The organism is Nibrella viscosa (assembly GCF_039541875.1).
Taxonomy (GTDB): Bacteria; Bacteroidota; Bacteroidia; order Cytophagales; family Spirosomataceae; genus Nibrella; species Nibrella viscosa.
This window is the reverse complement of sequence record NZ_BAABHB010000002.1, coordinates 721,301-778,971: the sequence shown is the minus strand read 5'-3', so window position 1 is coordinate 778,971 and position 57,671 is coordinate 721,301. Positions and strand designations below refer to the sequence as shown.

Below are 57,671 nucleotides of genomic sequence, written 5' to 3'. Positions count from 1 at the left end.
TTTACGACGCGGGGCCGATGCCTACCTGATAAAGCCCTTCCTGCGAGCAGAATTGCTGGTCGTACTCGGTAATCTGATGCAGAACCGTCGGCTGCTACAGGTATACTACCGCCAACTGGCGCTGGGCGGCACGGGCGAAAATCAGCCGCTACCGGACGAACCGGCCGAGTCGCTGGAAGACCAGTTTCTGGTGAAACTACGAACCCTCGTGGAAGCGCATCTGGATGATGCTACCCTCTCGGCCGAGACGATCTGTCGGCTCATGGGCCTAAGCCGGACCACGCTGCACATGAAGCTGACGGCCCTGACGGGTATGTCTGTCAGCCGATACGTGCGGGCCCTGCGGATGCGCAAGGCGCAGGACTTACTGACCAACAGCGGGCTGAACATTTCCGAAGTGGCCTATGCCGTGGGTTTCGACAATCCGAAATATTTCATTCGGTTGTTTTCGGAAGAATTCGGCGTTTCACCCGGTATTTTTCGCCAGTCGGCCAGGGGCTGAACAATACTGCACCTTTTCGGAACAATAGTGAACCCCGTTTCCGGCCATTACCGGTACACTTGCCGTGCTGTTTTTGTAAACCAGGCAGCATGTGAACCATGAACGTATCATCTACCATTTTCTCTTTTAAACCATGCCAACTACCTCGTCTTTCCGGGCTACCCCGTCGGGCCGGCTTTCAGACCGGTATTTGGGGCCGCTGGTTCCTGGGGATGCTGTTGCTGTATAGGCTGACGATGCTGTCGGCGCTGGCCCAGACCACCTGGACAGGAAACGCCGGCCCCGACTGGGCCACGCCCGGTAACTGGAACACGGGGGTGGTGCCCACCGCTACCAGCGATGTGGTGATCCCGGTTGTCGGCAGTGCCAATTACCCCACTATTGGAGCGGGCACGGCTGCCCTGACCAAATCGGTGGAGGTGCAGACCGGGGCGACGCTCACCCTCGCCGGCTCGGCCACGATGACCGTGAGTGGGTATAGTAACACTACCGCCCAAACGTTCTATAACCTGGGTAGCGTCTATAACAGTGGGCAACTGATACTGAACAGTCCCGGAAGCCCATATATCTTTATCAATAAGGGCATCTTCGACAACAAAATCGGGGCCGAAATCCGTATCGACAACATCAACGGTTCCAAAGGCTTGCAGAACAATACGACCGGTATCTTCACCAACGCCGGCCAGATTGTTATTGGGGAGCATTCTGCTAATCCTAGTTGGAGTATTAGCCTGGAAAACACAGGTATATTCAACAATAGCCAGGACGGAGCGATCCGGCTTACCGGGGCAAGCGCTACTGAGTTGTATAATACGGCGGGGAGGTTCACCAACACGGGTAGTATCCACACAGGAACGTCTGGCATTAAGAATGGCGCAGGAATCGATAACAGCGCTACCTTCGAGAATAAATCGGGGGGATACATCGAGATTATCCGAGGTAACAACGGCATACTTAATTTCGGCACGTTCACCAACGAGGCTCGCATCATCGTAGGCGGTCCTGATTTTCTTGGAAGTAATGGAATTGCCAACAATGCCACGTTCAGCAATCTGGCGGGTGAAATCCTGATTAAAAAATACACCCTGTATGGTTTGTTCAATAGTAGCGGCACGTTCACCAACGCGGCCCGTCTGGTTATCGGGGCGGAATATGAGGTGGTCTTTGGGCTCTGGAACGCCAGCGGCACCATCCGCAATACAAGCTGCGCTAGTCTGAGCCTGGCCGCCTACCTTAGGAACGAGGCTACGTTAACCAATGAGGGGCTGATGACGGTCAGCTCCACCAACAGCCTTCATTATAATACGGCTCCGGCTGTATTCACCAACGCCGGCATCCTGGCCTACCCGCAGGGTAACCCTATTCCCAACGTCACCAACACCAGCAGCAGCCTGCTGGCCCTGCCCCTGAGCACCACCTGTGGGCTCACGGCCAGTCCGGCGTTAACGGTCGGTGGCAGCAATACGCTGGTGGTGGGTACTACGTGGTACCAGAACGAAAGCTTAACTACAGCCGCCGGCAGCTATGACGCCGGCATCAATACCTTTACGGCCTCGAACCTGTCTGCCGATGGGTCCTATCCGCTCTATTTCAAAGTAACCGATCCTGCGAATGGATCCTGTACACTAACGGTACCCACGTCCATCACGGTAAAAGCTCCGCCGGTAGCCGCCATCAGCCCCACCTCAGCCACGCTCACTTGCGCCAACCCCAGTGTGACCTTAACGGCCAGTGGGGGCAGCAGCTACCGCTGGAGCACAGAGGCCACCACAGCCGCCATCAGTGCTACCGTAGCCAATACCTATTCCGTCACGGTCACGGGGGCCAACGGCTGCACCGCCACCGCATCGCGAACAGTACAGGGCGGGGCCAATACCGCTCCGCAGATTGCCACCATCACCACCGGCACCAATCCGCAGGTCATCACCGCAGCCTTCGCCCTGAATGCTTCCGTGAGCGATGCCGACAACAACCTGACCAGCGCCGGCATTGCCTGGGGCGACGGCACCAGCAGTTCCGTGGCCGTTGGTTCGGGGGGTGGTATGCTCTCAGCTACCCACAGTTATACGGCCACGGGGGTGTACCGGATCAGTGTCACAGTCACCGATGCCTGCGGGGCTTCGGCTACCCAACCCTTTGAGTATGCCGTGGTGTATGATCCCACCGGCGGATTTGTAACCGGGGGCGGCTGGATCGACTCCCCCACGGGGGCTTACCTGGCAAACCCCAGCCTGACCGGCAAAGCCAACTTCGGCTTTGTGGCCAAGTACCAGAAAGGAGCCACCGTGCCCGATGGCAACACGGAGTTCCAGTTCAAAGCAGGGAATCTCAATTTCAAAAGCACGGTATACCAGTGGCTCGTGGTAGCCGGGGCAAAAGCGCAGTTCAAGGGCTATGGCACGATCAACGGAGCGGGTAGCTACGGTTTTATGCTGACGGCAGTAGACGGTAGTCTCAACGGGGGCGGAGGCACCGATAAGTTCCGCATCAAAATCTGGCAGAATAATACCGAATCGGCTGTGGTCTACGATAACAACCTGGGTGGTTCGAACGATGCCAATCCAACGACGGCCCTCGGGGGCGGGTCCATCGTCATCCACGACGGCAAAAATAAGCGGGAGGGTTTTGGTCTGGAGGTCCTGCTGTCGGCCGAGGCCGTTCTGTTTCGCAACTATCCCAACCCGGTAGAGGGTCGCACCACGTTTGAGTTCCTGCTGCCGCAGGGAGGGACTTACTCACTGGACCTCCAGGATCTGAGAGGCCTGCCGGTTCGTCGGCTTCAGAGTGGTCAGGCCCCGGCCGGTGAGGTGCAGCAGGTAACCTGGGTGGTGGGGCCGACACCGAGCGGAGTCTACCTGGGCCGGCTCATCACCGAGCAGGGGGTCAAGACGGTGAAGGTGCTGGTAAAGTGATTACCCCAACCCCTCCACCCTGCTTGTCGGTGACAAAAGGGCGTTAGTTGTTTTGGTCGCCTTTCGGTCCTATAGCCAACCGCATACCCCTATGAGTATTGGAGAATTTGGTGGGCAAAACAAAATTCTCCAACACTCATAGGGGTATCTTGCTAAACCTTCTGCTCAGAATCCGAACTTACAGCATCTGGCTCAGGTGAGTGGGAGGTGGTGACACCTCCCACTCACGATGGGCACCCACGGTAAAAGCCTGAGCTATGCCTTACTGGAAATGGAAGTGGATGTATAGATGACAAACCCTCCAGCCGCTGGTAGTGACTGGAGGGTTTGTGAAGCCCTGAAAAAAACGCCGGCTTACAGGCTTAGCAAGCCACCTAGCGTCACGTCAAGCCGGGCTTCAGTATTGGCTTTTACCGACACGCTCGAAACCCCGTTAAGGCTCAGTCCTCCTCCCAGCGACAGCACACCTCTCAGGACAGCTGAGCCGCCGTTTGGATTCTGCTGGTAGGAGGCAAAACAGATGTCATAATCTCCTTCTTCCAGAAAGGAGAGCTTGTAGTTACCGCTCGCGTCAACAGTAGCACTGTTCACGGCGTTGGCAAATTGATTAGCGCTTTCAGCACTCCTGTTGAACTGCCCTTTCTTGTAAGCGTACACCACCACGCGGCCATTGGATCCGCTGTTGGTGCTTTTGCCAACAATGCTGCCCACACGGTTTTTGTTTACAACCCGTACGGTTGACTGCAATTCACTCTCGCCAGCAAAAATATACCCACCCGGGCTGTTTCCGTTATTGTCCTTTACCGCCTTTCGCAGGTCAAAATCCATTACCAGTGTCTGCTCCGACTTTTCGGCTACCTGCAGGGCCTGATTGCTTTTTACCTCTACACGCTGTACTCCGCTTGCGCCGAGATTGTGTTTTTGATTATCGGTGGTTAACACATAACAGCCCGGTGCATTTCCATTTGCGTCAGTAGCGTAATCCAGTACCAGCGACACATTGCTGTACGTACCGGCTTCCAGATTGGCTACACCCAGACCCTCTACCCTGCCATTCTGCAAGGCCAGCACATCAATGGTTTTTTTGCCGGTAAAGCCGGAAAATGGCTTTCCATCCACGTTCACCTCAGTAACGGTAACGAATACACTTCTGACACTGGCATCATCAATCGGAGCATCCGTCAGTTCAATGGCTACCCGACCAGTTGAACTTGTTCCGGTAGGCGATAAACCATCAGATTCTACCTTACAGGCATGGGTTCCCAGCCAGACGGTTAGGCAAAGCGGAAGCGTAAAGACGCGCCAAAACACTCGTTTCATACTAAAACATTAGGTTGAATAATGAATAAAGGGATTCTTACGAAGCCGGCAACGGTTTACCGACGTAAGACGTACAGGTGTTTCAAATGCGCTAGTAAATAGTGAATCAAATAAATCAACGTCTATATATACGACGGAGGGGTGGGGGTAGATTGTCCCGTTTGCTCAGATTTTGAGGCAGCAACCGCTTACCGGCGATTCAAAAAGTAATCGTTAACATCCTTAAATCCTTCAGGAACAGCGCCGATACGGGTACTAATACCATATTGTGCAAATGTTTCAGAAAATTCAAGAGCGGCCTTTTTGCCGGCTTCATCATTATCGAAGTAGAAGCATACCTCTACTCGTTTGAAGAGTTTGGCCCACTCACGCTTGAACATGGTAGCACTGCCCAGGCTGACGGCATGGTACCCGTGTTGCGCCAGCGTCATGCAATCGAAGGCTCCTTCGGTCACAAAAACGGTATGCTTAGGACCCAGCCGGGGCAGTATATCCTGGTTGAACAGTTCAACGGGCACCCCGCTCAGAAACTGGTAGCGGGAGATATTGTCGGTAGGCGAGCCAATTACCCGCGCCTGTAAGAAGACTATGCGGCCTCTTTTGAAATAGGGAATGATAATTGGGTGGCGGTAAAAGATTAGGTTTCCCCGCTCGTTGTACAAGCCGCTCTCCTGCAAATCGAGCAGGTTAAACGTATTGCGGAGGTGGGCATGAACCGTTTCGTAATCGGTCACCACAAAAATTCTGAACGTTTGCAGCACCTCCTGCGTAAAGCCGCGGCTTTGCAGGTAGTCCAGCGCATCCTGCCCGATCTGGTTGCCAGGCTGCTGTTCGCAAATGCGCTGAAACTCCTCGTAAATGTCACTGTGATACTCGCGGTAGACATACGCACCCGAATCCGGTGCCGTTAGCTTCTTGTGGGCCTTCACCCGCTCCGGCGTCACTTTCCGCACGCCTTTTCGTTTGTACCCGCCAATCTGGTAGCCCGGCAGGTAATTGGCCGCCAGTTCATGCATGGCTGTACGATACTCCTGCCGGGAGATGTCGGCGTAGAAGCCGACAACGTCGCCGTGCTTCCCGCAGCCAAAGCAGTAGAAGGTGTTAGTCTGTGGATACAGCACCAGCGAAGCCGTTTTTTCGTCGTGAAACGGACAAAGAATCTTGCGGTTGAACTGAAGCTGGTAACCCAGGTCATTGGCTACCTGTACAATGCTGATGTCGCGCACTTGCGCCAGAAGGTCCATGCAATAAGTCTCCGTTGGTAACTGCGCCCATCTATAACCGCAAACAGTTTCTGGTGGTTATGAACTCATGTACAGCGCAGGCATCTCCAAGTTACAACGATTATGGGCGTGAAAAAAGTGAATCACCGACTTATGCTGACCGGGTTGGCTGTTCTCTGTAGTGCAGCTACAGTTCAGGCCCAGTCTGTTTTAAAAGCAAACCTGATCAGCCCTTTCTTCCGGACGGCGAATATCTCCTTCGAGAAAGTGATTAACCAGGATCGAAGCCTGCAGGTCGGCTTTTACTATACCGGACTCCGGTATAAGAACACCCGCTTCAGCGGCTATGGCATTACCCCCGAATACCGCATGTATCTGTCTATCGACCAAAAAGATGCCCCGCACGGATTTTATCTGGCTCCGTTTCTCCGCTACCAGCAGTTCAGCCTGAATCAGGTAGACACCGGTGTCGGCGGCTCATTAACTACCTACGGCGGTGGCGTTACGGGCGGTTACCAGGCTTTGTTCAGCGACCGGATCACCCTCGACGCATTTCTGGGTCCCTCCTACAACAACGGCCGTGTCCGGGCCGATGCCGGTATTGTGCAGTCACCATTCGCCATCAGCATTTTTACCGGCTTACTGGTGCGGGGCGGCTTAACCATTGGCTTAAAACTGTAATTGTATTCTTTGAAGGCGATTCAGGTCACTACCACCTTATCTTTTTCATTTCTCTTACCTGTTTGGCAGGAAAAGACGGTTATTTGCCGTTTACTCAATCCTGCTACCAATTACATGCACACACTTGCATTTGACTTTTCCCCAGATGATCTTAGCCTGAAATTTTATTCACTAACTATCCACATGATGAAAAAGCTAATGAGATCTGCGCTGCTGGCAGCCGGTGTATTGGGGAGTTTGTATACTGCTCATGCACAAAGCCAGACTGTTATCAAGGCTAATATCTTCAGCCCTCTTGTCCGCACCGGCAACTTTGCCATTGAGCGTGCCCTGAACGAGAATCACAGCTTCCAGGTAGGCTTCTACTTTACCGGCTTCAAAGCCGATGGTACCCGTTTTAATGGGATTGGTGTAACTCCGGAATATCGCTTCTATTTGTCTGATTCCAAGGATGCGCCGGCGGGCTTCTACGTCGCTCCGTTCCTCCGGTATCAGAACTTTAAACTGACAAGTGTTGGCAGTGGTGGTGGTGGTACGCTCAGTACGTTTGGTGGTGGCGTTACAGCTGGTTACCAGGTACTACTGAAAGATCGTATAGCCTTTGACTTTTTCCTTGGTCCCTCGTACAACGCAGGTACGGCGAAAGCAAATGACGGTTCTACCGAATCCTTCTCTACGAATTTATTCAGCGGATTTGGCCTGCGCACCGGTATCACCTTCGGTATTGCTTTTTAACGGAACAGTCCGGGCAAACAAAAAGCCGCTACCCGAATAGGTAGCGGCTTTTTGTTTGCCATTTATGCCTGGTTGGCTTAGTGCATAAACTCCAGCCGGATCTCGTTCAACTGGTGGCGAATAGATGCGTCTATCTGCTTATCGCCGATTTGAAGGATATACCCACCAATCAGCCTGGGGTCAACCTTTTCCTCCAGTTGCACGGTCATCCCGGTCGACTTCGCCACTATATTGGTAAACTGCCGGCGGAGTTCGTCCGTTAGCGGTACCGTAGTGATGACCTGTGCCCGCTGAATACCCTTGAGTTCATTATACAACCGGACAAACTCGTCGGCAATGGCATCAATAATACCTTCCCGGTGCTTGCGGGTGATAATCTCAAAAATAGCCATTGTCATCGGGTTCACCCGATTCGCGAAGATAGCCTTCAGCACAGCGTATTTTTTTTCTTTCCGAACAATGGGGTTCTTAAACATCAGCAAAAGCTGACGATTTTGCGCCAGGGTTCGCCGGAAGAACTCCATATCAGCGTATATTTCTTCCGTCAGGCCTTTCTCTTTAGCCAAGTCGATCAGGGACTTGGCATACCGGAACGCTACCGATGATTCTGCTGCCATAACTTTGGGAGTTATGAGTAATGAGTGATGAGTGATGAGTGGGCTGACGCCTGTAACTCATCGCTCATCACTCATTACTCATCGTTAATTAAGATTGCTTTCGGCGACGAGGTTTTGAACAAGCTGCTCCTGGGCTGATTTGTCGCTCAGCTCTTTGCGGAGTACTTTCTCGGCGATGTCCAGGGAGAGGGCAACTACTTCTTTTTTCACCTGGGCCATCATGGCATGGCGCTCGGTGTTCATCGCTTCGCGGGCCTGCTCCAGCATCCGCTGCCCTTCGGCCTGCGCTTTCACGTGGGCGTCGGCTACCATTTTATCGGCGGTTTCTTTGGCACCGCGCAGGATAGCATCGCGCTCGATCCGGGCCTGCGCCAGTAACTTTTCGTTATCCGACTTCAACTGCGCCATTTCGGTCCGCGTTTTCTCGGCCAGATCCAGAGCGCTCTGAATGTTATCTTCACGCTCTTTTAAGCTTTGCGCAATCGGCTTCCACGCAAAGCGGGTAAGCACAAACAACAGAATCAGGAAAACAACTAACTGCCAGAATAAAAGACCAATATCCGGGGTAAGTAAGTCCATGGAAGTATAATAATGCTAAGTGTACGCTGAATGAGTTTACGTCAATCTTTTGCTATTGATCAGCCGTCACAGGCCGGGGTTGGATACGCCCGCCGGCCGGCTAATCCGGTCTGACGGGCGTTTTCCGATGTTTTGGGCATCTGACCAGCGCCTAATGCAGTTGGCCTACCCATGTCGTTTTGCCGACTCGCTGCCTGATTACAGGTTGAACGAAATCAGCAGACAGATTACCGCTGCAAACAGGGCCACGGCTTCGATAAGAGCCGCGATAATCAGCATGGCGGTCTGGATACGACCAGCCGCTTCCGGCTGACGGGCAATACCTTCCATGGCGCTGCCACCGATACGGCCGATACCCAGACCCGCACCGATAGCGGCCAAACCCGCACCGATACCGGCACCCATTACTGCCAGACCTACGCCGTTGTTACTTTCGGCCGCCTGCAACAAGATTGATAGCAACATGGCTAACATGATAGAAAACAGATTTATAGTGAAACAAAAGATTGCTTTTTTCTGGTAGGCAGTCGGCAGAAAAACATCAGCTGCCTACTAAGAACTGCCCACTGCCAACTCTTAGTGGTGCCGCTCCGGCTCCAGACCGGCCTCAAGACCCGATCCGCCACCGTGGTGGTGCTCTTCGATGGCGCTGCCGATATACATCGACGTCAGCAGCGTAAAGATGAATGCCTGCAGGAACGCAACCAGCAATTCGATCAGGTTCATGAAGATGGTAAACGGCGTTACAATCAGACTCACACCCCAGCCGGTACCGGCACCACCCAGGTTGCGGGCAATGAAGATCAGCCCCAGCAAGCTCAGGATAATAATGTGGCCCGCCGTGATGTTGGCAAACAACCGGACCATCAGCGAGAAGGGCTTCATCAGCACGCCCACAATCTCTACCGGAATCATGATCGGCAGCAGGGCTAAAGGCACACCCGTCGGCTTCACCAGGTGCATCCAGTAATCTTTATTGGCGCTGAAGTTGACAATCAGGGCGGTAATAACCGCCAGCGTAAGCGTAACCGCGATGTTACCCGTTACATTGGCCGCACCGGGCAGCAGACCCAGCAGGTTATTCACCAGGATAAAGAAAAACAAGGTGAGCAGGTACGGCAGATAGCGCTCGTACTTGGGTCCCAGGTTCGGCCGGGCAATTTCGTCCCGCACAAACAGGATGATCGGCTCCAGAAACGACTGAAGTCCTTTTGGTGCCCGTCCCTTGTTTTTTTCATATCCGTTCCGGACGGAGAAGAACACCAGCAGCAAAATCAGGGCGCTCAGCAGCAGGGACGCTACGTTTTTGGTGATTGAGAAATCATACACCTTCACGCTTTCGTCGGGCCGGCCGTCGGCACCGGCGCGGTAGATATGGCCGTGCTCCTGAATGTAGCCGTTGTAGGTGTTATCATGGTGAAAATTGGATGAGGAGAACACCTCCACACCCCGATCCTGGGTGTACAGAATAACCGGCAGCGGAATGGTCAGGCCGTGGGCCAGTTCCCACTCGTGGGCATCTTTAATGTGGTGCATAATCATCTCACCAACATTGAAATCTTCGCCTTTGGCGCCTTCTTCGTGGGGGTCTTCGGCCCGTACCGCAGCAAACGTGCTCAGAACCAGGGCAGAAGCGAGGAGAAACTTATGAAACAACGAGCGAATCATATGAAATTGGAGTGCGGTCTTACAAATCGCGTCGCAAGTTACGACTCAAACCGTAGATTTCAAAACCCGTATAACATATATATAGTACAAGAAAGGTCACCACAAAGAGCTGCTTCTGCTCCACCTGCCGGTATAGGTAGAACGCCACAAAGGCAATGCTAAGCAGCAGCCGCACCACAATAGATGCCATGTAAAACTGCACGAATTTTTCACGTTTGTTCTGAAAACCAGCCTCCATCAGCCGGTGCAGCAGGAACGAAACGCTCAGAAAAAAGAGCAGGATAATCTTCCAGGCCGGATGTACCCACCGGGCCTGCATAAACCGTTCGGCTGCGAAAAATACAATTGCCAGCACCGCCGTAAATAACACACTCCGCCACATAGACTCAGGGCTCCTTAGGAAGCTGCTTGATAAAGAGATAGAGCGATGCCCCAATGGAGGTAAGCGACAGGATAATGGTCCAGATCGGATTTTTGTTGCCCTGCCACTCGTCCAGCTTCATGCCCCCCCAGACGCCCAGCCCGATAGTTCCCAGCATCTGAAAGGCAATACTGCTGTAACGGGCATACATCGACGTTTTATCGCGGGCATCGTCAAATTTATCGTTTAAGTCTTTATTCTTCTGATTGCTAGGATCTTCGGCCATGAAACACGTAAGTTGACTGGTAGTTTTCCGTAAAAATCACTAATTTAGCATAATTTCAATACGGGATGCCTGACTTGAAACGTTTACGTTTTGGTGCTGCGAAGGTACCGCCCCAGCGGTAGGTTCCCAAGCTGTAGCGGCATAATTCATCCGAACCAATGCATTGTACCTCTTATAACCGCTCAGGCCGATTACTGGTTTTGGCACTCGCTGTAGCAGGCATGGCCGGCGGTTTGCTATCCTGCTCGCAATACAGTAATAAGCCGCTTAGTAAGGCGTATCATAATCTGACGGCTCATTACAACGCATACATCATTGCCCGGGACCGGCTGAATGAGGCCGAAACGATTCTCTTCAAAACCCGGCAGGATAATTACAATCAGATTCTGCCTATCTTCTTACCGGTCGATTCTGTCGCCAGCCAGCCGGTAAAAGCGCAACTGGATGATGCCATCAAAAAAGCCTCACTGATTGCCGAGCGGCACCAGAACAGCAAGTGGCTCGATAACGCTTTCGTCATCATCGGAAAAGCCCGGTTGCAGAAACAACAGTTCGACGATGCGATGGAGGTCTTTAAATACGTCAATACCCGGGGCACCGATGGAGCCGATAAACACCAGGCACTGATTGGCCTGATGCGGGCGTATATTGCAACTGGCGACTACAGCAACGGCCTGAACGTAGCCGACTACCTGCGGGCGCAGCCACTCAACAAGCAGAACACCCGCGATTATTACCTCACCAAAGCGTACCTGCACCAGAAAAAAGGCGAATACGCCGTGGCAGCCGCGATCCTGGATGCCACCTTCCCGATGCTGAAGAAAAGCGAAAATACCGCCCGCCTTCACCTGATCGCCGGTCAGCTGTACGACGCCGTTAATCAGCCGGCCAAAGCCGCCGAACACTTTTCGGCCGTGTTGCATACCCGCCCTACCTACGATCAGTCATTCTACGCCAATATTTATCTGGTGCAGAGCCAGGGACTCGCCAAAGACGGCAAAAAGGCTGCTCAGGCCACCCACACCTTCAATCGAATGCTGGAAGACCGCAAGAACGCCGATCTGCAGGATAAGATCTACTATACCATGGGGCTGGTAGAGGCCCGCCGGGGTAATATTGACAAGGCGGTAGCGTATTACCGCAAGTCGATCCAAACCACAACCACCAATACCGCCCAGATTCCGTATACGTACCTGGAATTGGGCAAACTCTATTTTGAGCAAAAGAAAGATTATGTGCGGGCACGGATGTATTACGACAGCAGCCTGGCCCTGCTACCGGCGCAAACACCCCAGTATACCGAGGTAACGAACCGCAAAAAACTACTGGACGAGTTTGTAGAGTATTATTCCACCATTCGGACCCAGGACAGCCTGCAGCGGCTGGCGCAAATGAACCCTGCTGCGCTGGATAAGTTTCTGGACGACGTAATTGCCAAACGGGAGCAGCAAAGCCGCAATCAGGCTGCGCTTGCTCAACAGGCAGCAAATCGGTCGGGCAACGCGAACAACGCTCTGGCAACTACCTCCGATCTGCAACCCAACGAGCGTTGGTATCTGTACAATCCGGTACGGATTTCGCAGGGACGGCAGGAGTTTATGCAGCGCTGGGGCAACCGACCCCTTGAAGACAACTGGCGCCGAAGCACCAAAGAAGCTGCCCCCGCCCTGGCCGGCGACAACAATCCGCTGACCGGCGCCAATCCGGCCAATGCCATCAACCCGGCTCCGGCCATAACAACCAACCCCGATCCGAATGCCGGAACAAGTGGACTGACAACATCCACCAAAGCGCAGAAAGATGTATTGTACGCCCAGCTTCCGCTGACGCGGGACGCTATGGAACAATCCAGGTTCAGGATGGAAACGGCTTACTACGGTCTGGGCAAACTCTATAAATTTCAGCTAAACCAGCCGGCCGACGCGGTCAGCACCTTTGAGGAAATGCTAAACCGCTTCCCCAACTCCGGCTATAAGCCCGAAGCTTACTACCTGCTGCACCTGTCAAACGAGCAGCTCGGGCGGGCATCGGGCTGGAAAGAAAAATTGCTGACGGAGTTCCCCAACTCGTCGTACGCCCGGCTGGCCGGCCGGTCGGCCGAGGGAGCACCCTCCGCCAATGCCGAAATCAGAGCCCAGCAGGTCTATACCGATATTTATGCGTTGTATAAAGCGGGCAACTTAACTGAGTCGATGGTGCAGGTGCAATCGGCGCTGACTACCTTTGCCGGTACGCATATCGAAGATAAGCTGGCGTTGTTACGGGTCATGCTCATCGGCCGGGTCGACGGTGCCGATGCCTACCGGCAGGCACTGGCCGAGTTTGTCCGCGACTACCCAACCAGTTCTCTGGTTCCGCACGTAAAAGAACTTCAGTCTGTGGCCGACGGTCCCACGGCAAAACGCAAATGATCTGACCGTAATTTTGTAAACCGACGTGATACACCTGCCGGGCAGGTAATCCTAAAATAGATTGTACAGAATGATTAAATTACAGCCAGGTCTGTATCGGACTATTATCAGAAATCTCTGGAGAGTCACCCTCATTTCCCTGGTTCTGCTTGTTGTTTATGTGTTTGCCGTCAGCTACAATTTCCTGTGGCTTTTCGGTGGCATGCCCAGCCTGAAAGCCCTCGAAAATCCGCAGAGTGAACTGGCCTCGGAAGTGTATACCGAAGACGGTCAGCTTCTGGGTAAGTACTACCTCGAAAACCGCACACCGGTAGAAATCACGCAGGTCTCGCCGAATGTCATCTCAGCCTTGCTGGCTACTGAAGATGCCCGCTTTGCAAAGCATTCCGGCATTGACCCGCGTTCGGTTTTCCGGGCGGTGTTTGGTATTGCCCTGGGCAGCAGCGGCTCCGGCGGGGGTAGTACGCTGACGCAGCAGGTGGCCAAAAACCTGTTTGAGACCCGCAGTGAAAAGTATAAAGGCGTACTCGGTAATATCCCGCTGGTTCGTACGGTCATTGCCAAAACCAAAGAGTGGATTCTGTCGGTCCGGCTCGAACGCAACTATACCAAGCAGGAAATCATGATGATGTACCTGAACACGGTATCGTTCGGCAACAATACGTTCGGGATCAAGACAGCCGCCAAAACCTACTTCAACAAAGAACCCTGGAAACTGGATGTCGAAGAAGCGGCCCTGCTGGTCGGGATGCTGCAAAATCCATCCCGGTATAACCCCCGCCTGTTTGAAGAGCGGGCCCTGCAACGCCGTAATGTGGTGCTGGGGCAGATGCGGAAGTACAACTTTCTGACCGACGAACAGTTTGCGGTATACAAAGAAAAACCGATCAAACTGGACTTTAGTATCGAAAACCAGAATACCGGCATGGCCGCCTACTTCCGGGCTGTTATCAAAGACGATCTGCTGAGGTGGGTCGATGACTACAACGAAAATAACCCGAACGCCGAGCTGGACCTGTATACCAGTGGTCTGAAGATTTACACCACTATTGACTCCCGGCTGCAGGCGTATGCCGAGGCTGCCGTGCTGGAGCACATGCGAACGCAGCAGCGCCTGTTTTATGAACACTGGCGGGGCCGTAATCCGTGGGTGTTCAAAGACAAAAACGGTACCTGGAAAGAGCTGCCCAACTTTATTGAGCAGGTAGCCCGCCGAACCCCTCGCTATGCGCAACTGAAAAAGGAGTTTGGCCATGATGAGCAGGCTATCTGGCGGGAGATGCGGAAGCCCAACAAAATGAAGGTGTTTGTGTATGGGGGCAAGCGCAACGAGAAAGACACAACCATGAGTTCACTGGACTCTATCCGGTACTATAAGCGCCTGCTGAGCACCGGCTTTATGTCTATGGACCCCAACACGGGTTATGTGAAAGCCTGGGTAGGTGGTGTAAACTTTAAGCACATGAAGTTTGACCATGTTCGGCAGGGGCGCCGGCAGCCAGGCTCTACGTTTAAGCCGTTCCTGTACCTGGCGGCATTGGACAAGAACTTTATGACGCCCTGCGACCGCCTGACCGATCAGCCGGTTACTTTCGCCCACGGGGAAGATAACAATGGAGGCCCGGCCTGGACCCCCCAAAATTCGACGGGCCGGTATAGCTACCGGGATCTGTCTTTACGGGAGGCCCTGGGAGAGTCGATCAATTCGATTAGTGCGCAGTTGATCAAAAAAACCAAAGCCCGGTCGGTCGTTGAGTACGCCCGTAAGCTGGGTATCGAGAGCGATTTGCCGGAAAACCCAACGCTGAGCCTGGGCACCGGCGAAGTATCCGTTTACGAGATGGTAGCCGCCTACTGTACGTTTGTGAACGGCGGCCACCGGGTAAAACCACTGACAATCCTGCGGATTACCGACAAGAACGGCAATATCCTGAAAACGTTTTCGCTGGAGGCCAATCAGGTTATCAGCGCCGATAAGGCCTACGAAATGCTGTACCTTATGCGCGGTGCCGTAGAAGAACCGAACGGTACGGCCGGTCGGCTCCGGTTTATGTATAAGCTGCTGGAAGGCGGAAACCAGATTGCCGCCAAAACCGGTACCACCTCCAGCTACTCCGACGCCTGGTTTATGGGCATGACCCAGCACCTGGTATCCGGCCTGTGGGTTGGTGGCGACGACCGCAGTATTCACTTCCGCAGCATTGAGTTTGGGCAGGGTGCCCGCCTGGCCATGCCGGCCTGGGCGCTGTACATGAAAAAGGTCTATGCCGACCCCAGTCTGCCGCGCTATAAACCGGAGCCTTTCCGCAAGCCCAACAATTTCCAGATCGACTGCGGAGGCTACTATATCGACTCTACCCAGAAGTATACCCCACCCAAGGTTGTACCGACGGAAGAAGAGGAGATTTTGAATTAGTGGTTAGTCGATAGTCAATAGTAGGCTGTTCCTAAAACTAACGACTATTGACTATCGACTAATCACTACTCTTAAACCCTATGAAAATCCTCCTTGCCCCCGACAAATTCCGTGGTTCCCTGACCGCCCGGCAGGTGTGCGATGCCATGATGGAAGGTATCAGGCTGGCAGCGCCGGATGCGGATATAGTGGCCCTGCCGCTGGCCGACGGCGGTGAAGGAACGGCCGAAGTGCTGACCGACGCCACCCACGGTTGCTGGCATACCGTTCCGGTGCTCGATCCGCTCGGCCGCGCTATTCAGGCCGGCTTCGGGACATCGGCCGACGGCAAAACCGCCTTTATTGAAATGGCTCAGGCATCGGGCTTACGGCTGCTGGACCCCTCGGAGCACAATCCGTTGCAGACAAGCACCTACGGTACCGGGCAGTTGATTCAGCACGCGGTAGCGCTGGGCGTCACGCATATTGTCCTGGGCATTGGCGGCAGCGCCACCAACGATGCGGGCATGGGGCTGGCCGCTGCGTTAGGCTGGCAGTTTCTCGACCAGAACGGACAGGAACTTATACCCTCCGGAGCTGCTTTGCAACAGATAAAACAGATCAATCCGCCGACCCGATCACCCCTGCCCGATGAGCTAACGGTATCAGTAGCCTGCGATGTTACCAATCCCTTATACGGACTTAACGGGGCAGCCGCTATCTACGGACCGCAGAAGGGCGCTTCGCCGGCAATGGTAGCCGAACTGGATAAGGGCCTGCAACAGATAGCCACCCTGATACAACAGCAGTTTGGCACCGATCTGGCAGAAGTACCCGGTGCTGGTGCTGCGGGCGGTCTGGGGGCCGGTGCCTTATTTTTCCTGAAAGCCGAACTGAAGGAGGGCGTTCGGCTGGTTATGGATGAGGTCCGGTTTGATCAGCACCTCGCCGGTACGGATCTGGTGCTCACCGGCGAAGGAAAAACCGACCGGCAGACCCTGCAGGGCAAACTCCTGAAAGGTATTGCCGACCGTGCCAACGCGGTTGGTATCCCCGTAGTTGCCCTGTGTGGAACGCTGGATCTGACACCGGAAGAAGTAATAGCCACCGGCCTCACAGCCGCCTTCTCCATCCTGAGCCGCCCGCAACCGCTAACCGAAGCGCTTCAAAACGGCTACCGGGATGTGCAGCAGGCAACCTTTCACATCTGCCGCTTGTTTTTACATCGGTAAATCCACCGGTCCTTCGCCGTTCCGGATGTTACCCAGCCGTTTATGTCCGAAGCATTCGATTATAAAAAAGAATTGGCCAAACTGCCCGACGAACCCGGCGTTTACCGGTATTTCAATGCCGAAGGAGAAGTCATTTATGTCGGGAAAGCCAAAAACCTGAAAAACCGGGTCAGCAGCTACTTTACCAAATCCAGTCAGCACGACCGCAAAACGCTGCGGCTGGTCAGCCAGATCCGTAAGATCGAGTTCACCATTGTCCATACCGAATTTGACGCCCTGCTGCTGGAAAACCAGCTGATTAAGCGGTACCAGCCAAAGTATAACATTCTGCTGCGCGATGATAAAACTTACCCATTCATCTGCGTCACCAACGAACGCTTTCCCAGGGTAATCACCACCCGGCGCATCGACCGGAACATAGGAACATTCTATGGCCCTTTTGCCAACCTGCGGCCAATGTATACGGTGCTGGAGATGTTCAGCCAACTGTTTACCATCCGTACCTGCAACTATAACCTGAGCCCGGAGAATGTGGAAGCCGGCAAGTTTAAGGTGTGTCTGGAATACCATATCGGCAACTGCAAAGGCCCCTGCGAAGCCCGGCAGTCAGAAGAGGACTACAATAAGGATATTGAGCAGGTTCATTATATCCTGAAAGGCCACCTGGGACCGGTGCAGAACTACTTTAAGAACAAAATGGTGGAGGCTGCCCAGGAACTGGCGTTTGAGCAGGCGCAGCAGTATAAAGAGAGGCTGGATGTGCTACAGCGCTTCCAGAGCAAATCGACAGTGGTGAATCCCAAGATTGCCGATGCCGATGTGTTTACCATTGCGTCGGACGAGTCGGCGGCTTATATCAACTTTATGAAGGTGGTGAACGGTACTATCATCCAGACCCATACCGTAGAGGTTAAAAAGAAGCTGGATGAGACTGATGCCGACCTGCTGGCCATGCTGATTATCGAATTTCGGGAGCAGTACGGCAGCGAAGCGCGGGAAATTATCACGAACATTCCGCTGGAGATTGACCTGAAAGCCGAGATCACCCTGCCGCAGATTGGCGATAAAAAGAAGCTGCTGGATATGTCGATGAAGAATGTGCTGTACTTCCGACGCGAACGAGCCGAACAATCGGCGGCCGAAGCGACGGCGAACGCCAGCAAAAAAGACCGGGTGCTGATCCGGCTCAAACAGGATCTGCAGTTAAAAACCATTCCCCGGCGGATCGAATGTTTTGATAACTCCAATATTCAGGGAACCAATCCAGTGTCGGCCATGGTCTGCTTTATCGACGGTAAACCTTCGAACAAAGATTACCGTCACTTCTCGATAAAAACGGTTATCGGGCCAAACGACTTCGCCAGTATGCATGAGGTGGTGACCCGCCGGTATACCCGCGTGCTGGAGGAAAACAGCGAACTGCCGGACCTGATTGTAATAGACGGTGGTAAAGGGCAGCTCAGTGCCGCCTGTGATGCCTTGAAAGAACTGGATCTGTATGGCAAGATACCCATCATTGGCATTGCCAAGCGGCTGGAGGAAATTTACTTTCCCGAAGACAGCCTGCCGCTGTACATCGATAAAAAATCAGAGTCACTGAAGCTGATCCAGCGTATCCGCGACGAAGCCCACCGCTTTGCCATCACCTACCACCGCGACAAGCGCAGCCGCAACAGCCTGATTAGTGAACTGGAAAATATTGAAGGCATCGGTAAAGTGACGGCCACTAAATTGCTGAAGTACTTTAAGGGCGTCAAGAAGATCCGGGAGGCTCCGGTAGAAGAAATAGCCGATATAGTAGGTGCTGATAAAGCGCAAAAAATTAAGCAATACTTTGAAGCCATAGCCCTGTAAGCATTGGTTTACAACAAAAAAGGCAGCTTTCGGGCTGCCTTTTTTGTTGGTATCAGGATGCTATTAGTATTCCCACAGACCGTGCTCCATTTCCATCAGGTCATGTTCGATCTGGTACGAACGTAGCAGACCTTCCTTATCGCCAAACATACCAATCAAATCCTTATCTTCCGGATTTGACACTTTGGTAATCCGGCCGTAGAACAACCGCAGGTCAAAGGCATCGGCCAGATTCTTGTGCTGCGCCTGATTCTGGGGGTTATACCAGATAAACTTCTTCGGGTCGCTGCGGAACAGTTTCTCCAGATCCTTGTATTTGAACGAAGCTACCGGAACTTCCAGACCGGCCGGGTTTTTATCAGCGGGTAAATACAACGTTACCGTTTGAATATCGTAATACAAGCGTGAGCGTTTGCGGTCAAAAACCCAGTCTTCCTTAATTTCCAGAATGTTCAGGTCACGGGCAAAATACTCGTCACCCTGAATAGCGGGAGCCTGAGTAACAGCAGTCGTTGCTTCGGGTTTTGCCTCTACCGGCTGCGTTGATTTAGCCCCCTTCTTACCCTTAGCATTCTTAGCAGTGGCCGTTGACTTTTTAGGAGCCGGCGTTCCCCAGCCGTCGTCAACGGGTCCTGTGGTCGCCTTTTTCAGCGAAGGAGTACCCCAACCGTCATCAACCGGCGGCTTTTTAGCGGCATTTTTATCTTTCGGAGCATCACCCCAGCCGTCATTGGCTTTAGCGCCCTCCTGACCAAAACCGGCCGCAATTTCTTCCGCCGACAGACCACCACCCGTATTGGGCATAATGATCTTCTGCTGGAATTTCTCCGGCGTCATTTTAGTCTTCACCGAATCATTCTCATAAGCATCCAGCAGACCCGCTTTCACGGCTTCCATCAGATACTTCGACATTTCATTATTCTTCGAAAACATCGATTGATTCTGCTTCTCCTTCAGGTCGATCCGACGCCAAAGAGTTTTCTTCATCATGATGTCCTGGTCGTTGATCGGCCGAACCGACAGATCATTCGCGCTGCTGGTAGGTTTCTCCTGCGCCATCACGCTTCCACTGGCCACAGCCAGCATCGCAACGGCTACGGCACCCACAGAAAACCGCACTGTTTTCGTCTGTTTCATTGTCAATTCAGTCTCTTTATTCGTGCAATGTATTAACGAATCTGCTGCCTGTTTAGTGCAACTTAGTTCAACGGAATGTTATAGATCGGACGGCCCATCGGCACCTCACTGATTTCACCCCGGAAATTGCGACGCTGTACACCTTCTACCTCTACTACATACCGATCACCGGGCTGCGCTTCAGCAGCTAATGAACCCAGAGAACCGCCACCGGAGCCTAAGGTAACCGGATTACCTACCCGCCGTGAACCACGGGCTAAGGATACCGTAATGCTGGATACGCGGAAGTTGGCGTCATCCGGTGAGTAGTTACGGAAACTTTCGTCGGCAATCGCCTGCACCCGAACACTACGGACAGCAGACGCAGGCATACCCCGGCGTTCGTCTATTTTTGAGCCGCCAGCATATACTTCCAGCGTAGGTCGAGGCACACGATTCACGCGGAAGCGCTCGGTACCTAACAAGTTTCCACCATTGCTGATATTCAACGCTACCTGAGCCGAACTTGGCACAATAGTAATTTTACCCCGCTCACCGCCCGATAATACATCAGCCCCATTGGCCGAGAAGTTCGGGTTCCACAAGGCACCTAACTGCGGACTCTGGATGCTGAGTTTGTTGGCACAACCCAGGTACAGGGGCGGCATGGTACCGGTTTCGATCTGGTAAGACGGTTTGGCGACAAAGTACTCCTGCTGCAGGGGAACGGTTTTCACTTCGCCATTAGGAGCCTGATACGAGATAGAACCTGTCAGCACCCGACGGGCCAGACCGTTCTTATCGTACGCGCCACCCTGGGCGGTAAATTCAATCAATCCACGGCCATCCTGCACCCGTACGGCACCGCCGTTCAGGCTCATCCGCGGAGTTACCCCCGAAGAAGAAGCCGCCAGGAACATTTCGCCTTTCACTTTCGTGCCGGCTACCACCACTTTGGACTCCATGCTCAGCATGGCCATAATTTTATCGAATTTCACATCCTGCGCCCCCACTTTCGAGGCCAGCACATCCAGTACCTGACCCTCCATCCGGCGGATGTCCATCTGCCGCTGGCTCAATACAGCCAGGGCTGCCGGTACCGGTGTCTGGGCAAAGTTCAGTTCGGCAAAATCTTTGTTGCGCTGCTCCGGAGCCCGGCTCGCGATGGGATCATCCTTAGCATCCATCGCCAGCGACGGAAACTTTTCGGTAGTGTACTTCGACAACTGCTGCACATAATTGTTCAGCTTGTTTTTCATATCGTACGCTACGCCATTTTTGTTGCCGCCAATCATAATAATGGCGACTTTCTCTTCTTCACTTGGGTTTTTAATGTTCCCCTGCTCGTCTAGGCCACCACCTGCTTCGGTAATCAGCCGCTGTTTTACAGCATCAATCTCACTGACGAGGCCCGATGTTATCTGGCGAACTTCTTCAGCCTGTTTAACAATTGCGAGGTCGGCCGCCCGGTTTCCGGACTTTTCAACGGTAGCTTTGATGTTTTGTAAGGTGCCCTGGTTTACCCGGTTAGCGGCCCCCGTAGACGTCTCTAAACTGTTGTTGAGCAGGATGAATTTCTCCAGCAAGGCCGAGCTAACCTGTAAGGCCAGCATTGCGGTCAATACCAGATACATCATCCCGATCATTTTCTGACGGGGTGTCTCTTTTGCGCCTGCCATAAATTATGGTACTTGTTACTTTTGAGTGTTACGTTTGACGTTTAAGGTTTAACGTTTGAGGTTTAACTTGAAATTGGCGGGGCCAACGTTAAACCTTAAACTTCAAACCTCAAACGTATTATTAGAAGATTATTGCCCCCGCATGGCCGTCAGCATGCTGCCGTATACGTTGTTCAGGGAAGCCAGGTTGCTGGTCAGCTTGGCCATTTCGTTCTTAAACTGCTGTGCGTCGCGGCTGGCATCGGCCATGTTTTCCATAGCGGTCGTCAGATTGCCGTAGAATGCGTTCATCGCTTTCAGGTGTTTGTTGGTATCCTGAAGCTCCAGTTCGTATACGGCATTCAGCGCGCCCATGCTCTGGGTAATTTTCTGGAACTGCGACCGGTAGTCTTTGGCATCCGTTGTAGCATCGGCCATTGAGTTCATGGCGGTGATGGCTACCCCGTATGACTTGTTCATATCGTTGATTGACTGAGCCGCCGTTTTTACGTTACGGGCATATTCATTGGTTGCTACGGTTGCATCGGTAATATCCGTCAGTTTAGAAACGGTATCGTTCAGGCTGCGAAAGCCGGTACCCAGGCGTTCGAACACATCCGGCGTTACTTTCGCATCAGCCAGCATCTTGTCCAACCCAACGGTCAGGCCATTGCTCTGGCCGTTAGATTTGGCCCGTGATGGCAGTTCACCCTGAAAATCTTCAGCTAATTCGGGATATACGCGGGTCCAGTCCGGCTCTTTCTGAGTTGGCTGGGCAAATGTTTGAATGGCATATAGGGCAAAGATGGCGGCCTCAACCGAAAGACCAATAGTAAGCATAGTTCCACCACCTTCCCAGTGTTGTATTTTAAACAGAGCGCCTAAAACCACCACAGCCGCTCCTAAGCTATACGCAGTTGGCAAAAATTTGTCAAAGAAAAAATTTGAACCGTTACTCTTAGCCATGTTACAAAAATTGAATTGGGATGTATTGAATTGTATGTTTGATTAGGTGATTAACGACGTTTTGCGTTAGAACGAACACCCCGGTTACGGGCAGCGGCCGTCCGGCCTTCCAGGTTATCCATCACACACCGGAAACCGATGTACGAGCGCTTCTGATCTTCATATTCATAATAACGGGTTCCTGTCTCGAGGTAGTAGGCAATATCCTTCCAGGAACCACCCCGCACCACTTTACGCGGCTCATCGGGGTTCTGGTTATCCGGGTTCATATCCCAGACAATGGCGTTTGAGTTTTCGGCGAAGGCGTCGCGGCACCATTCGGCTACGTTACCGGCCATGTTATATAGCCCATAATCGTTTGGATTGTAGGCATTAGCCGGGGCGGTATACGGGTAGCCATCGGCATCAAAATTACCCCGCTGCGGTTTAAAGTTGGCCAGATAGCACCCTTTACCGTTTGCTACGTAAGGGTTACCCCAGGGGTATTTGGCACCGGGTTTACCACCACGGGCGGCCCACTCCCACTCGGCTTCTGACGGCAGGCGGAAGCGCGGAGACTGCACCATACCTTCTTTGGTACGGTAATCATTGTAGAGATTGGTACGCCACTGGCAGAAATGCTGCGCCGACCGCCAGCTCACGCCCACCACCGGATAGGTATCAAATGCCGGATGCGCAAAATAGTACTCCAGCATGGGGTCACCGTTATGGTAGGTAAAGTCATTTTTCCAGACGGTAGTATCCGGGTAATACTTCGCAATGATTTCTTCTTCGCCCATCACCGATACCGAGTCGGCAAGCAGGGCGTTTACATACTGCCGGTACTCATGGTTGGTGATTTCCGTATCGTCCATGTAGAATGAACTGATCGTCACCCGGCGGTTCATGTTAATCTGGGTAGCCGCCACATCTTCGTCGGCCTGACCCATGATAAACGAACCGGACGGAATGAGCACCATTCCATAGGGGGTAGTTTGCTTATACCCTTTCCGGGCAGTGGCGGTAACTTCACCGTTGGTAATACCGACGTCGCCACTTTTCCCTTTACCGCCACCAAACTTTGACTTCAAAAACCCGCAACCCTGCATGAGCAGAACCGTAGCCGCGACCAGGAACACACGAGTTGCGTAAATGGTATAACCGTTGTACTTCATAATTGTAGGGTACATTAAGAACCTGTGCAAGACCTGTCTAAAAACGAAAATCCGTTAGGTTATTGTATGATTACTTTTTTTTTGGTTAAAAACGAAATTCAGACTGCCAAACGTATGTTTTAGGCCAACTACGGTTGCTTCTTTTTATGGGGTAACTCTTCCCAAAAATACAACCTTTGCCGCAAACAGCCTAACAATAAGGGTGCCAAATTGTTAGGCGCACAAAATCACTTCCGGACAGCCTTCTGTTTTTTAATGATTTAATACCGAAACCGGGGCGTACGGACAATAGGCTTCCGGCGGGGGTCCGGTGCCGGCAACGAATAGCTGAGTAACACTTCGTGGGAGGTCGGGCTTTTTACATCACGCCCGCCAACCGTAAAATCAAAGGCATATCCGAACCGTAAGGCATTGTTCCGCAGCATACTCAGGCCAATGGTGGCAATGAGCGCGTCCTGTTGCCGGTATGATAAGCCGGCCCAGTACCGGTTTTCATACGTTGCAATCACACTTCCTTCTACCGATACCGTATTCAGGTCGGTTTTGACCAGTACCGAGGGCTGCACATCCAGATCATAGCCGATTCCGAGCCGGTAGCCCCCCGTCAGGTAGGCTGTGCGGGTCTGCGGGTTGGTTGCCCGCTCGGCTCCCAGCCGGTAGGCGGCCTGATTGATATGCATCATACTAATCCCAAACCAGTAATCCGTTGTGTTATAATACACGCCGGCTCCGAGGTCGGGCTGGGTTTGAGCAATCCGGCCCGCCGGAATCAGCGGATCAGGATTCTCCCGCGCACGCAGCCGTCCGTAATCAATCGCTTTGCTGTATACTCCACCCTGCACGCCCAGCGACAGCGTGCCGTTTTTAAGTGCCATCCGGTACGCATACGACACCTGTAGCGCCTGGTTGACCATCGGGCCGAGCCGGTCGTTCATCACATACAAACCCACTCCGCTGTTAAACCGCGCCAGGGGCATATTAAAGGCGAACAACTGCGTACTTGGCGCGCCACCATCGTCGAAGGTAGGCTGGTACCCGGCCCACTGCGTCCGGTGCATAAGCTGAAAGCGCGTAACGCCTTCGGAGCCGGCTGCGGCCGGGTTCAGATACAGTGGGTTAAACATGTACATACTAAACTGGGGATCCTGCTGCCCGAAGGCAGCGCGGCCCGTCAGCAGCATGAACAGAACGATAGCAGAACAGTAAAGCGTACGAATCATATAGAGCCGAAGCGAATGGTGCAATTGATAAAATTTAGCCTTTGCCGGCAGTTTATCAAGTTAACGCCGGATCTCCAAAATTATTGAGACAAAAAAAGAGGCTGGGCACCCGGCCCAGCCTCTACATAACATTGCTGTTTACAGATTGTTGGCTTTTTTGATGTACAACTCCAGGGCCCCGGTCATAGACGGTGCATTGGGCAGCGGGGCCTGAATATCAAGGATCAGTCCGGCATCGGTAACAGCTTTGGCAGTTGTTGGTCCAAAAGCCGCCAAGCGGATTCCGTTCTGCTTGAACTCCGGGAAATTGGCAAACAGGGACGTAACGCCCGAAGGGCTGAAGAACGCAATAATATCGAAACTATAAATGGCCAGATCCGATACGTCCGACGATACGGTCTCGTACATTACAGCCTCGGTGAAATGCAGCCCGCTGGTATCCATAAACTCCGGAATATCGTTGCGCCGGATATTGGAGCACGGAAACAGGAATTTTTCGTTCTTGTGTTTCTTGATCAGGTCAAATAATTCGGATGCCGTTTTCGTACCCGAAAAAATCTTCCGTTTCCGAATCACAATATACTTCTGCAGGTAATTGGCCGTTTGCTCAGAAATACAGAAGTACTTCATATCGGCCGGCACTTCAATGCGGGCCTCCTGACAAATGCGGAAGAAATGATCGATGGCATTCCGGCTGGTGAAAATAATAGCCGTATGATCGAGAATAGTGACTTTTTGCTTACGGAAATCTTTGTACGATACGCCGTCGATCTGGATAAAAGGTCTGAACTCAATATGTAAATTGTACTTACTGGCTAAGTCAAAATAAGGCGAATTGGCATCAGCCGGTCTGGATTGGGAAATCAGGATAGTGGATACTTTTGTCATCCGCTCCTGCGCATTCTGCGTGCTTGTTTCGTTCATTGAATACACCTCGTTTAGGGGTCGAAGCTGAACCCGGTTGCCTTACAGCGCGAACCGCACACCGATTATCAGCGGGATCAATTCAATGATGCAAAGGTACGAAAATAAATAGAGATTTTTAATGGGGGTTACATTTGTGATCACCAGATACAGCAGGGCCAGCCGCGCCAGGTAAAACGTAACGAACGGAACCATCAGGTAGGTATTTAGCCAGGAAATATCGGGCACATTATACGTAATCACCGTCAGGATAGCAACTACACCGGTAAAGAACAACAGCGACGACTGCAACGCCTTGAAATAGTGAATATTAGTAATACCCTCCAGCCGGTACAGGTTTCCGAGCGCATACAATACAAAGTACTTACCCAGCAGCAGCACAAACGCAATGGCGCTGATTAAAAAGAAATCGGCAATGAGTTCGGGGAGTTGCTGACCAGGAAGCAACAGCGACCGCGACGAGAATAAATTGATATTCCGGCTTTGGACAAACATGATCAGAAAAGCCGCCACAAAGCTCAGATTCAGCAGAAAAAGCATGGTAATCCGGCTCAACGGCTTATTAATCAGGAAGGTTTCTTCCCGAACCCGCAGCGAAAACAGATCCCGGATGCTATAAAAGCGCAGAAAAGCCCGCCGGTTGAAACTATACAGAAAGGCGTGGGTGGCCAGCAAAAACACCAGACATAGCCCGAAAAAATCGTCGAATACCGATGACGGCCGGGGCCGGATACTCAGCCCCTCATCGCTGAGCACAACCGGGGTTTCCGTAGCCGATTTAGGGTAGCCCAGGTAGAGTTGTTTGCCCTCAATACCTGGCGTGCCGTATAGGGTCAGAAAAATTTCCGGCTGATGATAGATCTGGTACAGACTATCAATATTCAGCACCAGCCACTGCCTGGCGGGCAGTTTACGCTGAAGAGCCGCGTTGATAAACAGGTAAGCATCTTTCTGCGACGACAGCAGAATGCTGTAGTGGCGGTTACTCTCCAGATCGATAAAAACACTCGTTGCCGGAATCGTGCTGTGCTGCTCGTTCAGGTAAGGCACATAGGTCCTGTATGACTCGTCGTAGACCAGATAATCGTCCCGGAAGTCGTAAACGGGGTAAAAACTCCGGTCGGGGCCAATGCCCTCCTGTGCCTGTGCCAGTACCCCAACCGTCAGGCCGAGCCACGCCACCCATGTAATCCAGAATCCCTTTTTTCCAGCCGGCATACAAAAAAGCCGGAACGACTACACCGTTCCGGCTACACAAAAATACGTAAAACTTCACATTATAAATTACCAGGTAGTCGTACTTACCGGATAAACCAGTATCAGGCCCGGCCCAGCGCCTTCAGCATCGTCTCGCCGATCAGCGCCGGTGACTCAACCACGTGAATACCGCATTCGCGCATGATGGCCATTTTGGCGGCCGCCGTGTCGTCGGCTCCCCCGATAATGGCACCGGCATGGCCCATCCGGCGGCCTTTCGGCGCAGTCTGGCCGGCAATAAACCCAACAACCGGTTTGTGGTTACCGTTCTCTTTTATCCAGCGGGCGGCCTCGGCTTCCATACCACCCCCAATTTCACCAATCATGACAATGCCTTCCGTTTCGGAGTCGTTCATCAGCAGCTCAACGGCCTCGCGGGTAGTGGTGCCAATAATCGGGTCCCCGCCGATACCAATGGCCGTAGTTTGTCCCAGACCGGCTTTGGTCAGCTGGTCAACGGCTTCGTAGGTGAGCGTTCCGGATTTAGAGACAATACCAATGGTGCCTTTTTTGAAAATAAAGCCCGGCATAATGCCTACTTTACATTCTTCGGCGGTCATAACCCCCGGGCAGTTGGGGCCGATCAGCCGGACCTCTTTGCCGTGCAGGTAATTCTTCACGGCCACCATATCCTTTGTCGGAATACCTTCTGTAATACAAACGATTACCTTGATACCGGCATCGGCAGCCTCCATAATGGCATCGGCCGCAAAAGCAGGCGGCACAAAAATGATGGAAACATCGGCCTGGGTTTGCTCTACGGCATCTCGGACGGTATTAAACACCGGCCGGTCGAGGTGCGTCTGCCCGCCTTTTCCGGGCGTTACTCCGCCGACTACGTTAGTACCGTATTCCAGCATCTGCTGCGCGTGGAAGCTCCCCTCGGAGCCGGTAAATCCCTGAACTATGACCTTCGAGTTTCGATTGACTAAAACACTCATGACAGTTGGTAGATCGTTGGCGATAATTTTTCGCGGAAGAAGGACTTTGTAAAACTGGCGTAAAAGTAGAGCGAAACTGCCAAAGTACAAAAGTATTATCCAGACTAACACACCAACCGGCCTTTGGATTTGGTTATACTAAAAGACGGCAGGTGGTCTGTGCGTAGTATACCAGCCCGGCGATTTTCTTTTACGGATAAAACCCTAACGGACGAGATGATTTTTTCGCATGTACTTTCTGAAGCAGTCCTGGCGAGTACCGGTTTTGGCGTTTTCTGGCACTACTACCAGCGCATGGCCCGGTACAACCGAATCTTGTGGGGCTTCTTTCTGCTTACCATATCGCTGGCAGCCGTGGCGGGTTTGCTGTGGTTTGCCGGCTACCAGGCTATCGGGCAACTCTACCACGCCTTAATTACGCTGGCCGGCAGTCTGGGCATCGTCAGCGTTGTGACGGCCGTCTGGGCGTTGCTCAATAACCTCACCCTGGGCGTGTTCAGTTTTGCCGTGACGCTGGTGCTAGGCCTGTTCCTGTTTATTCTTCTCCGTCTGCCCCCCATTAGTGATTTTGCGCCGGTTGTAACGGCGCTATCCATCCTGGTAGTCATGCTGATGGCCGTTTACGGCCTGATGCGCCGTAACCCCCGCTCTGTCTGGATTATTTTTGCCGTGATGCTGCTGGGCCTTTCTACCAAAGCGCCTTCGTTTTATCGGTACATTCACCCTACTGATTTTTACCATTATACGGTTGCTCTTTCGCTGCTTTGTTTCGGCAAAGCCGCCGAGGTGTAACCGTGTTTAAAACTTCCGCATATGGCAACCCGTTATTAGCAGGTCAACGATGACTTGCTTTTCTTTTTTATGAATTTACTGGAACTAGCCGGCAACCCGGTGAAAGCGGCAAAGGCCGTTAAGCTGGTGTATGTGAGTGATACAATGCCGGGCATCAGCCGACGGCAGGCAGGTGACCACTTTGTGTATGCCGATACCAATGGGCAGGAAATAAGCGATGAAGATACCCTGACCCGCATCCGAAAAATGGCGCTCCCCCCCGCCTGGACCAACGTCTGGATCTGCGCCAAACCCAACGGCCATTTGCAGGCTACCGGCATTGATGCCAAAGGCCGCAAGCAATACCGCTACCATACGCAATGGAATGCGATCCGGAGCGAAACCAAGTTCTTTCGGATGATTGCCTTCGGCGAAAAGCTGCCGCTGCTCCGTGCCCGCATCGCCAAAGACCTGAAGCACCGGGCACTCACCCGCGAAAAAGTAATTGCTATTGCCCTAAGCGTTATGGAGCAGACGCTGATCCGGGTGGGTAATGCGTCGTATGAAAAAGAATACGGCTCCTACGGCCTGACAACCCTCAAAGACCGGCACGTCAGGACCGAAGGCAGCGCCATCCGGTTTGCGTTCAAAGGCAAAAAAGGTATTTACCACGACATAACCGTCCGGGATCGCCGACTAGCCAACCTGGTAAAGGCCTGCCGCGACATCCCCGGCCGCGAACTGTTTCAGTACTACGACGAAGCCGGTGAGCGCCGAAGCCTCGACTCGGGCATGGTGAATGAGTACCTGAAAGAGACGATGGGTGATGATTTTTCAGCCAAAGACTTTCGCACCTGGGCGGGTACCGTCAATGCCCTCCGGCTGCTGGTTGACCTGAAACCCTGTGATTCGGAGAAAGAGCTGAAAAAAAATGTAAACTCCGTGCTGGATGACGTATCGCACCGCCTGGGCAATACCCGTACCATCTGCCGGAAGCACTACGTTCATCCGCAAATTCTGGACGCTTACGAGTGTCAGGACCTCAATCCGTACATTCGCAACAAAAACCGCTACCGCCAGACGAGCCCGTACGGCCTCGACGGCACCGAAAAGCTCCTGCTGCAGTTTCTGAAAGACCAGGTTAAGAGTTAAGAATTATGAGTTAAAAAGCTCGCGCAAGCAATAACTCTTAACTATCTACCGCACATTCTGCACAATGGTGCTGCTCAGGCGGAGGAGTTCGATTTCGGCAGCTTTGGCGTTGAACTCGGCGTCGATGAGCCGGGTTTGGGCGGCTACGGCGTTCCGCTGCACATCCCGGAATTCAACGGCGGTGGAGTTGCCGACCCGGTAGCGCTCGTAGGCAATATCGACGTTCTGGATGGCAATCTGGTAGTTCAGGACCTCCAGATTAACCAGCTTCAGGCTGTTCTGGTACTGGTTGAAGGTCTGCTCCAGTTGCGATTGGAGTTGAAGCCGCTGGTTGGCCTCCTGATACTCAGCCGTCAGGGAGTTGATTTTGGCGTTCTGGATCAGCCGTCGCTGGTTGAACCCGTTGAAAATGGGCACGGCAATCCGGATGCCGTACGTCAGCACATCGTTCCGGGCCTGGCGGATACCGAAGCCGGCTTCGTTGTTCTGGGCAATAAAGTTATAGTTGGCCAGCAGATCTACCTGGGGTAGTTGCTGGGCCTGCAGCAGGCGAATGTCGTGGTAGGCTACCCGGCGGTTCAGCGCGGCCGTTACCAGTTGCGGATTGTTGGCCAGCACCGATTGCCGCAGGTTCTCCAGCACCAGGTCTGGGCGGACAATAATGGTATCCCGCACGGCAAATTCTGTATTAGGATCGCGCACCAGCAGGGTATTCAGAACAACTTTGGCGTTACGCACCGCCTGTTCCTGCGCCAGGTAGGCGGCACTGTCGGCGTTATAGTCAACCTGAGCGCTCAGAAAATCAACTTTCGAGCGGGTACCAACTTCGTAATTCGCACGGGCCAGTTCGAGCCGGTCGCCCGATATTTCGAGTGCCTGCCGGAACGCCACCAGCCGCTGGAGCTGCCGGATTACATCGTAGTAGCTGGTAGCAATATCGGCAACGGTGGCTTCTACATTAGCGCGGGTATTGGCTTCGCTCAGCCGCACCAGTTCATTCAGCCGGTCGTAGGCAACAAACATACCCAGGCCGTTGAAAATGGTCCATTGCACAACAGGTCCAACGGTCAGGTTATTGTTGTTCACCCCATAGATGCGCTGGGGCGGCTGCAGGGCATTAAAAAACTCCTGCCGCAGGTTCTGCTTAATGTAGTTTCGCTGAAGCTGAGCCGAGACTAACGGGAAAAACCCGGCATTACCGAACGTGTTGTTATTGTTGGCAATCCGTTCCTGAGCGCGGGCAATCCGGATAGCATAATTTTTCTCCAGGGCGGAGGCAATTGCGTCTGCCAGGGTAATCTGTTCGCCCTGTTGCACCAAAACAGTTTGCTGAACCGCCCGCTGAGCCGGGTTTTGTAATGCCTGGGCTACAAGAACGTATGGAAAGACAAACAAAGAGAAAACAAACAAGAAGCGCATCCGTGCAAAATAGTTGTAGTTAACGGTCAAAGTTACACTTTATCTGACCACGCCTACAAATAAGAAGCGGCAAAGAATTATATACTTGAATTTTTTGCAGATTTCCGGCAGCGCTCACCCGACAAATACCGGCTTGCGGTTTTTATGGGACGGCTCGTAAATGATACGCAGAAACGAGCTGAGTCGCTGGTTCTGCCGGCTGAAGGGTATACCCGCCACAATACCGATCAGCAGGTTATCGGTGATGCCTAACCGAAGCTGCGGCCGGGCTACGCCATTCAGTCGGCCATGCTCTATTTGCTTGTTGAGTTCAACCCCCAGAAAGTTCCGGGTGCCGGGAATCATCAGGTGGAAATTGGTATTGATTTCGTAGACATTATGCCATTTTCGGCTGCCGAACAACCGCTCAAAGCGCGGACCGGTATAGATCAGCGTATGGAAATTGTTCCCCCACCGTTTGGCAGCAATAAAAAACGGATTGAACTCATTGCCCATCAGCACCGGCTCTATGCGCCAGCGTGCCAGATCGGCAAATTTCAGTTCGTTGATATAGCCGACAGCTAAGGTGGTCTTCAGCCGCTCCGATACTAGAAAGGACCATTGCACTGCCGTTTTCAGGCTCTCAATCCGGTCGGAAGGGCGGCTCTGATTCGGCTCGTTCAGGGCATAAACGGTAACCGGTATTTCTACCTCTAAGCCCAGGCGATTTATAGGAGCAAATTCGTACTCGATCAGCGCCTGATAGGTATCAAACCGGAGGTTGTCGGTTAGTCCCAGGCCCACGTTCCATTCCCGCTCCCCTTTCCGGGCACCCAGATCCCGAATCAGGTCGATGTACAGCGGCTCGGCATGAAGCACCTTATCAGGCTCTTTCCGGTTCTCTACCTCATAAATATACCGGCTGTCCAGTTCCTGATTGGTGAGCCTGAGGGAGTCGGCCAAAACCTGAGAAAACACGCGTATGGAGCTACCTGCCACCAGAAAACAAAGGAGTACGAACTGTTTCATAACGTAATCAGATTTGATAAAGCGCATTATCCGGTAAACGAACAGCGACTGAACAGATTACCCGGATCAGGTAATTTTGCCGGATTCCCTCACTTCTTTTGCTTACTTTTAGCCTGTTTTAACAGACCCACGATGAAAAAAACGCATTACCTGCTACTTGTATCAACGCTCCTTCTGGCGAGTTGTTCAACGAAGAAAAAAGCCGACCTGATCGTCCGGAACGCTACCGTTTATACCGTCGACTCCACCTTTAGCACGGCTCAGGCCTTTGCCGTACAGGACGGCAAATTCCTGGCCGTCGGCTCCACAGACGATATTTTGAACCAATATGAAGCCGACAGTGTGGCCGACCTCGGCGGCAAGCCCGTTTATCCCGGCTTTTACGACCCCCACGCCCATTTTATGGGACTCGGGCAGGTACTTGACCAGGCCGACCTGGTGGGTGCCGCTTCGTACGATCAAGTGATTCAGCGATTGAAAGACTACGCCCAAAAACACCCCGACGCAATGTGGATCATTGGCCGGGGCTGGGATCAGAACGACTGGCCGGAGAAGCGCTTTCCCACCAAAGCCAAACTGGATGCCGCCTTTCCGAACATACCGGTAGCCCTCACCCGCGTTGATGGTCATGCCATGCTGGTAAACACAAAGGCCATGCGACTGGCGCAGCTTACCAGCGGCTCTCAGGTAGCGGGTGGTGAGGTAGTGCTGGAAAACGGACAGCCTACCGGTGTATTGGTCGATAATGCCATGCAACTGGTCCGGCGGGTGATTCCGCAGCCGGACGCTGCCGACAAAGAGCGGATGCTGCTGGCGGCCCAGAAGGTTTGCCTGTCGCACGGCCTCACCACCGTGTCGGATGCCGGCCTGAACCGGTCCGATATTGAACTCGTAGAACGGCTCCAGCAAGAAGGCAAGCTCAAGATCCGGGACTATGTGATGATTAGCCTTGGCGAGCCCAACCTGGATTATTACCTGAAACGGGGGCCCTTCCAGACCGACCGGCTGACGGTGCGCTCGTTCAAACTCTACGCCGATGGTGCCCTGGGCTCCCGCGGTGCCTGCCTCCGTGCCCCCTACAGCGACCGGCCCGGCACCCAGGGTTTCCTGTTGCTAAGCCCAACCGAACTGGAGCGCATTCTGACCCTGCTGGCCGACAGTAAATTTCAGGCCAACACCCACTGCATCGGCGACTCGGCCAACCACCTGATTCTGGGCCTGTACGGCAAGCTGCTGAAAACGCAGAACGACCGGCGCTGGCGCATTGAACACGCGCAGGTAGTGACGCCCGACGACTTCTGGAAATTCAACCGGTATTCGGTCATCCCGTCGGTACAGCCCACCCACGCCACCTCCGATATGTACTGGGCCGCCGACCGCCTGGGGCCGGTCAGGGTGAAGGGCGCCTACGCCTTCAACGACCTGATGAAGCAGAATGGCTATATCACCTTCGGCAGCGACTTTCCGGTGGAAGCCGTTAACCCTCTCTACGGTTTCCATGCCGCCGTAGCCCGCGTCGACGACAAAGGGTATCCGGCCGGTGGCTTCCAGATGGAAAACGCCGTTGACCGCACCGCTGCCCTGCGAGCCATGACCAGTTGGGCCGCCTACGCCAATTTTGAAGACCACCTGCGCGGCAGCATCCAGCCCGGCAAACAGGCCGATTTTGTGGTTATGGAGCAGGACATCCTGAAAATTCCCAACGAGCAGCTCCGCACCGCCAAAGTAGCGCAGACGTGGGTAGGCGGGGAACGGGTGTTTTAATTTGACGTTTGAGGTTTGCCGTTTACGAACAAGCCGGCAGCCGGTAGCACACTGGTTTGTACTTTTGCGTTGGTTAAGAAACTATCCATATCCACGCAGGAATATTATGAAACTAGTTGCCTTACTGACCGGCCTGCTCACCGGCACAGCCGCCTTTGCGCAATACCAGCCCCTGGGGGCCATCTCGTTCTGGACAGAGGGCTACGTGGTGACCCTGGAAAACGACACCATCCGGGGGCAGGTCCGCGTTGGAACCCTGGTCAATGATTCGCCCATGGGCATTGTTGTCCGAACAGACGACAACAAGAAAATTAACGTGAAAGGCAACCAGGTAAAGCTGCTGGCGCAGAAAATTCCGGAGTATGCCTATGCCACGGGCAGTATTCCCCGCAGCCGGAAAATGGTTGTTTTTGAACGGGTTGCCAATCCCAGACGCAACAACAAAGAAATGCTGATTGAACGACTGACCGTTCCGGGTGGCCGGATGGTGCTATACTTCGATGCGTCCGGCTGGAAATCAAGCAAAGGTTTCTCCTTTGGCGATTTCACCATCGAAACGCTGCCTAAAGATCTGAGCTATATCGTGCTGAAAAGCGACGGTAGCACAACGGTTGTTAAACGCGGTAATTTCGATGAAGCCCACGAGACCCTGTTCGGTGACTGTGCCGAGTTTGTTCGTCGGTACCCGGCCGCTACCCGCCGGGACTGGAGCCGCTTCGGTGATATGGTCGATGCCTACAACCAAAGCTGCTTCGTAGCCATAAACTAATCAGAGCTTATAACCGAAAGCGCCTGGCCTCGTGAGGACAGGCGCTTTCGGTTGTTTTATACCAGATAACCAATCTACAAATTAACCGGTCAACTCAACAACTGCCGAGAAATAACCAGCCGCTGAATTTCGCTGGTGCCCTCCCCAATGGTGCAGAGCTTGGCATCGCGGTAGTACCGCTCCACCGGAAAATCTTTGGTAAAGCCATAGCCGCCAAAGATCTGCACAGCCTCATTCGCCGTTTTCACGGCTACTTCCGACGCGTACAGCTTTGCCATAGCCGATTCTTTGGTTACCGGTTTGCCGGCATCTTTCAGGGCAGCCGCCTGGTAAGTCAGCAGTTTGGCGGCTTCAATTTCGGTGGCCAGATCAGCCAGTTTAAACTGGATAGCCTGGAAGCGGGCAATAGCCTGTCCGAACTGTTGCCGCTCCTGGGCATAGGCCAGTGCGTGCTCAAACGCACCGATGGCCAGACCCAGGCTCAGGGCTGCAATAGAAATCCGGCCACCGTCCAGAATCTTCAGCGACTGCACAAACCCTTCCCCCACCTCGCCCAGTCGCTGGCTATCCGGGATGCGGCAGTCCTGAAAAATCATTTCGGCGGTTTCCGACGCCCGCATGCCCAGCTTATCTTCTTTCTTACCGGCCGAAAAACCAGGTGTACCGCGCTCGACCACAAAGGCTGTTGCGTTGCGGGAGGTATTGGGCTCGCCGGTTCGGGCAATCACAACGGCTACGTTGCCGCTTTTGCCGTGGGTAATAAAGTTTTTTGCGCCATTCAGCACCCAATGGTCCCCATCCCGCACGGCGGTGGTCCGCATGTTCCCGGCATCGGAGCCGGTATTGGGCTCCGTCAGACCCCAGGCCCCTATCCACTCGCCCGTAGCCAGCCGGGGCAGGTACTGCTGCTTCTGATCTTCGTTGCCAAACATCAGAATATGGTTGGTACATAGCGAATTATGAGCCGCCATAGACAGGCCGATGGAGCCGTCTACCTTAGCCAGTTCCACAATAGCGGTTACGTATTCCTGATACTGCAGGCCGGCCCCCCCGTACTCGGCCGGTACCAGCACACCCATTAGGCCCAGTTCACCCAACTGATGAAAAACATCAATGGGAAAATACTGTTCCTCGTCCCACCGGCGTACATGGGGCTGAATATGACGGGCGGCAAAGTCACGCACCGTCTGCGCAATTAGTTCTTGGTTTTCTACAACTTCTGCAACCATAAGGCTTGGCAATGTCCGGGTAAATGATGAAGTGCTAATACAGTTATATCTGTAATATCACATAAATAACGTTTTGAGGCAAGTGCTTGTTATTAAGCGGAATCCCTGCAAAATGTTTACCGCTCACTAAGTTTAGCAGGGTCTCTCATCCCGAATAGTTATTTCAACCAAACCTTTGATTGTCAACAATATATCTGAAGCAACAACGTAAATCCTGCGATTTCCATCCATCAGATAAAACCATTAAATTAAATTCATTAGTTAGCGAACGGCCGGCAGGGCATGGCTTTTTGGAAAATCCTCTATTTTTGTGACCGAAGTTTACTTACTATTCAAATAGTACAATCGTAACCAAGTCAGGCATTATCTCAACCTGTTTTATATGAAATTAGCAGTAATTGGAACCGGCTATGTGGGTCTTGTAACGGGGACCTGCTTCGCCGAAACGGGCAATCAGGTCACCTGCGTCGACATTGATGAACGTAAAGTTGAAAAGCTGAACAACCGCATCATACCGATTTACGAACCGGGTATCGACATTCTTTTTAACCGCAACGTAGACGAGGGACGGCTCCGGTTTACCACCAATCTGGCCGACGGTATCAAAGACGCCGAGGTAATTTTCCTGGCCTTGCCCACTCCTCCGGGCGAGGATGGTTCAGCCGACCTGAAATACATTCTGAAGGTAGCCGATGATCTGGGGCCGCTGCTGGAGAACTATGTGGTGGTGGTTGATAAAAGCACTGTACCGGTCGGCACGGCCGAACGGGTTCGGGAACACATCAGCCGTAATACCGATCGGGAGTTCGACGTGGTATCAAACCCGGAGTTTCTGCGTGAAGGAGCGGCCGTCGACGATTTTATGAAGCCCGACCGTGTAGTTATCGGCACCCGCTCTGAACGGGCCAAAGCCATCATGAATAAGCTGTACGCTCCGCTGGTGCGACAGGGAAACCCGGTTATTTTTATGGATGAGCGCTCGGCCGAGATGACCAAGTATGCTGCCAACGCGTTTCTGGCCACCAAGATTACCTTCATGAATGAGATTGCCAATCTCTGCGAACTGGTCGGTGCCAACGTAGACGATATCCGCCGGGGTATCGGGACGGATAGCCGCATTGGGAAACGTTTCCTCTTTGCGGGTATCGGGTACGGGGGTAGCTGCTTTCCGAAAGACGTGCAGGCGCTGGCTAAAACGGCCAAAGACTTTCAGTATGATTTCAAAGTGCTGAAATCGGTCATGGCGGTTAATAATTACCAGAAAACCAAAATGATTCCGCTCATCAAAGAGCATTTTGGTGGCGATCTGCGCGGCAAGTGCTTTGCTGTTTGGGGACTGGCCTTTAAACCCTATACCGACGACATCCGGGAAGCGCCGGCGCTGGAAAATATCCGTATCCTGCTGGAAGAAGGGGCAAAAGTAACCGTATATGACCCTGAAGCGATGGATAATGTCCGTAATATATTCGGCAATTCCATTCATTATGCGCATACCCAGTACGCTGCCCTCGATGATGCCGATGCGCTGCTGATCATGACGGAGTGGCCGCTGTTTCGCACGCCCGATTTTGATAAAATGAATCTGCTGTTGAAGAATAAACTTATTTTTGACGGACGTAACGTCTACGAACTGGATCAGATGCGCGAAACAGGTTACACCTATTACAGTGTAGGTCGTGAAACCGTAAACGCCGTTGTCACCGCCCCTGCCTCATGAAACGAATCTTAATCACCGGCGGAGCCGGCTTTCTGGGCTCCCACCTCTGCGACCGCTTTATCAAAGAAGGCTACCATGTCATTGCGATGGATAACCTTATCACCGGCGACATCCGCAACATCGAACACCTGTTCCACCTGCCCAACTTTGAGTTCTATCACCACGATGTCTCTAAGTTCATCCATGTGCCCGGCGAACTGCACTACATCCTGCACTTTGCCTCTCCGGCCAGTCCCATCGACTACCTGAAGATCCCTATTCAGACCCTGAAGGTAGGCTCGCTGGGTATTCACAACTGCCTGGGGCTGGCCCGGGTCAAAGGCGCCCGCGTGCTGATTGCCTCCACCTCGGAAGTCTACGGCGACCCTACGGTTCACCCCCAGAACGAAGACTACTGGGGCAACGTCAACCCGGTAGGCCCGCGGGGCGTGTACGATGAGGCCAAGCGCTTCCAGGAAGCCATGACCATGGCCTACCACACCTACCACGGGCTGGAGACGCGCATCGTACGGATCTTCAACACCTATGGCCCCCGGATGCGGCTGAACGACGGCCGGGTGCTGCCGGCCTTTATCGGGCAGGCCTTACGGGGTGAAGACCTGACGATCTTCGGCGACGGCAGTCAAACGCGTTCATTCTGTTACGTCGATGATCTGGTGGAGGGCATATACCGGCTGCTGCTGAGCGACTACCCCTACCCGGTCAACATCGGCAACCCCTCGGAGATCACCATCAAAGAATTTGCCGAGGAGATCATCAAGCTAACAGGCACTACGCAACAGGTCATTTACAAGCCCCTGCCGCAGGATGATCCCAAACAGCGCCGGCCAGACATTAGCCGTGCGCAGGAGATTCTGGGCTGGGAGCCGCAGGTACCACGTACTGAAGGCCTACGGGTTACCTATGAATACTTTAAAAGCCTGCCGGAAGAAGAACTATACCGGGCGGCTTATCACCGGGAGTTCGTAAAGCAATAGACAAAATCTAAGCTGGTGTTTTCCGGTATTATTTAGTACCTTTGCCGGGTAAATGCCTTGAGCATTACACCTTTAGCTGTCTGATAAAAACCTGCGGGCCATGTCGTGCGCAGGTTTTTTTTGCTGACGGTCAGTTGGCTTTGTAGGGCACAAAAAACGGCTTTGGGAAAGCAGGCATACTACCTTCCCAAAGCCGTTTCTGCCGGTCCGACGGTCAAACAGGCATGTGCGGGTAAAGCACCCGCAACGATGGCAGCACCTGATCTTTTTCGGAGACAATAGGATTCTCGATTCCCCAGTCGATATTCAGGTCCGGGTCGTTCCAGATAATGCCGGACTCAGCGGCTTTGTTATACACGTTGGTGCATTTGTAGCTGAAGATGCTGTCTTCCAGGGCAACAAATCCATGCGCAAACCCCTCCGGAATATAAACTATGTTGTTAATCTTAGCATCCAGCAGGAAGGCTTCGTACTGCCCGAACGTAGGGGAATCTTCGCGCAGGTCGACGGCCACATCGAGCACCTGACCGGCAATAACCCGCACCAGTTTTCCCTGGGCAAACGGCTCCCGCTGAAAATGAAGCCCCCGCAATACCCCTTTAACGGAAAATGACTGATTGTCCTGCACAAACTCCACAGGTAGTCCGAGCGAGGAAAATAACGGTTTATTATATGATTCAAAGAAAGAACCACGTTCGTCTTCAAACACCCGCGGTATCAGTTCGATGAGTCCTTCCAATGACGTGTGACGGACTTGCATGCAGCGTTTTTACTTGAATAGCTATGGCGTAATCGGGGCAAATTTATGAAACCCTTAGGTTAGTTCTTATTTTTGGCCGGAAAACCTTTTTATAACCCCGGCCACCGTTGATAATGACCTACGAAGAACTCTATCGTCAGATTCGCCATAAACAATCGTACCTGTGCGTCGGTCTCGACACTGATATACGCAAAATTCCCGCCCACCTTCACGCTGAGCCCGATCCCGTCTTCGCCTTTAACCGCCAGATCATCGACGCCACCGCCGAGTTCGCCGTGGCCTACAAACCCAACATTGCCTTTTACGAAGCACAAGGGCCCCGCGGCTGGGAGAGCCTCCGGAAAACGCTGGCGTATATTCCTGAGACCTGCTTCACCATTGCCGACGCCAAGCGGGGCGACATCGGCAACACCTCCGACCTCTACGCCCGCACGTTTTTCGACCCTACGGCCGCCGGTCTTGATTTTGACTCCGTAACCGTAGCTCCATATATGGGTCACGACTCGGTCACTCCCTTTCTGACTTACGAGGGTAAATGGGTGATTTTGCTGGCGCTTACCTCTAATCCCGGCAGTGAGGACTTTCAGCTGCTAGCTACCGGCCCGCAGCCCTTGTTTGAACGGGTGATCCAGACCGCCCAAACCTGGGCCGACCATAACCAACTGATGTTTGTGGTTGGAGCCACGCAGGCCGGACAGATCGGGCGCATTCGGCAACTGGCACCCCGTCATTTTCTGCTGGTGCCGGGCGTTGGCGCGCAGGGCGGCTCACTGGCCGAGGTATCCCGGTATGGCCTCAACGACCACGGCGGCCTGCTGGTCAATGCCTCCCGCAGCATCCTGTACGCATCCGACGGCCGCGACTTCGCCCGGCGAGCTGCCGACGAAGCCCAGAAGCTCCAACGGGAGATGGCGGGGTTTTTGAGTTATGAGTTATGAGTTAAGATGGGGCCGCCTGGGGGTAATGCTTTAAAAAGCGCTCTGGTAGTAGTGACGCTCAGGTTGGAAAATAATTTTTTAGCGCAGTTACCGACCTACCCAATACGCGTCAAAACTCAGTATCTCCCACCAACGCAAAACCGCCGGGCCACCCTTAATTTAATTCTTAACTCTTAATTCTTAATTCATCACTCCCCAATGCCTGAGTCTTTTCTTTACTTCCTCTGGCAATACCAGTATTTTTCGGCGTTGGGGCTGACAACAACAACGGGAGAGCCGGTTCAGGTGCTGCATCCGGGTTTCCGGAATTCCAATGCCGGACCCGACTTTTTGAATGCCCGCCTGGTGGTTGGTGAGGTAGAATGGGTAGGAACGGTAGAAGCCCATACAAAAACCTCAGACTGGCTGGCCCACCGCCATCAGCATGACCGGGCTTACGATAATGTGATCCTTCACCTGGTTTGGGAAGATGACCGGCCGCAGCCGCAGCAAACGATTGTCCGCAGCGACGGCACCCCGATTCCAACGCTGGAATTGCGGCAGCGCACCGAGAGCAGCCTGCTCCGGCGTTACCTGCGTCTGGCCGACTCGCCCGAGCCCATCCCCTGCGCCGGACAGTTTCAGACGGTGCATCCGTTGCGCCGGACGGCCATGCTCGATAAAGCCCTTATGCAGCGGCTGGAGCGGAAAGCTGGGCAGGTGTACCAGATTTTTAACGCTACCGGGCAGGACTGGGAGGAAACCACCTACCGGCTGATGGCCATTACCTTCGGCTTTCGCGTCAACGCCGACCCCATGGAACAGCTTAGCCGGGCGGTTCCGCTCAAGGCCATTCAGAAACACCACAACGCCCTGATTCAGGTTGAAGCCATGCTGTTTGGTACGGCGGGTTTACTAACGAATCTGACCGACGAAGATGCTTACCCCCACGCACTACAGCGTGAATACCGGTTTTTATCGGCTAAATACAGCCTAAGCGAACGCGAACTCCCGGCTCATATCTGGAAGTGGTCGCGGTTGCGCCCGGCTAATTTTCCCACGTTACGCTTAGCCCAGGTAGCGGCCCTGCTTGCCCAGCACCGGAGTCTGTTTTCGGTCTGTATGGACACCACCAATGTTGATGACCTGCTGCGGGCCCTGCAAGTCAGCCCGTCGGCGTATTGGCAAACCCACTACCGGTTCGATAAATCGACGGATAAAGGAGCCCCAACGCTAGGTTCGGCCTCGGCGTCGACGATTCTGGTCAATACTGCCGTTCCGCTGCTGGCCGCGTATGCGCACCACCGGCATCAGCCCCACTACATTGACCGGGCGGTATCGCTGCTGGAGCAGTTGCCGGCCGAAAAAAACCACATTACGGCCATATGGTCCGGGCTTGGTCTGCCTATTGATTCAGCGTTTGATTCGCAGGCGAGTCTGGAGTTGTACAATGAGTTTTGTTTGCCCCGAAAATGCCTGACCTGCCAGATTGGTATGGCGCTGGTCGGGCCGGATGCTGCGGTAACGGCTCAGTCGGTGGGCAGATAAACGGTGAACGTAGACCCCTGACCGGGCGTGCTATCCGCCAGAATGACACCCCCGTGATTTTCAGCTACTTTTTTACATATTGCCAGGCCAATGCCGGTGCCGCTGTAGGAACTGCGACCGTTCAGGCGCTGAAACAATTGAAAAATGCGCTCCCGGTATTTAGTATCAAAGCCGATGCCATTATCAACCACCTGAACAGCCACGCAGTGCTTTTCATCTGGCCGGAGCGCTTCGGGCAGTTGCTCCGGCAAAGGCCGAAACGCCTGAATGTGCACCACTGGCTCCTGGCCCGGCCTCGAAAATTTCAGGGCGTTGGAAATCAGGTTTTGCAGCAACTGCCGGAGTTGCAGCGAATCACCCGGCACGTCTGGCAACATCCCCACGTCTATAGTCGCTTTCTTTTCCCGGATAATGGCATCCAGGTCACCAATTACCTCGGCGGTCAGACTGGCGAGTGATACGCGCCGGAAAGGAGCCTGGTAAGTTGATAACCGTGAATACGCCAGCAGATCCCGCACCAGCACCTGCATCCGTTCCGTAGCCGACTTCATCCGGTTCAGCAGGTCGATCCCGTTCTCATCGAGCATGGTCGCATACTGCCCGAGCAGAATATCGCCGAACGACTGAATTTTACGCAACGGCTCCTGTAGGTCATGGGAGGCTACATAGGCAAACTGTTCCAGGTAGTAGTTCGACTGCTGAAGTTTTTCGATCATCCGTTCCAGTTCTTTCTGGGCCTGCTTAATAGGCGAAATTTCCAGAAAAGACACCACCACCCCATCGCCCTGCCGGTAAGCGGAGATGGTAAACCAAAACTCCTGGGTCCCTACCGGATAATACTGTTCAAAAACCTGTGGGGAGCCCGTCTCCACCACTTGTTTGTAGCGGTCCAGAATGCCGGTTTCTCTCGTTTCGGGGAACAGCGCGGTCAGATGTTTTCCAAGTACGTCTTCCTGTTTCAGCTGGGTAAACTCCAGGAACGCTTTGTTGACCAGGCGGTAGCGGAAATTCTCGATGTCACCCGCTTCGTTCCGTACACTGTCGAGCAGGGAAAAACTGGTCATAGACGCGTCCAGTATATTAGCCAGCATCGTAGCCAGTTCCTGCTGCGTCACCTGTGCCTGTTTGGTTTCGGTAATGTCCAGCACCGTCAGGATAAAGCCGTCATCCTGTCGGACAGCGGTCACCTGAAACCAGCCCTCAATCCCATCATCGTTGTAGTAGGTTTCAAACGTTTGGGGAGTACCGGTTTCAACAACCTGAATGTACCGATCCATCAGCCCATAGTCTTTGTAATGCGGGTATATGGTACTCCAGACTTGCCCGATCATCTGCTCGGGGCTTTGCCGTAAGATCTGAACCGTTGATTTATTGACCGCCATCACCCGGAAATCGGTAATCTGCCCTTCCTGATTCCGGACGGCGCGTAGCTGAATAACACCCGCCGGGGCGCTGTCCAGCACACCCTGGAGCATGGCAGCCGTTTCAGCCAGTTGACGGCGTATCTGACGGGATACTGTGCTGTCGATGGAGTTTACCACAACTCCATCTTCCCAGGGCCGCACAGATACATCGTACCAGTGCACCTCATCTCCCCACTGGTAATGGGCTTCGAAGCGATAGGCCTGACCCGTGTCTATGGCGACTTTGTACGATGGCCAGTAACCAGCTTCAGCAATATAGGGACATAGCTCCAGAAACCGGCGTCCGACAAGCTGATCTGCCGGGTACCCAACCATCTGTTGATACGCATCATTGACAAGTGTGAGTTCCAGATCCACCACGTCGCCGGTAGCATTGCGCACCGATCGGGCCGCAAAAATGGCCGTAAACGACGAATTAAGCACCTGATCCAGCAACTGCATGTGTGCCCGGTGCTGGAGTTCCAGTTGTTTGGTCTGGTTAAGATCCGTGTAGTTAATCAGTACGCCGTCGTTCAGCCGGGTAATGGCAATATCGACCCAGTAGTCGAATTTGGTGTAATAATGTTCCCGACGGATAGCCACGCCGGTTTCACAAACTTTTTTGTACTCCGAAAACAGCCCCGACTGCTCTGTATCCGGGTATATCTGCCGCATGGTGTACCCTACGGCAAACGACACCAGATTACCTGCATTGGCAACGGCCGCTTTATTGATAAGCACCAGGCGGAAATCAACGATCTCGCCTGTGGTATCCCGGATAGCTTCGTAGGCCACCACGCCGTTGAGTGACGAGTCGAGGATATTACCTAGTAGGTCGGCCTGAATCTGAAGCTGCTGAGAAGCCCGGTGTACATCGCTGACATCTTCAAAGGTGACCAGAAAGCCGTCCAGCAGTTTGACTGCCGAAACCTCATACCAGCGGTCCTGTCTGGCCAGGTACTGCACCTGATGAAACTCCCCGCCGTTTTCTACCAGGTTGATATATTCCTGAAAAAGTGGCTCGTGCCCGTCGTTTGAATACCGCTCCAGAAACGTCTTGTTCAAAATATCACCGATGGGCTGCAGGATACTGTCGGCCCCGGCCTGATTACATAAAATAGCCCGAAAATCGATGATCTGACCGGCCTCTCCCCGAATTGCTTCGTACACGATCAGGCCGGAGCGGGTTGTGTGAACGATTTGCTCAAGTAAAGCCAGACGTTGGGCAGAAGACGGGGCGGATACGGCGCTCATAAGTAAAAATACGGACTACAGCTTCCTGCAGTCAGTCTACTTCGACAAGGTATTAAACCTTAGTTTAATAATCCAGAAAACCAGTGGCAAAGTTACCGAATGGTTCGCAGGAAAGCTCATGGCAAACAAAAACCCCGGTGCCCGGCAGCTTATGCCAAAAGCACTGGGGTATAAAGGCACCCGCAACGGTTTACCGGCCGCCGGTCAGTATCTTGTTGGTTACCTGCTGGTTAATGGTGATATAACCGGGATAGTCGACCTGTTTGTTACCCAGCGACAGCGTCGGCTTAATCTTGATTGTCAGTGTCGACGGGTTAGTATCAGGTGTGCCCGACAGATTACGGACAAAATTAATGAAGGCGTCGCGGGTGTTGGCATCGGTAATCAGTCGGTAGGCATTCGTCCGTAGCCGAACCGGTACAATGGTACGGCCGCCACGGGGTGCCACCTCGATCCGCTGGTTGAGCAGTCCATTTACCAACTCTACATCAGCCAGCAACACCCTATATTCTAACTGATTGATAGCCGCCAGACGGCTTGTCGGGTTCACGATCTCCAGGTTTATGTGCGCATCCAGCGGAACACTTCCGAGGAGAACGCCTGAGGCAATTCGCGGGTATTTGAGCGGATTAAATTCTTCAATCTTCCGAAACTCGCGAATGTTGTACCCCGCCAGGTAAACGCTATCGGCCGATACCAGGTCGAATTTACAATCTCCCAATGTCTTCGCTTCGGCGATCTGCCGGTTTACACTACAACGGCTCAGCAGCAGCGGAGTCGCCACCAGCATCAGTAAATAAGCTATTCGTTTCATTGTCAAACTCAGGTTTGTTAAGTCAACGGCAAGGCATGCCCGGCCGTTGCGTGTTTTATGTAAAACTTAGACAACAACCCGGCTGTTTGGTTTACTGACCGGCTGATATTTCAGAAAGTTTCGGATCAGAAGCCGAAGCCGGCGGTGATTTGCCAGAGGCTGGTGCGGGCCGAGAACCGTTCGTCGGTGGTGTTGGTTTTGAGCCCGTAAGCCGCCAGATCGGAGAAATTTCCCTCCCGGCGCAGATCCAGTTGCAACCCGAACAAACTCAGGCCCACCCCCGCCTGATAGCCGAAAACAGCCTGTTTATACGTATCGCCGACCGGCTGGTTGGTATATTGCCGGAAGGCCTCTTTCAGGGTCTGGTTATCGGAGATTTTCAGCGAGGCCATTGGGCCGGCGTTCACCCGTAGCGGCCCCAGTTTAAGACCCACCAGCAACGGAATATCGAACGTCGTCATTTTTACATCGATGCGCTGCGTAGCCATGCCCTGCCGCACTACATCGAACGATCCGCCTTTAGATGACACCAGCAGTTCAGGCTGGATGTACAGTGTCCGGCCCAGCCGCAGATAAGCTCCGCCGACCAGGCCGGTTATCTGCGCGTCGTTATTCTGAAAAAAATCATACACCACCTGCCCCGACGACATAACCGGCATGCCGTTGGCATCCAGCCGGGGCGTTTTTACCTCCAGCGTGTTGAGTTGCGAAAAATTGGCCCCTGCTTTCAGCCCGAAGGCGATTTTTTTCTGGGCCTGCGCCAAAGCAGGCAGCAAGAGTATACACAAAAGGAGACGCTTCATAAATAATGGGGTTAATCTGGTTGGCTGTAAAGTAACGGAAGACTACCCGAAAGCGGTCAGAATAATGTATGAACGGCCCTGAATTTTTCCGATCCGCGTATACACCTGCTTAAATACCGCTAATTTGTAGCTTTGTGTTCTCAACCTACCACCGACCGCCGTCTGTTATGTTGTTTTCGCTTCGCTCAACCTCCCCACGATACCGCATCTGGCGGCAGACGGTTTATCGCATTATAGAAAGCTCAACTGGTAAACGACGCGGCATGAGCCTGGTCTTCAACCTAACGCTGATTACCATTATCACGCTCAATGCTATTGCCATTATCCTACACACAGTTCCATCGATAAACCGGCAGCATGAGCGGCTTTTCCGCGATTTTGAGTTATTTTCGGTTATTTTCTTCACCGTTGAATACGTGCTCAGGCTGTGGGTCTGCGTAGAAAACGAAAACTATCACCACCCGGTCTGGGGCCGCATTAAATACATTTTTTCCGCTACCGGTATCATCGACTTTCTGGCCATTTTTCCCTTCTACTTCACGCTGTTTGCCACCGACCTGGCCGTAGTCCGGATTCTGCGCCTGTTCCGGATCTTCCGGCTGTTCCGGGTCACACGCTACTCACATGCGTTCAAGGTAATTCAGGATGTTTTAGTTGATAAGAAAGAGGAACTGATCCTGAGCGTCACCTTTGTTGTTTTCATGCTCATTATTGTGTCGAGCATTGTGTATTATGTAGAGCACCCAGCCCAGCCCGACATTTTTTCGAGCATTCCGGCTACCATGTGGTGGGGGGTCAATGCCATGACCACCGTCGGCTACGGCGATATGCATCCCATTACGCCGTTGGGCAAATTCCTGGGGGGTATGGCGGCTATCCTGGGGCTCTCCCTGTTTGCCTTGCCGACGGGTATTATCGCTTCCGGTTTCGCCGAACACATTCGTGCTCATAAAGCGCCTGTCAAACACCGCTGCCCGCATTGCGGGAAAGAGTTTTAGGGTTTGAAATCCGGGGTGGAGGTGCTAACTTGCAGCATGGAGAATTTTGTGGTGTCGGCCCGAAAGTACCGTCCGGCTACCTTTGATACGGTAGTAGGGCAGGGGCATATTACAACAACGCTGAAAAATGCCATTCGTACCAATCACCTGGCGCAGGCGTTCTTGTTTTGTGGTCCGCGAGGAGTTGGCAAAACGACGTGTGCGCGTATTCTGGCCAAAACCATCAACTGCCAGAACCTGACTGAGGATGTGGAGGCCTGCAACCAGTGCGAGTCCTGTGTCAGCTTTAACCAGAGTGCTTCATTTAATATTCACGAACTCGATGCGGCTTCCAATAACTCGGTCGAGGACATCCGGAACCTGATCGATCAGGTACGGTATCCGCCCCAGTCGGGCCGGTATAAGATATACATCATCGACGAGGTGCATATGCTCTCGCAGGCGGCTTTCAACGCCTTTCTGAAGACGCTGGAAGAACCCCCCTCCTACGCCATTTTTATTCTGGCTACCACCGAAAAGCATAAAATTTTGCCGACGATTCTGTCGCGCTGCCAGATCTTTGACTTCAACCGGATTCAGCCCAAGGATATTGCCGACCACCTGGACAGTATTGCCCGCAAGGAGGCCATCGGTGCCGAATACGAAGCGCTGGAACTGATTGCGCAGAAGGCCGACGGTGGTCTGCGCGATGCCCTGTCGATGTTCGACCTGAACGTTACGTTCTCGGCCGACCGCACCATTCGCTACAAGGAAGTGCTGGACAACCTGCACATCCTGGATTATGATTACTACTTCCGCCTGACCGACCTGCTGCTGGACGGCAACCTGCCCCAAACCCTGCTGACGCTGGACGAAATCCTGCGCAAAGGTTTCGACGGGCATCAGTTCGTAGTAGGCCTGAACCGCCACTTCCGCGACCTGCTGGTTTGCAGGGATGCCGCTACGGTGCAACTGCTGCAGGTTACCGAGAGTGTGCAGCGCAAGTATGTGGAGCAGGCGGCCCGCGCGCCCCTGTCGTTTCTGCTTTCCGGCCTCAGCATCGGCGGGCAGTGTGACCTGAACTACAAAGCCGCCAAAGACCAGCGCCTGCATACCGAACTGTGCCTGATGAAGCTGGCCAACCTGCGCCATGTTCTCAACTGGGAGACGATGCCCGAACTGCCCCTCAACGGCGAACACCCCGGCGAGGGTGTAAAAAAAAACGGCATACCAGCACCTAATGGACAGTCTACAGTAGGCAGTGAGCCGTTGCCGGCCGTTGGCAATGGCCAGGCCACTATTAGTAAGGCAATAGAGAGTCACCCCATTACGAGTGAGCCGGTCAACGGGTATCAACCATCTCCGAACGGGCATACGGCTGCCGCCAAACCTGTCACAAACGGAGCTACCACTCAAACGACGGCAACCGCTACGGCCATACCGCCTGTTCGCCCGGCCCTGCCCACCAGCAGTCGGCTGCGCTCTACCGTCAATCTTGCCCCCAATGGGACTGCTAACGGAAAAGCAGAGGCTCAGACAGCCACGCTGCCCCCCCCTAAACCCGATAAGCCGTTTATTTTTGAGCAGCTCAAAGCGGCCTGGGCTTCGTTTGCCAAACTCCGGCAGGCGCAGCACGATTCTATGAGCGAGCAGGTGATCCTGAACCGGGAGATAGTGCTCGACGGCACCACCATCCATATCGTGCTGGACAACCGCCTGCAGGCCGACCTGATGAACGAAATCAAACCGGACCTGCTGGGTTACCTGCGCGAGCATCTGCAAAACGGCAAGATTCAGGTGGAGCACCGCGTGGAAGTGCAGGACACCAAGAAGATGATCTACTCCCCCCAGGACAAATTCAACTACCTGGCCCAGAAGAACCCCGCCCTCTACGATCTCAGAAAGGCGCTGGGGCTGGAGGTGGATTATTAGAGTCCCAGAACCTTTCCCGGATTCTCCTCCAGCAACTGCTTCCAGTCTTTTCTGGTAAAACCCTGTTTGTTGAGGTTGGGCATCAAGCGTTTGAAGAGAACGGTGTAGTCGCGGCTGATGGGGCCGCCGTTGGGCTGGGCGGGATCGTACCAGCCGGCATCGTGGGAGAGCAGGGTCCGGTGCAGCAGATTATTCTCTTTCATGAGCAGCAGCGTCTCGGCGTATTTGTCGACGTTGCCGGTATCCAGTCCATCCAGACTCACCCAGGCACCCTCGCGAACGGCGCGGGCGTAGTGCACCATGTTCTGCCCCTGCGCGTGTACCCACACAAAAGCGCTGGGGCTCACGCCCTCCTGCTTCAGGATGTCAATCTGCTCAAAAGCGGGTACGTAGGGCCCGGTATGGGAGTAGATGGTCAGGCCGGTGCGTTTGTGGGTGCGGGCGGCCGCCGTAACCAGTTTGCGGTGCAACTCGGATAAGGGGCCGGGGTTGACGCTGATCTTCATAAAGCCGGGCCGGATGCCGGTGTTGTCGATGCCGTTTTCGTAGTCGGCTACCCAGCGGTCGGCGAGTTGGTCGGCGGTTTCAGTGAAGGCATGGGGCGGCAGGTACTTGTTGTCGACGGCTCCGTAATACCCCACGTTGGTAATGATCTGGATGCCGGAGCGCTCCGACAGTTCTCTGAGCAGCAGCGGGTCTTTTCCCAGGTAAGACGGCGTACACTCCACCAGCGTGCGGCACCCCAGTTGTTTCAGTTCCTGTAGGCAGGGCAGCATCCGGGTTACTACGGCAGCCCGATCCCAACGGTGCGGGCCTGTCTCGGTAGCGCCGATAAAGTCGACCAAGATGTGTTCGTGCATCAGGGTCAATCCCAACTGATTAACCCTGACCGAGCCACGCACGGTATGCACAACAGGGGCCGGCTTCAGGGCCGGCCAAAGCAGGCCGGCAGCGGTAGCTTTCAGAAAACTACGACGGGTATACGATACATGGGCCATAGGAGGCTTATCCTTTCGAAAACGCTTTGGCTTCCTGGTGAATCATTTTGTACTCGGCTATATCGGTCGCTTTTTTGTAGTACGTTTTGGCCTGGTTGCGGTCACCGGCGCGGGCGGCAATCCGGGCTAGCCCGGCATAAGCAAAGGCAAGGTATTCTCTCGTATTGGCAATATCAAACGGCATTCTGATGGCGGCCTGATAGCTTTCGGCGGCCGCCTTGTCGTTTTGGGCGTCTTTCTCCAGCACCAGTCCGTCAAATACTTTCACCGCCATCGGCAGGATTTTCAAGGGTAATTTTTTCAACTGGTCAATGTGCGGTTCGGCTTCGTTGTAGCGCCCGGCCAGCAGCAAAGCCTCGGTATGCCGCATCCGGTATATAGGGTTATTCGGGTATTTATCAATCAGCCATCTGGAAAACTGGATGGCCCGGTTAGGCTGGCTTTCGTGTTTCAGGTAAATAATAGTCAGGTAATACGACGCTTCGGCTCGGGTAAACAGGCCGCGTTTGACCGAAGCCTCCATCTGCCTTAGGCCCTGCTGCATATTGCCGTTCTGAAAAAACACCATAAATGGTTTCACAATCGGATGGTCTTCCGGGTAGCGTTCTACATAATAATTGTACAGCCCGGTGGTGAAATAAAACTCGCCGTTCCGCTCCATCAGTTTAAAGCCGTCGATCAGGTACCCATAGGCCTTTTTCGCTTCGCCGACACCCTTCAGGAACTCCTCATCGTAATGGTGTTTCAAGGCCAGATAGCCATGCGCCGTTAACGCAAAAAATACACCTTCGGGGTCTTTTTTGTCTTTATCCAGCAGCTTCTGGGCGAGTTCCAGACTTTGGGACAGATACTGCGTGTATTGCGTGGTAGCGGCACGGTTCTCTTTCAGCGGCAGGTACTGCCATTGCAACTGAATTGCTTTCAGCATGGGTGCTACCGGGTGTTGCGGGTAGCGACCACGCAGTTGCCGGATGAGCGGTTCGGCTTCATCGAACTGGTAGTTGTAAATATGGTCCAGGGCCGACACAATGGTCTGCTGGGCATCTTTATCCGTCAGGATTTGCCCCTGCGCCCAGGCGGGCACCCACAGCAGTATCCAGAGCCAGAATTTTTTCATGTGCCTTCGTGTTGGAAAAAGAGGTGGTTTGATAGTCTACAGGCCGCTCGTTACTTTTGCTAGCCAATCGCTGCCATGCGAAAACAATTGGAAATCAAAACGGAATGATTCATTACGAACACTTTGTGTTAGATAACGGCTTGCAGGTGTACGTCCACGAAGACGCCACCACGCCCATAGCCGCCGTAAATATACTGTATAACGTCGGTTCCCGCGACGAAGACCCTACTTGTACGGGGTTTGCGCACTTGTTTGAGCACCTGATGTTCGGGGGCTCCAAACACATTCCGGCCTACGACGAGCCGCTGCAAAAAGTGGGCGGTGAAAACAACGCCTTCACCAGCCCGGACATCACCAATTACTACATCACCCTGCCGGCGGCCAATCTGGAAACGGCCTTTTGGCTGGAATCGGACCGGATGCTCAGTCTGTCGTTTGACCCGCAGGTGCTGGAAGTACAGCAGAAAGTAGTGATTGAAGAGTTCAAACAGCGCTACCTCAATCAGCCTTACGGCGATGTCTGGCTGAAGCTCCGGCCGCTGGCGTACCAGGTTCACCCCTACCGGTGGGCCACCATCGGCAAAGACATCCGGCATATCGAGGAGGCCACGCTGGATTACGTGCGGGACTTTTTTTACAAATTCTATTTGCCCAACAACGCCATTCTGGTTGTGGCCGGCAATGTGACGGTCGAGCAGGTGAAGCAGCTGTGCAAAAAATGGTTTGAGCCGATACCCGCCGGTGCGCCTTACGTCCGCCAGCTGCCGCAGGAGCCAACGCAGACCGAAGCCCGCTTTCTGGAAACGAGCGCCGACGTACCGCTGAACGCCCTTTATAAAGTGTACCACATGCCGGGCCGGTTCGACCAGGGCTTTTACACCGCCGACCTGCTCAGCGATGTGCTCGGCCGGGGTAAATCATCGCGGCTTTACCAGCGGCTGCTGAAGCAGGAGCCGGTATTCAGCAACATCAATTCGCACATCACCTCCTCGCTCGATCCGGGTCTGTTGATTATTCAGGGTACGCTCAACCAGGGGGTAACGCTGGAAGAAGCCGACGCAGCCGTAGAATCCCTGCTGGAAGAGCTTATTCAGCAGCCGATCAGCGAGGATGAACTGAGCAAGGTTAAAAATCAGGCCGAAGCCACCCTGGCGTTTTCGGAAGTAGAGCTGCTGAACCGCGCCATGAACCTGGCCTTTGCCGCCAACGCCGGCAATGCCGATCTGGTGAATGAAGAAGCTGACAAGATTCAGGCCGTTTCGGTAGATGATATTCAGGCTATAGCCGGCCAGGTGCTGCAAAAAGCCAACTCCTCGACGATGTACTACCGCGCCGAAAACAACGGCCACTGACCCATTATGACCGAGCTACAGGCACTAACTCCGGAACAGCTCCGCTCGCTGACCCAGGAACTGAAACAGGCGCTGACTGACCTCTACGGTGAGCGCCTGGACAAGGTTATCCTGTACGGCTCGTATGCCCGTAGCGATTTTCACGATGAGTCGGATGTAGATGTGCTGGCGGTGTTACGAGTCGATAGCGTAAGGCCATCCGGTGAATTCCGAAAGTATGGCGATATAGTTTGGGCTATGTGGGAAAAATATGGCGTTTGGGTGTCTATAAGGCTAACCTCCGTCGCTAAGTTTACATCCTCCGACTTAATGCTGTACCAGAACATTCGCGCTCAAGGCAAAACTATATGAATCCTACAGTCATTTCGTTTATGCGAAAAGCTTATGAATGTCTGGATGAAGCCCGTATTTTACGGGATAATGACAAGCCAGCAGGAACTTGCACCCGCGCCTATTATGCCTACTCTGACGCCGTCCGTGCTTTGTTAGCGACAAAGGGGATTCATACGAAATTTCATTCGGGTGCCCATAATCTATTCGGTCTGCACTTTGTTAAGAGCGGCCTCTTCCACGCAAGCGATGGCAAAGCCCTGGTAGAGCTTTTTGAAATGCGGCAGGATAGTGATTATGAAGCTGATGAAATAGCTACCAATGATGATGCAGACCGGGCGCTTGACTTAGCAACTGAATTCCTGCTTCAAGCAGAAGCCTACCTTCGCCAGAATAACTTTGCTTAACTAAAATCGACTAAGATTCAGTGAAAATACGCGTAGGACAGGGATATGATGTCCATCAACTCGCCGAAGGCCGGGACTTCTGGCTCGGCGGCATAAAAATACCGCATACCCACGGCCCCCTTGGCCACTCCGATGCCGACATCGTTTGCCACGTTCTCTGCGATGCCCTGCTGGGAGCCGCCAACATGCGTAACATCGGCTACCACTTCTCCGACAAAGACCCGCGCTGGAAAGGCGTCGACAGCAAACTGCTACTGGCGGAGGTGATGAAAATGATTCGGGCGGCTGATTATCAGGTCTCCAACGTAGATGTGACGGTGGTGCTCCAGGAGCCGAAGCTGAATCCCCATATTCCGGCGATGAAAACCTGCCTTTCGGACGTGATGCAAATTCCGGAGGAGGATATTTCCATTAAAGCGACTACCTCGGAGCATATGGGCTTTGTGGGGCGCAAAGAAGGCATAGCCGCTCACTGTGTGGCGCTTATCTATAAAACATAATTTCGTAACTTGCTGGTTGCAGAACACCTGCCGAACTGACTCTAAATTTAACCCTGGACTATGCGTTTTCTTTCTCCGCTTACCACTGCGCTTTTATCCTGCATTACCGTCATGGCCCTGGCCCAGCCGCAGGCCAAACAGCCGGATGCCCCGCTGGGCTTTGAAGAATACGACCCGGTCTCGACCCTGAAAGTACCGGAGCACAAACTGACCCGTGCCAAGTACCCGTTCATTGATGTGCATAATCACCAGTACCAGATGGACCGGGGCGACCTCAACAAACTACTGGGCCAGATGGACAGCCTCAATATGGGCATTATGGTCAACCTGAGCGGACGCGGTTTTACCAACAACATGGCCGAAAGCACCGCCTTCTTCGACGGTGCCTTATCGAACATCAGCAAGACCAATCCCAGGCGGCTGGTGCTGTTCACCAATATCGACTTCTCCCGAATAGGCGAAACCGGCTGGACGGAACGGGCGGTTAAAACCCTGGAAGAAGACGTAAAGAAAGGCGCGAAAGGACTGAAGATCTACAAAAGTCTGGGCTTTAACGTAAAAGATGTAGACGGCAAGCGCGTTCGCGTCGATGACCCGCGTCTGGACCCCATCTGGGCTAAGTGTGGGCAACTGGGCGTTCCGGTCCTCATCCACACCGCCGACCCCAAATCATTCTGGGACCCGATGGACCGCTACAACGAACGCTGGCTGGAGCTGAAACTAAACCCCGGCCGCAAGCGGTCCGACAACAATCCCGTTGACTGGACAAGCCTGCTGGCCGAGCAGCATAACGTTTTCCGGAAGCACCCGAAAACCACATTTATCAACGCCCACATGGGCTGGTACCCCAACGACCTGGCCAAACTGGACAGCCTGATGCAGGCCTTCCCAAACATGGTGATTGAAATCGGAGCCGTCATTGCCGAACTGGGCCGTCAGCCCCGTGCCGGCCGCCGGTTCTTTGAAAAATACCAGGACCGGATCCTGTTCGGCAAGGATAGCTGGGTGCCTTCGGAGTATGCCACTTACTTCCGGGTACTGGAAACCGATGACGAATACTTTCCCTATCACAAAAAATACCATGCGTTCTGGCGCATGTACGGCATGGCCCTGCCGGACGAAGTCCTGAAAAAAGTGTACTACAAAAACGCGCTGCGCATCATTCCGGGTCTGGATAAGAGTCAGTTTCCGCAGTAAGGCTATTAAAACATGCGCATCACCCACATCGACCTGTACCGCTACGATATACCGCTGAAAGCCCCGATTACCATCTCGCTGGGCACCATCGAACACGCCCGGAATCTGTTGATTCAGGTACATACCGATCAGGGGCTGGTCGGCTGGGGCGAAGGCTCGCCGTTCTGGATGATTGTAGGCGAAACGCAGGCATCGGGGCTGGCGGCTGCGCAGGATATGGCCCGGCTGTTACTTGGCCGTAATCCGCTGGATATTGAAGGAGGCCTGGAAGCGCTGATTCGATACCTGCCCGGCCACCCGACTACCCGCAGCGCTTTCGACATGGCGCTGTATGACCTGGCCGCCAAAGCCGCCAATATGCCGCTGTACCATTACCTCGGTGGGGCAAAGCGTACGCTGGTGACCGACGAAACCATTTACATCAACCCGGTTGAGCGCATGGTGGAGGATGCCCTACGTATTAAAGAAAAAGGCGGAGAAGCCGTGAAGGTTAAGCTGGGTACCAACCGTCGGGACGACATCCGGCGGGTAGAAGCCATCCGGCAGGCTATTGGCGACGAGATACCCATCCGCACCGATGCCAACCAGGGCTGGGATACCGTTACGGCTACGGCTGTGCTGCAGGCCATCGGCAGCCTGAACGTCGAATACTGCGAACAACCCATCAAACACTGGGATATTACGGGCCTGAAACGGGTGCGGCAGCACTCACCGGTTCCGCTTATGGCCGACGAGTCTTTGTTCGATTCACGCGATGCTATCCGGCTGGTGCGGGAAGAAGCCGTAGATTATTTCAACATCAAACTCGCCAAGAGCGGAGGAATTTACGAAGCCCTGAAGATAAACGCCATTGCCGAGGCCGCCGGTATGGCATGCATGATCGGCTGCATGTCGGAGTCGCGGCTGGCGATTACGGCCAATGCGCATGTTGCCTCCGCCCGGACCAACATCAGCTTCTTCGACCTGGATGCGCCTTTTGAACATGCCGAAGATCCTGTGACCGGCGGTGCGCGGTACAACGGCTACCACGTTGAACTACCTGATAGCCCCGGTATCGGTGCCGAAGCAGACCCGGCATTCCTGCAAAAACTGGAGAAGATAACCATCCGGTGAAGCAATCACCATTAGGAAGCAAAAGCCCCGGCCATTGGAGTCGGGGCTTTTGCTTTTTTACACCCTGGCGGCCGGTGTCGGCGTGGGTTCGGCTACTTCTTTGGGCGGGCGCTGGCTCCAGAAGGTAGCCAGCAGCGAGCCGGTCATGTTCATGATCGGACCAAACAGGGCCGGTGCCAGTCCTACAGTAGCCACTTTACCCATTTGCAGCGCCAAACCGGAGGCTAGTCCGCCATTTTGCAGCCCCACCTCAATAGCCACCGTCCGGCTACTCTGCTCGTCGAGCCGCAGCAGCCGGGCGCTGGAGTAACCCAGCAGGAAACCGGTCAGGTTGTGGAGCAGCACGCATAGGGCCAGGGTCCAGCCTACCGTCAGCAGGCTCTCGCGACCGGCGGCCGTAATAATGCCAACGATGAGCACAATACCGCCCATCGAGAGTAGCGGCATCACCCGGTTGAGCACCACGGCCGATTTGTGGAAGATCCGATTAAGGATCAGGCCGACCACAACCGGCAGAATCACAATTTTCATAATGTCCAGCATCATGGCCCAGAAGCTCACGGCAATAAACTCCCCGGCCAGCAGCTTCATCAGCAGGGGCGTCATTACCGGGGCCAGCATGGTAGCCATTGAGGTAATGGTGATGGATAAGGCCACGTTTGCCTTCGCAATATAGCTCATCACGTTGGAGGCTAAGCCGCTGGGCGAGCAGCCGATCAGCACCACACCGGCCGCAATTTCGGGCGGAAAACCGAAACTCTCCGCCAGCAGATACCCCACAAACGGCATGATGGTAAACTGACAGATGAGCCCAATAATTACGGCGCGGGGCTGCTTTACTACACCCTCAAAATCTTTCACCGACATAGTGGTACCCATGCCCAGCATAATAATCTGGAGCAACGGAACAATCAGACCTTTAAGCTGAAAGCCGCCAATTTCGATAAACGGCTGGGGAAAGGTAAGCGCCAGAATGACTACGGCAAGAATCAGCGCCGTATAGACCAAATTGCTATACGACGACTTCGCACTGGTTTCAGATTTCATCAATGTACGGGTAAGGGTTCTGTATTTAGGAATCAGGAATACCGTAAAAATACGAGGAATACTGACTTTTACCCGCCTGATGACTTTTTTTCTCACGTCCCGGACGGGTACTGCTGCTGTCCCCTTCCTGATGCGTATAATATGTATCGTTAACCAACCCCCGAAAACACCTGAAACAGTCGGCAGTGCGGGGCAGAATTGAGTCTACGCTAAGAAACGCTTGCTGGAAAGCTGATTATTTAGGAAGTACTATAACTTAGCCGAATAATTGCCGAAAGGAGTTAGCCCGTGTCTTCACACATTGTAATGAACAGTACCCCGTTTTCCCTGTTGGTCCAGAGCCTTCAGGAATACGCTATCTTTATGCTGGATGCAGCCGGCATT

51 protein-coding genes (2 of these 51 running past the window's edge) are annotated in these 57,671 nt (G+C 53.5%); 25 read left to right on the top strand and 26 right to left on the bottom strand.

All coding sequences use genetic code 11. The features are described 5' to 3' along the window. Window positions 1-502, top strand: the 3' end of a protein-coding gene (locus ABD931_RS07780; protein ID WP_345265652.1) for a two-component regulator propeller domain-containing protein. The gene continues 3,731 nt to the left of window position 1, outside the view; only the last 502 of its 4,233 coding nucleotides appear in the window; its start codon lies off the left edge, out of view; it ends in the stop codon at window positions 500-502. A 98-nt stretch (window positions 503-600) separates the two neighbouring features. Then, the gene (locus tag ABD931_RS07775; RefSeq protein ID WP_345265650.1) at window positions 601-3,414 is read left to right on the top strand and encodes a DUF8693 domain-containing protein; all 2,814 of its coding nucleotides are present in this window, start codon (window positions 601-603) and stop codon (window positions 3,412-3,414) included. Between the two features lie 354 nt (window positions 3,415-3,768). Here the strand turns inward: ABD931_RS07775 and ABD931_RS07770 are convergent, their stop codons facing one another. After that, window positions 3,769-4,734, bottom strand: coding sequence for a DUF4382 domain-containing protein (locus ABD931_RS07770; RefSeq protein ID WP_345265648.1), 966 nt, complete (start codon window positions 4,732-4,734; stop codon window positions 3,769-3,771). Window positions 4,735-4,922: 188 nt separating this feature from the next. Beyond that, on the bottom strand, window positions 4,923-5,978 hold the full coding sequence (locus ABD931_RS07765; protein WP_345265646.1) for a CHC2 zinc finger domain-containing protein: 1,056 nt from the start codon (window positions 5,976-5,978) through the stop codon (window positions 4,923-4,925). Window positions 5,979-6,080: 102 nt separating this feature from the next. Here ABD931_RS07765 and ABD931_RS07760 point away from each other — a divergent pair, with 102 nt between their 5' ends. Together ABD931_RS07760 and ABD931_RS07755 are read left to right on the top strand one after the other, a co-directional pair. Then, window positions 6,081-6,638: a DUF3575 domain-containing protein gene (locus tag ABD931_RS07760; protein ID WP_345265644.1), complete on the top strand. Its 558-nt coding sequence runs from the start codon at window positions 6,081-6,083 to the stop codon at window positions 6,636-6,638. Between the two features lie 9 nt (window positions 6,639-6,647). Then, window positions 6,648-7,373, top strand: coding sequence for a DUF3575 domain-containing protein (locus ABD931_RS07755; RefSeq protein WP_345265643.1), 726 nt, complete (start codon window positions 6,648-6,650; stop codon window positions 7,371-7,373). A 77-nt stretch (window positions 7,374-7,450) separates the two neighbouring features. On the opposite strand, the gene atpH is transcribed toward ABD931_RS07755, so the two are convergent. From atpH to ABD931_RS07725, 6 genes are all read right to left on the bottom strand, one after another. Next, a complete protein-coding gene (gene atpH / locus ABD931_RS07750; protein WP_345265641.1) occupies window positions 7,451-7,990 on the bottom strand; it encodes an ATP synthase F1 subunit delta in 540 nt (179 codons plus the stop codon). An 84-nt stretch (window positions 7,991-8,074) separates the two neighbouring features. Next, window positions 8,075-8,569 (bottom strand): F0F1 ATP synthase subunit B, encoded by a 495-nt coding sequence (locus ABD931_RS07745; RefSeq protein WP_345265639.1) that lies wholly within the window; start codon window positions 8,567-8,569, stop codon window positions 8,075-8,077. A 198-nt stretch (window positions 8,570-8,767) separates the two neighbouring features. Continuing rightward, window positions 8,768-9,043 (bottom strand): F0F1 ATP synthase subunit C, encoded by a 276-nt coding sequence (atpE, locus tag ABD931_RS07740; RefSeq protein ID WP_345265637.1) that lies wholly within the window; start codon window positions 9,041-9,043, stop codon window positions 8,768-8,770. Window positions 9,044-9,145: 102 nt separating this feature from the next. Next, window positions 9,146-10,237 carry a F0F1 ATP synthase subunit A gene (gene atpB / locus ABD931_RS07735; protein ID WP_345265635.1) on the bottom strand — a complete coding sequence of 364 codons (1,092 nt, stop codon included), beginning with the start codon at window positions 10,235-10,237 and terminating at the stop codon, window positions 9,146-9,148. 19 nt (window positions 10,238-10,256) lie between these two features. Further along, window positions 10,257-10,619 (bottom strand): hypothetical protein, encoded by a 363-nt coding sequence (locus ABD931_RS07730; protein ID WP_345265633.1) that lies wholly within the window; start codon window positions 10,617-10,619, stop codon window positions 10,257-10,259. 4 nt (window positions 10,620-10,623) lie between these two features. Continuing rightward, window positions 10,624-10,884, bottom strand: coding sequence for an AtpZ/AtpI family protein (locus tag ABD931_RS07725; RefSeq protein ID WP_345265631.1), 261 nt, complete (start codon window positions 10,882-10,884; stop codon window positions 10,624-10,626). Between the two features lie 200 nt (window positions 10,885-11,084). On the opposite strand from ABD931_RS07725, the gene porW reads away from it, so the two are divergent. From porW to uvrC, 4 genes are all read left to right on the top strand, one after another. Continuing rightward, complete coding sequence (gene porW / locus ABD931_RS07720) at window positions 11,085-13,295, top strand: type IX secretion system periplasmic lipoprotein PorW/SprE (RefSeq protein WP_345265629.1); 2,211 nt, start codon at window positions 11,085-11,087, stop codon at window positions 13,293-13,295. A gap of 70 nt (window positions 13,296-13,365) precedes the next feature. Continuing rightward, the gene (locus tag ABD931_RS07715) at window positions 13,366-15,711 is read left to right on the top strand and encodes a penicillin-binding protein 1A (RefSeq protein WP_345265627.1); all 2,346 of its coding nucleotides are present in this window, start codon (window positions 13,366-13,368) and stop codon (window positions 15,709-15,711) included. Between the two features lie 80 nt (window positions 15,712-15,791). Then, the gene (locus ABD931_RS07710) at window positions 15,792-16,922 is read left to right on the top strand and encodes a glycerate kinase (RefSeq protein ID WP_345265625.1); all 1,131 of its coding nucleotides are present in this window, start codon (window positions 15,792-15,794) and stop codon (window positions 16,920-16,922) included. Window positions 16,923-16,964: 42 nt separating this feature from the next. Further along, window positions 16,965-18,776, top strand: a complete 1,812-nt coding sequence (gene uvrC, locus ABD931_RS07705) for an excinuclease ABC subunit UvrC (protein ID WP_345265623.1) — start codon at window positions 16,965-16,967, stop codon at window positions 18,774-18,776. 63 nt (window positions 18,777-18,839) lie between these two features. On the opposite strand, the gene porN is transcribed toward uvrC, so the two are convergent. From porN to sucD, 8 genes are all read right to left on the bottom strand, one after another. Next, window positions 18,840-19,913 (bottom strand): type IX secretion system ring subunit PorN/GldN, encoded by a 1,074-nt coding sequence (porN, locus tag ABD931_RS07700; protein ID WP_345265621.1) that lies wholly within the window; start codon window positions 19,911-19,913, stop codon window positions 18,840-18,842. A 62-nt stretch (window positions 19,914-19,975) separates the two neighbouring features. Further along, complete coding sequence (porM, locus tag ABD931_RS07695; RefSeq protein WP_345265619.1) at window positions 19,976-21,571, bottom strand: type IX secretion system motor protein PorM/GldM; 1,596 nt, start codon at window positions 21,569-21,571, stop codon at window positions 19,976-19,978. 129 nt (window positions 21,572-21,700) lie between these two features. Next, window positions 21,701-22,516 carry a type IX secretion system motor protein PorL/GldL gene (gene porL / locus ABD931_RS07690; RefSeq protein ID WP_345265617.1) on the bottom strand — a complete coding sequence of 272 codons (816 nt, stop codon included), beginning with the start codon at window positions 22,514-22,516 and terminating at the stop codon, window positions 21,701-21,703. Window positions 22,517-22,566: 50 nt separating this feature from the next. Then, on the bottom strand, window positions 22,567-23,670 hold the full coding sequence (porK, locus tag ABD931_RS07685) for a T9SS ring complex lipoprotein PorK/GldK (RefSeq protein WP_345265615.1): 1,104 nt from the start codon (window positions 23,668-23,670) through the stop codon (window positions 22,567-22,569). 260 nt (window positions 23,671-23,930) lie between these two features. After that, complete coding sequence (locus tag ABD931_RS07680; RefSeq protein ID WP_345265612.1) at window positions 23,931-24,890, bottom strand: PorP/SprF family type IX secretion system membrane protein; 960 nt, start codon at window positions 24,888-24,890, stop codon at window positions 23,931-23,933. 138 nt (window positions 24,891-25,028) lie between these two features. Then, complete coding sequence (locus ABD931_RS07675; RefSeq protein ID WP_345265610.1) at window positions 25,029-25,814, bottom strand: uroporphyrinogen-III synthase; 786 nt, start codon at window positions 25,812-25,814, stop codon at window positions 25,029-25,031. Between the two features lie 42 nt (window positions 25,815-25,856). After that, entirely contained in the window at window positions 25,857-27,032 is a 1,176-nt protein-coding gene (locus ABD931_RS07670) for a DUF4271 domain-containing protein (protein ID WP_345265608.1), read from the bottom strand. Window positions 27,033-27,133: 101 nt separating this feature from the next. Then, window positions 27,134-28,012, bottom strand: coding sequence for a succinate--CoA ligase subunit alpha (gene sucD, locus ABD931_RS07665; RefSeq protein WP_345265606.1), 879 nt, complete (start codon window positions 28,010-28,012; stop codon window positions 27,134-27,136). A 216-nt stretch (window positions 28,013-28,228) separates the two neighbouring features. Here sucD and ABD931_RS07660 point away from each other — a divergent pair, with 216 nt between their 5' ends. After that, entirely contained in the window at window positions 28,229-28,804 is a 576-nt protein-coding gene (locus tag ABD931_RS07660) for a hypothetical protein (RefSeq protein ID WP_345265604.1), read from the top strand. A 69-nt stretch (window positions 28,805-28,873) separates the two neighbouring features. Next, a complete protein-coding gene (locus tag ABD931_RS07655; RefSeq protein WP_345265602.1) occupies window positions 28,874-29,935 on the top strand; it encodes a DNA topoisomerase IB in 1,062 nt (353 codons plus the stop codon). A gap of 45 nt (window positions 29,936-29,980) precedes the next feature. On the opposite strand, the gene ABD931_RS07650 is transcribed toward ABD931_RS07655, so the two are convergent. Next, entirely contained in the window at window positions 29,981-31,354 is a 1,374-nt protein-coding gene (locus ABD931_RS07650) for a TolC family protein (RefSeq protein ID WP_345265600.1), read from the bottom strand. A gap of 114 nt (window positions 31,355-31,468) precedes the next feature. Next, on the bottom strand, window positions 31,469-32,362 hold the full coding sequence (locus ABD931_RS07645; RefSeq protein ID WP_345265599.1) for an HAEPLYID family protein: 894 nt from the start codon (window positions 32,360-32,362) through the stop codon (window positions 31,469-31,471). A gap of 132 nt (window positions 32,363-32,494) precedes the next feature. On the opposite strand from ABD931_RS07645, the gene ABD931_RS07640 reads away from it, so the two are divergent. After that, on the top strand, window positions 32,495-34,126 hold the full coding sequence (locus tag ABD931_RS07640; protein WP_345265596.1) for an amidohydrolase: 1,632 nt from the start codon (window positions 32,495-32,497) through the stop codon (window positions 34,124-34,126). A gap of 106 nt (window positions 34,127-34,232) precedes the next feature. After that, entirely contained in the window at window positions 34,233-34,895 is a 663-nt protein-coding gene (locus ABD931_RS07635; protein WP_345265595.1) for a hypothetical protein, read from the top strand. Between the two features lie 89 nt (window positions 34,896-34,984). On the opposite strand, the gene ABD931_RS07630 is transcribed toward ABD931_RS07635, so the two are convergent. After that, window positions 34,985-36,124 (bottom strand): acyl-CoA dehydrogenase, encoded by a 1,140-nt coding sequence (locus tag ABD931_RS07630; RefSeq protein WP_345265593.1) that lies wholly within the window; start codon window positions 36,122-36,124, stop codon window positions 34,985-34,987. A 382-nt stretch (window positions 36,125-36,506) separates the two neighbouring features. Between ABD931_RS07630 and ABD931_RS07625 the strand changes: the two genes are divergently transcribed. Both ABD931_RS07625 and ABD931_RS07620 read left to right on the top strand, forming a co-directional pair. After that, complete coding sequence (locus ABD931_RS07625) at window positions 36,507-37,841, top strand: UDP-glucose dehydrogenase family protein (RefSeq protein ID WP_345265591.1); 1,335 nt, start codon at window positions 36,507-36,509, stop codon at window positions 37,839-37,841. Beyond that, window positions 37,838-38,818, top strand: coding sequence for a UDP-glucuronic acid decarboxylase family protein (locus ABD931_RS07620; RefSeq protein WP_345265589.1), 981 nt, complete (start codon window positions 37,838-37,840; stop codon window positions 38,816-38,818). The genes ABD931_RS07625 and ABD931_RS07620 overlap by 4 nt, the downstream gene beginning before the upstream one ends. 214 nt (window positions 38,819-39,032) lie before the next feature. Here the strand turns inward: ABD931_RS07620 and rfbC are convergent, their stop codons facing one another. Beyond that, entirely contained in the window at window positions 39,033-39,578 is a 546-nt protein-coding gene (gene rfbC / locus ABD931_RS07615; RefSeq protein WP_345265588.1) for a dTDP-4-dehydrorhamnose 3,5-epimerase, read from the bottom strand. Between the two features lie 113 nt (window positions 39,579-39,691). On the opposite strand from rfbC, the gene pyrF reads away from it, so the two are divergent. Next, the gene (gene pyrF / locus ABD931_RS07610; protein WP_345265586.1) at window positions 39,692-40,516 is read left to right on the top strand and encodes an orotidine-5'-phosphate decarboxylase; all 825 of its coding nucleotides are present in this window, start codon (window positions 39,692-39,694) and stop codon (window positions 40,514-40,516) included. Between the two features lie 198 nt (window positions 40,517-40,714). After that, a complete protein-coding gene (locus ABD931_RS07605; RefSeq protein ID WP_345265584.1) occupies window positions 40,715-42,043 on the top strand; it encodes a DUF2851 family protein in 1,329 nt (442 codons plus the stop codon). Here ABD931_RS07605 and ABD931_RS07600 read toward each other — a convergent pair. The 3 genes from ABD931_RS07600 to ABD931_RS07590 form a co-directional block, all read right to left on the bottom strand. Further along, entirely contained in the window at window positions 42,025-44,700 is a 2,676-nt protein-coding gene (locus tag ABD931_RS07600; RefSeq protein WP_345265581.1) for a PAS domain-containing sensor histidine kinase, read from the bottom strand. The genes ABD931_RS07605 and ABD931_RS07600 overlap by 19 nt on opposite strands. A gap of 190 nt (window positions 44,701-44,890) precedes the next feature. Further along, a complete protein-coding gene (locus ABD931_RS07595) occupies window positions 44,891-45,514 on the bottom strand; it encodes a hypothetical protein (protein WP_345265579.1) in 624 nt (207 codons plus the stop codon). Window positions 45,515-45,639: 125 nt separating this feature from the next. Then, complete coding sequence (locus ABD931_RS07590; RefSeq protein WP_345265577.1) at window positions 45,640-46,317, bottom strand: outer membrane beta-barrel protein; 678 nt, start codon at window positions 46,315-46,317, stop codon at window positions 45,640-45,642. Window positions 46,318-46,484: 167 nt separating this feature from the next. On the opposite strand from ABD931_RS07590, the gene ABD931_RS07585 reads away from it, so the two are divergent. Beyond that, a complete protein-coding gene (locus ABD931_RS07585) occupies window positions 46,485-47,315 on the top strand; it encodes an ion transporter (RefSeq protein ID WP_345265575.1) in 831 nt (276 codons plus the stop codon). Window positions 47,316-47,351: 36 nt separating this feature from the next. Beyond that, the gene (locus ABD931_RS07580) at window positions 47,352-49,226 is read left to right on the top strand and encodes a DNA polymerase III subunit gamma/tau (RefSeq protein WP_345265573.1); all 1,875 of its coding nucleotides are present in this window, start codon (window positions 47,352-47,354) and stop codon (window positions 49,224-49,226) included. On the opposite strand, the gene ABD931_RS07575 is transcribed toward ABD931_RS07580, so the two are convergent. Further along, window positions 49,223-50,224 (bottom strand): phosphotriesterase family protein, encoded by a 1,002-nt coding sequence (locus ABD931_RS07575; RefSeq protein ID WP_345265571.1) that lies wholly within the window; start codon window positions 50,222-50,224, stop codon window positions 49,223-49,225. The two genes, ABD931_RS07580 and ABD931_RS07575, sit on opposite strands and share 4 nt — an antisense overlap. Before the next feature lie 7 nt (window positions 50,225-50,231). Continuing rightward, on the bottom strand, window positions 50,232-51,341 hold the full coding sequence (locus tag ABD931_RS07570) for a tetratricopeptide repeat protein (protein WP_345265569.1): 1,110 nt from the start codon (window positions 51,339-51,341) through the stop codon (window positions 50,232-50,234). Window positions 51,342-51,445: 104 nt separating this feature from the next. Here ABD931_RS07570 and ABD931_RS07565 point away from each other — a divergent pair, with 104 nt between their 5' ends. The 6 genes from ABD931_RS07565 to ABD931_RS07540 all read left to right on the top strand — a co-directional run bounded on the left by ABD931_RS07565 (window position 51,446) and on the right by ABD931_RS07540 (window position 56,240). Further along, a complete protein-coding gene (locus tag ABD931_RS07565; protein WP_345265567.1) occupies window positions 51,446-52,693 on the top strand; it encodes a M16 family metallopeptidase in 1,248 nt (415 codons plus the stop codon). Window positions 52,694-52,699: 6 nt separating this feature from the next. After that, window positions 52,700-53,044 (top strand): nucleotidyltransferase domain-containing protein, encoded by a 345-nt coding sequence (locus tag ABD931_RS07560; RefSeq protein WP_345265565.1) that lies wholly within the window; start codon window positions 52,700-52,702, stop codon window positions 53,042-53,044. Beyond that, a complete protein-coding gene (locus tag ABD931_RS07555; RefSeq protein ID WP_345265563.1) occupies window positions 53,041-53,430 on the top strand; it encodes a HEPN domain-containing protein in 390 nt (129 codons plus the stop codon). The genes ABD931_RS07560 and ABD931_RS07555 overlap by 4 nt, the downstream gene beginning before the upstream one ends. A 20-nt stretch (window positions 53,431-53,450) precedes the next feature. Continuing rightward, window positions 53,451-53,930, top strand: a complete 480-nt coding sequence (gene ispF / locus ABD931_RS07550) for a 2-C-methyl-D-erythritol 2,4-cyclodiphosphate synthase (protein ID WP_345265561.1) — start codon at window positions 53,451-53,453, stop codon at window positions 53,928-53,930. 111 nt (window positions 53,931-54,041) lie between these two features. Beyond that, window positions 54,042-55,127 carry an amidohydrolase family protein gene (locus tag ABD931_RS07545; protein ID WP_345265982.1) on the top strand — a complete coding sequence of 362 codons (1,086 nt, stop codon included), beginning with the start codon at window positions 54,042-54,044 and terminating at the stop codon, window positions 55,125-55,127. A gap of 12 nt (window positions 55,128-55,139) precedes the next feature. Then, entirely contained in the window at window positions 55,140-56,240 is a 1,101-nt protein-coding gene (locus tag ABD931_RS07540; RefSeq protein WP_345265559.1) for a mandelate racemase/muconate lactonizing enzyme family protein, read from the top strand. A 57-nt stretch (window positions 56,241-56,297) separates the two neighbouring features. Here ABD931_RS07540 and ABD931_RS07535 read toward each other — a convergent pair whose 3' ends face one another. Next, entirely contained in the window at window positions 56,298-57,287 is a 990-nt protein-coding gene (locus tag ABD931_RS07535; protein WP_345265557.1) for a bile acid:sodium symporter family protein, read from the bottom strand. Window positions 57,288-57,593: 306 nt separating this feature from the next. Here ABD931_RS07535 and ABD931_RS07530 point away from each other — a divergent pair, with 306 nt between their 5' ends. Beyond that, window positions 57,594-57,671, top strand: the beginning of a protein-coding gene (locus tag ABD931_RS07530) for a sensor histidine kinase (RefSeq protein WP_345265555.1). Its footprint extends 1,470 nt past the window's final position; the window shows 78 of its 1,548 coding nt (coding positions 1-78); it begins with the start codon at window positions 57,594-57,596; its stop codon lies off the right edge, out of view.

Coding starts and splice junctions, on each gene's coding strand:
- ABD931_RS07775 (WP_345265650.1), top strand. CDS start 601: ATGAACGTATCATCTACCATTTTCTCTTTTAAACCATGCCAACTACCT.
- ABD931_RS07770 (WP_345265648.1), bottom strand. CDS start 4,734: ATGAAACGAGTGTTTTGGCGCGTCTTTACGCTTCCGCTTTGCCTAACC.
- ABD931_RS07765 (WP_345265646.1), bottom strand. CDS start 5,978: ATGGACCTTCTGGCGCAAGTGCGCGACATCAGCATTGTACAGGTAGCC.
- ABD931_RS07760 (WP_345265644.1), top strand. CDS start 6,081: ATGGGCGTGAAAAAAGTGAATCACCGACTTATGCTGACCGGGTTGGCT.
- atpH (WP_345265641.1), bottom strand. CDS start 7,990: ATGGCAGCAGAATCATCGGTAGCGTTCCGGTATGCCAAGTCCCTGATC.
- ABD931_RS07745 (WP_345265639.1), bottom strand. CDS start 8,569: ATGGACTTACTTACCCCGGATATTGGTCTTTTATTCTGGCAGTTAGTT.
- atpE (WP_345265637.1), bottom strand. CDS start 9,043: ATGTTAGCCATGTTGCTATCAATCTTGTTGCAGGCGGCCGAAAGTAAC.
- atpB (WP_345265635.1), bottom strand. CDS start 10,237: ATGATTCGCTCGTTGTTTCATAAGTTTCTCCTCGCTTCTGCCCTGGTT.
- ABD931_RS07730 (WP_345265633.1), bottom strand. CDS start 10,619: ATGTGGCGGAGTGTGTTATTTACGGCGGTGCTGGCAATTGTATTTTTC.
- ABD931_RS07725 (WP_345265631.1), bottom strand. CDS start 10,884: ATGGCCGAAGATCCTAGCAATCAGAAGAATAAAGACTTAAACGATAAA.
- ABD931_RS07715 (WP_345265627.1), top strand. CDS start 13,366: ATGATTAAATTACAGCCAGGTCTGTATCGGACTATTATCAGAAATCTC.
- ABD931_RS07710 (WP_345265625.1), top strand. CDS start 15,792: ATGAAAATCCTCCTTGCCCCCGACAAATTCCGTGGTTCCCTGACCGCC.
- uvrC (WP_345265623.1), top strand. CDS start 16,965: ATGTCCGAAGCATTCGATTATAAAAAAGAATTGGCCAAACTGCCCGAC.
- porN (WP_345265621.1), bottom strand. CDS start 19,913: ATGAAACAGACGAAAACAGTGCGGTTTTCTGTGGGTGCCGTAGCCGTT.
- porM (WP_345265619.1), bottom strand. CDS start 21,571: ATGGCAGGCGCAAAAGAGACACCCCGTCAGAAAATGATCGGGATGATG.
- porL (WP_345265617.1), bottom strand. CDS start 22,516: ATGGCTAAGAGTAACGGTTCAAATTTTTTCTTTGACAAATTTTTGCCA.
- porK (WP_345265615.1), bottom strand. CDS start 23,670: ATGAAGTACAACGGTTATACCATTTACGCAACTCGTGTGTTCCTGGTC.
- ABD931_RS07680 (WP_345265612.1), bottom strand. CDS start 24,890: ATGATTCGTACGCTTTACTGTTCTGCTATCGTTCTGTTCATGCTGCTG.
- ABD931_RS07675 (WP_345265610.1), bottom strand. CDS start 25,814: ATGAACGAAACAAGCACGCAGAATGCGCAGGAGCGGATGACAAAAGTA.
- ABD931_RS07670 (WP_345265608.1), bottom strand. CDS start 27,032: ATGCCGGCTGGAAAAAAGGGATTCTGGATTACATGGGTGGCGTGGCTC.
- sucD (WP_345265606.1), bottom strand. CDS start 28,012: ATGAGTGTTTTAGTCAATCGAAACTCGAAGGTCATAGTTCAGGGATTT.
- ABD931_RS07660 (WP_345265604.1), top strand. CDS start 28,229: ATGATTTTTTCGCATGTACTTTCTGAAGCAGTCCTGGCGAGTACCGGT.
- ABD931_RS07655 (WP_345265602.1), top strand. CDS start 28,874: ATGAATTTACTGGAACTAGCCGGCAACCCGGTGAAAGCGGCAAAGGCC.
- ABD931_RS07650 (WP_345265600.1), bottom strand. CDS start 31,354: ATGCGCTTCTTGTTTGTTTTCTCTTTGTTTGTCTTTCCATACGTTCTT.
- ABD931_RS07645 (WP_345265599.1), bottom strand. CDS start 32,362: ATGAAACAGTTCGTACTCCTTTGTTTTCTGGTGGCAGGTAGCTCCATA.
- ABD931_RS07640 (WP_345265596.1), top strand. CDS start 32,495: ATGAAAAAAACGCATTACCTGCTACTTGTATCAACGCTCCTTCTGGCG.
- ABD931_RS07635 (WP_345265595.1), top strand. CDS start 34,233: ATGAAACTAGTTGCCTTACTGACCGGCCTGCTCACCGGCACAGCCGCC.
- ABD931_RS07630 (WP_345265593.1), bottom strand. CDS start 36,124: ATGGTTGCAGAAGTTGTAGAAAACCAAGAACTAATTGCGCAGACGGTG.
- ABD931_RS07625 (WP_345265591.1), top strand. CDS start 36,507: ATGAAATTAGCAGTAATTGGAACCGGCTATGTGGGTCTTGTAACGGGG.
- ABD931_RS07620 (WP_345265589.1), top strand. CDS start 37,838: ATGAAACGAATCTTAATCACCGGCGGAGCCGGCTTTCTGGGCTCCCAC.
- rfbC (WP_345265588.1), bottom strand. CDS start 39,578: ATGCAAGTCCGTCACACGTCATTGGAAGGACTCATCGAACTGATACCG.
- pyrF (WP_345265586.1), top strand. CDS start 39,692: ATGACCTACGAAGAACTCTATCGTCAGATTCGCCATAAACAATCGTAC.
- ABD931_RS07605 (WP_345265584.1), top strand. CDS start 40,715: ATGCCTGAGTCTTTTCTTTACTTCCTCTGGCAATACCAGTATTTTTCG.
- ABD931_RS07600 (WP_345265581.1), bottom strand. CDS start 44,700: ATGAGCGCCGTATCCGCCCCGTCTTCTGCCCAACGTCTGGCTTTACTT.
- ABD931_RS07595 (WP_345265579.1), bottom strand. CDS start 45,514: ATGAAACGAATAGCTTATTTACTGATGCTGGTGGCGACTCCGCTGCTG.
- ABD931_RS07590 (WP_345265577.1), bottom strand. CDS start 46,317: ATGAAGCGTCTCCTTTTGTGTATACTCTTGCTGCCTGCTTTGGCGCAG.
- ABD931_RS07585 (WP_345265575.1), top strand. CDS start 46,485: ATGTTGTTTTCGCTTCGCTCAACCTCCCCACGATACCGCATCTGGCGG.
- ABD931_RS07580 (WP_345265573.1), top strand. CDS start 47,352: ATGGAGAATTTTGTGGTGTCGGCCCGAAAGTACCGTCCGGCTACCTTT.
- ABD931_RS07575 (WP_345265571.1), bottom strand. CDS start 50,224: ATGGCCCATGTATCGTATACCCGTCGTAGTTTTCTGAAAGCTACCGCT.
- ABD931_RS07570 (WP_345265569.1), bottom strand. CDS start 51,341: ATGAAAAAATTCTGGCTCTGGATACTGCTGTGGGTGCCCGCCTGGGCG.
- ABD931_RS07565 (WP_345265567.1), top strand. CDS start 51,446: ATGATTCATTACGAACACTTTGTGTTAGATAACGGCTTGCAGGTGTAC.
- ABD931_RS07560 (WP_345265565.1), top strand. CDS start 52,700: ATGACCGAGCTACAGGCACTAACTCCGGAACAGCTCCGCTCGCTGACC.
- ABD931_RS07555 (WP_345265563.1), top strand. CDS start 53,041: ATGAATCCTACAGTCATTTCGTTTATGCGAAAAGCTTATGAATGTCTG.
- ABD931_RS07545 (WP_345265982.1), top strand. CDS start 54,042: ATGGCCCTGGCCCAGCCGCAGGCCAAACAGCCGGATGCCCCGCTGGGC.
- ABD931_RS07540 (WP_345265559.1), top strand. CDS start 55,140: ATGCGCATCACCCACATCGACCTGTACCGCTACGATATACCGCTGAAA.
- ABD931_RS07535 (WP_345265557.1), bottom strand. CDS start 57,287: ATGAAATCTGAAACCAGTGCGAAGTCGTCGTATAGCAATTTGGTCTAT.